This is a genomic window from Lysinibacillus sp. NPDC047702 (assembly GCF_050272555.1).
In the GTDB taxonomy this organism is placed as follows: Bacteria; Bacillota; Bacilli; order Bacillales_A; family Planococcaceae; genus Lysinibacillus.
Window position 1 is genome coordinate 1 of the sequence record NZ_JBNNMG010000032.1, and the last position, 53,657, is coordinate 53,657.

The window sequence follows — 53,657 nt, forward strand, 5'->3', positions numbered from 1 at the left end:
TTGCTGTGGCAATGAAAGGCACCTCCTTTAATTGATACCTTTATAGTACCGAGAGGTGCTACGTGATTATATGCGTTATTTGAATACGGGCTTACTGTCTATTTCTTGATAAGGAGCTTTTCTGTTGATTCAAAATTTGTTTTAATAAATGAAAAAAATCAGTGAGATTAATTTCTAGTGCATTTGTAATTTACTGAAGGCTAGAGATAGATATGTTTTTCCCAGCGTTCAACTTGACCAATATAAGGGGGTGAACATTGGCTATAAAAGCAAGCTCTTCTTGACTAAATTTATGACTTTTCCTTAATATACGAATTTATAATCCGACAGACTTGGCTAAACTATCCATTCAATCCCTCCTCTAAGATAACCCTAGTAGGATGATTTAATCATTTATATATACTATTAGTATTTATTTTGAGATAATGTACACTATGTATACATTTATGTATAATTAAATTACTAACAGAAAAAAACATAAAAGGTTTATAGAAGAAAGAGAGGAGTGTTGCCTGTTAGTAGCAAACTAAGTAAATGAGTGGAAGAATTTCAATTTAACATTTAAAACTCTCAAAGAAGTAATTTAGAAATTAAAGTTAATAATTAACTAATTTAAAAAATATAGGTTACTATTTATGAATGTAGAGTGTTATTTAAAATATGATAGTTCATTAATGAAATCAAAAGCTTTGTTTTTCGATTTTTTATAATACAAGATGAAGAATATAATGTGTGAGGTGTTAGTATGAAAAAATGTAGGTATTGTAAACATCCTAATCCTGATGAAAATAAATATTGTGAAAAGTGTGAGCTAAGTTTCAAAGATATAGCTGTTAGAAAAAGATATTATAATGAAAAAGATGATCCATTAACAAATATTAAAGAAAATGAATTGAAACGTCATAAAAAAACTACTAACGGTTCAAAGATCTTAAGTTTTTTTGGTGGGATTTTGGTGATATTGATAGTACTTAGTTTACCAATTGGTAGTTACCTTTATTTAAATAAAGATGTTGATACATATAACGAAGCAGTAGAGTTATGGAATGAAGGTGAAGTAGAGGAAGCGTTTAAAGTTGCAAAAAAAATACCAGAAGGCTCGAGACAATATAAAAAAGCACAAAAATTAATTAAAGATGCAGAAGACTATTTACTTTATAATAAGGCAGTTATTTTGTGGAATGATGGTAATTACGAAGAAGCAGTTAAAATATTTGAATCTTTTAATAAGGAATCTGAATATTATAAGCATGCACAAAGTGTTTTGAACGATATGTAAAATCTAGAAAAAAAAGTTACTGTATGTTTTTTTCTGTCTTAATAAATTGACAAGTGAAAGAATATAAAGGAGAAATTCTTTTGGAAAAAATAAAGCATTTAATTTACTTTAAAGAAATGAAAAGAATCGATTATTTATTTTGTGTGTGTTTATTGTTTTTGCCGATACTATTAATTTTCATACCAAACAGTAGTTCAGTGATTTTAATTACTGGTGTGCCAATAGTGTATCTTATCTGTTTATTAACTAGTAAAATACTACTGAAAACTGACAGTGAACGTTATAAACGATTACCTAATGATTACAAAATATTTGTAGCAATAAGCATTTTTGTCTTGATTGGTGTAATTGTATTTCGTTTAGGTATAGTAAATCGTATAAGTGAATCGAATCAATTTTTTTATCCAATTGTTTTTATTGCTGCATTTACATTATTAGCATACATGTATGGATGGTGGTTATTTTTTAAATTCTGTTTTGTAGTTATTTATTACATACTATTAAAAATATTATTCCCTGAAGAATCAGACCAAACTGAAAATTATTTATCTATAAAAGAATTATCTAAATTTATAAAAGTCTATGATCAAAAAAGATATTTAAATACTGCTATAATAAATTTTATAGTATACATATTTTCAGTTGGCTATTTTTTTTCATGGTTAATATCTTTAGTGGAGATTCAAGATCATATTATTGAAGTGATAGTAGAATTTGCTGAAAAACTTTTTATTGTTAACTTTGGCAATACTTTAGGTTTGATTTCAGTAATAATTGCAATTTATACTATTACTTATTCTATTCAAACTAAAATATACGATAAGGCTGTTGAAGTATATAATCTTAATCGCGAATAGAGTAGATTGAAAGTCTCTAGGATAAATTCAAAAACCACTAAAGAAATATTTTTTAAGATCTGAGAAAAATAACTTGATATTTTGTTAAAATCGTAAGAATTGAAAATTGCCTTTGATAGATAAAGATTTTATGAAGAGATAAATATATTTTTTTAAGATTGATATTTAAAACGGCAAAACAAAAATTATATAGTATGAAACTTCATTTTGTTTCATAGAAACCCTTTTAATAGATATTGAAAAAAAATATAATTAAAGTCCATTTTATGACAAAACTTACTTAAGTATTGAGACAGATAAAAAACACCTATCCATTGAAAACAGGTATTTGACCTTATATTTTCAACGTATAGATGTTTTTTTATGGAGGAAAGAGTTAGTTGTCCAGTAGAATTGTAAAAGTAAAATGAAATTTGTACGGGTTCCCGATTAAATCGTCGATTTTAAATTCAAAATTTAATTAAATATAAATTACCAAATAGCAGTATTTATGCTAGATTTTAAAATATTATAAAATCAACTAGAAAAGAGAATTGATAATCTGTGAAACTACCTATCCTGAATACAACGAGGGACGCCTCTATGTGTAAGGTCATTTCCAGTCGTAGTTTTGTATACATAATTTTGTAATTGTATAATAAATGGCTGTATATCTACGTATAATACGGTAATTTACGCTGTAGCTATTATTGAAAACTATTCCATTGAATCGTTATTTAGAGAAGATTATCAAACTGTTTTAGAGTGTTATAACAATTATAAAAAATCAGGACAAATTAATTTTACTACATTCCATCAATCATTTGGTTATGAGGAATTTATTGAAGGAATTAAACCTTCTTTTGATAAAGAACAAGAAGAACAACTTCAGTATAAGATCGAATCAGGGATTTTTAAGGCTTTTTGTGAGAACGCTCAGCAGCAGCTTAAAGTTACAAATAATAATGAAGCACTAGAGATTGATACACGTGTGTGGAAAGTGTCACTAGGTGGAAGTGGTAGGAATGAGATAAAGGAAGATTGTTTTGAAAATAATCGAATTCGTATTGGTTGGGATTCATATGGTGAAGATTTAACAGAAGGTACAGAAGAACCGTCACTTATGATTAAAGATATTATTAATGATTTTAGTAATGTTATGGATATTGGCGATATTGTTTTTTCACTAGATGATGAAAAACACATTGCAAGTAAAGGTGTTTTTTGTAGATTGTCATCGGATTGAAGAAAGCTTAGAAGTGATTATAAATAAATTATAAATTTAAATCATGAGTATAAAAATAAGTGGGTTTTATAAATTATAAAACTGCCTATTGAGTAGAAATATATACTCAATAGGTAGTTTTATTTTAGCTTATATCATATGATTTTTCGATAAAATGTTTAGCCTTCTCAAGGTCTTCATCATTATTGATTCTTATTTCTAAATCACCAGTCCCGTAATGTCCGATATTAGTTACATTGCGAGTAAAACCTTGTTCCAAAGATATTGTTGTAGGGTCTACTTTTAAATACACTAAGATTGAATTTGACTGTGGATGAACTTCAACACAGGCAAAGTTCTTAATACGTTTAAAAGCGATGTAATATTTTAACGTTTTCATTTGCACATCGTCACCTAAGGCAATCATAAAGGCTTTTAAATTTTCGAAGCGGTCCGTTAACTGTTCATTTGCTTGATCTAAATAATCTGAAACGGTTTTAAATGTTTTGGTATTTGATTTTTGCGTTCTATCTATAGAGTTTTCTTCAATATAAACAGTTTGGGCTGTTGTTGCATTCACTAAATCCAACATTAAAAATCCATCTAAATAGTGTTTATATTGATAAAGTTCTATGTTGCGATTTATTTGCTGAACGGCATGCGCATCATATTTTGTGAAGTTACCTGCAATACATAAAAGACGTGGGCTACTCCAATCAATATTGTCTGCAATCGATTGACCAAATTTTCTTAAAGTCATCAATTCGAATTCTGCTTTATGATCAAGTAGCCAATCTAAATAATAGAGACCTTGATTGATCACATTTTCATTCATAGATCTTTTATATTCGATAATAACAGGAGAATGATTTTCATCTAATCCAAGTGTGTCTATTCTTCCTCCATGGCGTTTTCCAGTTGAATATTCCGAAGCTAAAAATTTTATCCCAAGAAATGCATCAAGGTGTTTTTCGATTAAATTTTGTAATGATTTCTCAAGCGAAACTGAATGTCCATGTAATTCTTGTACGTTATCATTGTCAATTTTAAAAAATTTAATATCCCCCATTAGTTTCCTCCTAGCAGTAATTCCATGAAATTAAAGAAGTTTCTATTTAATTATGGCAAGTTACTTGATAAAGCGAATATGCTTGAATTATGGTAGTCAATTATTTAGGGGAAATCCAACTCATGAACATAAAAAATGACAAAAGAATTCGAGATATCATTGCCTGAAAGCTCTACCACATAGAATTATCTTAAATTTTTTTCAAGTCAATAATTTGCTTAAGTATTTCATATAATTGTCTTTGTTCACTTATATCTACATCTTGTAGTAATTTAATAATTAAGCGATAAGGTAATTTTTCAGTAGAACTATAGTCAGTTTCAATAACTGAAAAGAACTCTGCAAGATTAATTTCTAAAGCATTTGTAATTTGATAAAGGCTAGAGATAGTTAAGTTTTTTTCTCCACGTTCAATTTGACCAATATATGTTGGGTGAACATTAGCTTTAAAAGCAAGCTCTTCTTGACTAAGTTTCTTACTTTTCCTTAACACACGGATGTGCATTCCGACTGACTTCACTAAACTATCCATTCGATTCCCTCCTAAGATAACCCTAGTAGGAAGGTTTTACTTATTCTATATACTATTAATACTTATTATCATTTTTTGAATACTATTATTATTTTTTGTGTGTTTAATTAAACTATTGATAGGAAAAATTACTAAAAATTATTTCGGATTAATGTCACAATTGGGGTATTACTTGGTTTGCTTACAGTATTTAGCTTAAAGAACAGTGAGGGAGGATTTAGATTATTAACCTTTTTAATAGTATTTTCATTTGGAGTAGTACTTTCAATTGTATGTATAACTATTTTCCTTTTTATTATTCGGAATAAAGGTGTGTAATTAAAAAAATCTTATGTTGTACCAATTTTAACTTTAATACTGTGTATGGATGTAACTTTTATTGGCATATCCGTGATTAAAAAGGAAGTGGAAAAGTATAATTATTCTTACATAGAATATTTAAATAATAAATTACCATCCATAATGGAGTCAGATTTCGTACAAGAAAATAAAAAAATCCAAAATTGACTAGAATCATTAGATGGAAACTGATTCATATTATTAAACCACTCAGAACTTTAGATATTTAATTGAAATAACATCGTATGACTTGATACAGATTTAAGAAAAAAATTATTCGCTTTATTTGAAAATCAATAGTCTTTAATTATATAGAGAGAGGTAAGGGATATGGAAGTTTTTGATTTAGGGCTGTTAAAGAATGTGATTAAAAGATCACCTGTTACAACTTTATTTGTTGTTTTACTAGTAGCATCATTTATAGCCAGTTATATTTTGGGGAACGGACCAACAGATATAGAAACAGCTAGACTGTTTGGTTCAGTCATACCATCAGATACGACAACTGATGGATTAATTCGTACTATTACTTATACATTTCATCAAATAGGTTATGACGGAGAAATACTTGATAATTAAAAGGATATTTACCATATTATTAATGATATTACAACGCCTTTAAGTTATTAAAAAGAACCCTAAGAATGAGAGAAATAACTTCTCATTCTTAGGGTTTTGAATTTAAAGAGGCTAAGATTCATTTGAACCGAAAATTTATTTTATTTCACTTTACACATTTAGAGCGTAAAAAGTTCTTTATGTTTAAAAAATACCTTTTTTGATTTGATATTCAAATTATAGAGTTTCATGAGGTCAAAAATTTTTGATATTTAAGGATTTATAAATATCAAAATAACAATGTACCTTTGCTTTTAATAGACCTTTGCTAATTAAATAATTTTGATTACATGTGTAGACATTCGTAAGGGGGATAACAGTTAACAAGTCAAATATAAATTTTACATTGATATTTCTGGTTTTATATAGGATTATTTTTCCTCATATGTATGTTATATTTAATTATAAAAAAATTTGATATAATTAAAAATAGGAAAATATATACTGTGTATTTTGTAATGTACATATTTTGATCCAGAAATCTATTGAAAATAAATCTAGTAAAAATATCAAGAAGAGAAAAATAAGTATTATACTAATAAATTAAAATAGGGGAAGGTGAATAGCAGATCAGTAGTTTTATACTATTAGTACTAGAGAATAAATATTGTAACTAGTAATTTAAGTGAGGGGAAAAAAATGGATGTTAATTTAGAAAAATTAAATCATGAGTATTTAAAAGGAAGGCTTGTACCTTTTATTGGAGCAGGATTATCAACACCTTTTAAAATACCTTCTTGGAAGGAATTAATTGAAATTATCGCTCAAAAATATGCTATAGAGGACAAGAGATTTGTTTTAAATAGTGTAGATGTTCTATTAAATAGGTATGATTTTTGGGAAGCAATTAATCAATTAAAGTTATTTTTATCGTTGTCGGATCAAGATATTCAATCAGAGGTTGTTAGGATAATAAAGGAAAAAAAATAGATTTAAATGATGATTCACTTCATAACTATGTGGACTTAGCAAAAATGGATTTTAATCTTTATCTAACAACAAATTATGAAAATTTATTATTTAAATATGTACAATGTGATATTCTTCCAATATTAATGAAAGATATTGATTTTAGTACACAAGAATTATTTGATGCAAAAAGGATACTTCACTTGCATGGTTACACATCTAATTCTGGTTCCATTGTTCTTAGTAGAGAAAGTTACCAAGAACTTTATGCTAACAATAAGTATAACGAACTGTTAAAGCAAGTTACTGGTACCAAAACACTTTTGTTTATGGGTTTTTCCTTCGAAGATCAATTTATACGTGAACTAATAAAAAATCATAGACAGTATTTTAAAGGAAACCACTATATTATCTTAGATAATCCATCTGAAGATAAATCCAGAGTACTTAAAGAAGAATACGGATTGATAACCGTAAAGTATAATTCGCACAATTCATCACATTCTGAGGAGATAAGAAAGATACTGGCACATATTTCCGAAATAAAGAAGGATGAAACCTACGCTGCTGTCCAGGAAAAGGGGCTAGACAGCAAAATACAAAATGTAGTACTAGGAGCACAAATAGACGATTTTAATCAAGATGTCGAGTCTAATCTTTTTTACCAAAAACTAAAAATAGAGGATATAGAAGCCGATTTACTTGAATTGAGTAAAGCTTTTTATGTTGCAGCAGAGATCTATATTCGTGATCTAAAATTAAACGGTATGTCAGTTGATGTTATAAATGCTGTTTTAGCAAAAGTTCTAATAAAGTATAAAGAAAGATATCGAGATACGTATAATAAAAATGGGAAAAACAGTAATGAATTCTTGGATGCTGTTCATGAAACACTGGAGAATTTTGATTTTGGTAGACTTTCAAATCTATTTAGCGAGAATGAGGTTTCTGATGAAGATGAAAAAAGAGGGTTAATTCACATTTTAACTAATGAAGAAAAAATTAATATATGGTGGGGGAAGAATCGAATAAAATGAGATATTCAAAAAATGAATTATATACTGTACCTCCCTATATAAATTTATTATTCAATAATAATCAATTAGAGTTATTAAAGACTTTATGTCTTTTATTTGCACTTTCTGTAGAAAGTAAAAAAAAATTTAATAAAGTTTCAGATCTTATTTTTTATTATGGACTTGTACATTTTGATATGTTAAAGATTTTAAAAGGAGACGAAGATGATTTAGTCATTTCTCGAAACAGATATTTTAGATATCGTCAAAATATTAATCAAATAATTTTAGAATTATTTAATTTAGATTTTATTGAAATAAAGGGAACTATTGAAGTCAAAACATCTGATATAGGTATTCGTTTAAATAAAAAAGGACTAATTTTTTTTCAAGAATTGAATAATAGTTATTTTTCAGAGTTGGTTGAAAAAAGTTTAAGTGTTATTAGTATGATAGATAATAACTCCACAAATAAAAGCATATTAGAAGGAGGGAAAAAATGAATCAAATAATAATAAATAAATTAATTCTTTTGGGACCAAATTATAAGAGAACATTATATTTTGAAAAGGGATTAACTATTATCAGAGGAGATAGAACAACTGGAAAATCACTAGTTTTAAGCTTAATTGACTATTGCTTTGGGAAAAGTGAAGGTATTATCTTAAAAGTGCAGAAAGAGTTGGATGAGCATTGTGATCAAGTGTTTCTCGAAATAAGTATAAACGAAGAGGTATTGACTTTAAACAGATCACTTAAACAAAAGCCATCAAAAATTGCTTTTTATTTTTGTGATTTTGAAAGTATTAATGATTACATTCCTAAGATTTCTGATATTAAAGAAGCTATGGAAATAATTATGAGAAAACTGAAAATTAGTGAATATAAACGTACTAAGTATAAAGTGCATAGTAATGAACAGGAGTTAGAAACTATTTCTTTCAGGGATATATTTAGATATGTGTATTTAAAGCAGCATCTTTTAGGTACAGATAATTTTTTAGATAATAATACTACTTTTAAAAGAAATAAAAATCCTTATGCATTTGAGATGATATTTGGGTTAGTTGAGCCAGATAAGGACCAATTGAATTTACAGCTTGTAAATGCAAAAAATAATATTGAGGCAAAAAAAAGGGAGATAACAGGATTAAATTCTTACTTAATTGATAAAGAAGCTGATGATATTTTCGCTCTAATGAGTACTGCTGAAAAAATAAAAGCAGAGATTAATGAGCAAAAAAAGGAAAAAGAGGTTATTCTAAATAAAAGTAGTCAGGTTAACAATAAAGAAAATGAAATGTACATAAAATTAAAAAGTAGATTAACAGAAGTAGCTAATCAAATTTTTAATTGTAATAAGCAGAAGTCAGATCTTGAATTATCTATTAGATCTAAAAAATTTCTTGTAAGCGAGTATGAAAAAGAAAATTTGGATACTAATGCAACTATAGAAATTAATTACCATTTAATTGTAGAAGAACAAAAAATTGAGTGTCCATTGTGTCATTCAATGGTACATACTCATATTGGTCAAAAAAGTAAACCAGCATTAGAAGTATTACGCAAAGTAAAGAGAGAAATTGAAAGCAAAATAAAGTTGGTTAATAATTTAATTGAGAAAGATAGATGTACAATTGATCAGATTGATAAAGAACTAAGTAGTTTAAAGAATGAAAAAGAAATTCTTGATAATGCCATAAAAAAATTTGCAAAAAAGACTTCTGTACCTTTTCTTTCTCAATTAGACAGTTTAAATAGTATAATTAACGCTCACAATAAAAAGAAAGAAATAGTTGATGAATGTATAAGAATACATCGGAAAATTGAAGAAAAGGAAAGACAAGTTGAAGAATTTAAAAAAGAGGTTGAAAGGCTGGAAAAGGAACTTAAAAACTTAAAAGTAAGTGAACTTAGAAAAAGTGAAATTTTTAGTTTTTTAAATAAAAAATATAAGTCTTACATGAATAGACTTAAATACGATACTAAAGATACTTATATTGATCCTGAAAATTATATGCCATATCATAATGGTGCAAGTGTTTTTGAACACGAAAGTGGTGGATTGTTAGAATGTATGCAAATTTCTTATTTAGCTGCCATACTCACTAGTAAAAAAGAAGGTTTTGCTATAGGGCATCCTGGAATACTATTATTAGATTCATTAAGTAAATATATTGGAACTATAAAAGAAGAAGCTAAGGGAAAAGAAAAAGAAGACTCACAGAAAATTAATGATCCTGAAGTATACGATGAAATTTATAAAGTACTTATTGAACTTTGTAAAGATTTTCAAATTATCGTAGTTGATAACACTCCACCAAATCTAGTTTCTTCTTTAGTAAAATATACATTTTACTCAGGAGAGGGGCTTGTTAATCTAGGTGTTAACGAGTTTTAAAAAAGAATTAAAAAAAAGAATAGCCTATAAATTTTTTCTAATAAAAAAAGGCGACGCGCGTTTTTTAAAGCTTGTACTTTCTTATTAGGGGGTGTACAAGCTTTTTTATAATCTGTGTGGTCGGTTATAAATGTCAACACCAATAGGTTCTGACGTAATTTTGGAGAAAGATATAATTTTTGTTTTTCGGGTATAGTATTTAAAAGGACTGATTTCCATGTTACTTCCTTGGCAAGCACCGGAAAAGCCACTTTCTCTTCATCTACTTCGATCCTATGAAACGACCTTTGTATTTTCTCTTCAACTAACAAAAAGCTATGCATTTTGTCCGTCCTGTGGATCAAGAAGTAGCCGCATACATAGTTTCTATCATCGTCTATTACAGGATCTTTCTATCGGTGCACAGCACGTTATGATCCATTTGAAATCACGAAAATGGTTTTGCGATGAAACTTGGTCCACAACCAATTTTCACGGAACGTTTTACCTGGTTAAAAGCGTATGCACGAAGAACGGAACGCTGCAGCTGCTGTTACGAAATCTAGCCTTCTCTATGAGCTGTCGGCAAGCCGGAAAAGTGATTCGTTCCTTTATCAGAGCATGCATTAGTCATGACACATTTTTACGGCTTATTCGCACGACAACAATCGAACTGCCTCAAACTACTTCCATTGGTATCGAAGACTTTGCCTTCCGAAAAGGGCATGATTACGGCACGTTTATTTGTGATTTAGAGACACATCAACCGCCTGCCATCTTGCAAGGAAGAACGAGTGAAATCGTAGAAGCATGGCTAAAACAACATCCGTTTCTTCAAACAATTAGTAGGGATGGCTCGAAAACCTACCGTGAGGCTTAACACATGTAAATCCCACCATCACGCAAGTAAGTGACCGATGGCATTTAATCAAAAATGCAAAAGAAGCCTTAGTATAATGGCTAGAACAAAAGCTTCCAGTACAAATTTAATGGCAAACTGTGCAGAATAAAGAAGTGTTCAACTTGTCGGAAGATAAGCCAATTGATGAGGTTCAACACCTACCGTGAGATTATAAAGAAGATCTGCGCATTACACATATTGCTCAAAAACATCAACTGAGCCGAGGAACGATTCACAACTATTTGAAACAAACAGCACCCCACGTAGCACAAAACTAAACCCGCTCAATTAAAACTTCAGCCATACTATTAAGCCATTTTAGCGTATGATACGGAGCGATTGATAATGGACCAAATCTTTCAGATAATTCGTCTAGCAGGATATGATGGAAGTTACTCGGCACTTAGGCGCTTTTTAGAACCTTATCGTGCGAATAAAAAGAAGAAACTTCTTCAAACGTTCGTCTATAGAATTTCGAGAACCCAACTTACACAATGGATTTGGGCAGGCTTCGGCACATTAGGGCATGAGAAAAAGAAAATGGTTACGCAATGCCAAAACCTTTATCTCTTTATCGCAACGATAGAAAAACGGTACAAGAATATCGAATTCTTTTCCAAAATCGAAATGTCGATTTACTAATCGATTGGATGAATACACATTTAGCAAACAAAAATTCGCCTTTTTATAGCTATAGCCTTGTACTACGGTTGGATTTAGCCGCTGTTAAAAATGCATTTACATCATCGTAAGTTTATTAGAAGGTCAAGTAAATCGGTTAAAGTGGATTGAACGAATGATGTACGGTTGAGCGAAGCCAGCTTTATTAGAAAACGAATGTAATATCGATTTTGATAGTATTAGTTTTAATTTTAGTCATACCTAGACACGGGTTTTTTACCAAAATTGCGTCAGAACCTATTTAAATTAGTATTTATAGACGGTAAATGTGTTGATTTAGGGAATCTTGGGTGAAAGGAATTTTATGAAGGGCATGATTTTCTTTAGATATTGAGAAAATCATGCTGAAAGAAAAGAATTATCTATAATATAATGATCATACTTCAGGTACTTAAGTAACTAACTAATTATTAATCTATCTTCTTTCGTTGAAAAGAGATATTATCAAAACAAAAAGCTCAAAACTATGTTTTGCTTATAAATTTTTGAGCAGGGAATTTTTAGTAAACGTATTTTGACTTTTACGCATAAGTGGGTCATGATTATATGCGTGAAATCTTTTTATTTTTGAGAGAAGGCGTGTTATGGCAAGTACTGAGTTCATTATGAAAATGATCAAAAATAATAATGGTGTCATAACTACTGCCGAAGTAACAAAAGCAGGAATTTCACGTGGTAATCTCAAATATATGATGGATACAGGTTTGTTAAAACGGATAGGACCAGGCGTATATCAACTGGTTGGATCATTGGAAGATGAAATGTATAATCTTCAAGTTCGTTATAAACGTGGGATTTTTTCTGGTGCTACTGCACTTTATTTATTTGATTTAACCGACAGGACGCCAGCAAAATTTTAAATGACCTTTCCTCATAATTACAATACTTCAACCGTAAAAAGCGAAAACGTAAAGTGCAACCGTGTCATTATGGAATTGTATGAGCTTGGAGTTGTAGAAATAAAAACACCTGCAGGGAATACAGTGAGAGCTTATAACATGGAAAGAACATTATGCGATATCTTGCGAAAGCATAATAAGACAGATTTACAGATCATCACAGATGCCTTTAAAAGCTACGTTAGAAGAAAAGACAAAAACATTTCAATGCTGCGTGAATATGGCAAGAAACTAAAGGTGGAAGGAAAACTTCAAACCTATTTAGAAGTGCTTCTATAATCAATGTATAAGAAGAAAAGATGGAGGAATACAAATGTCAAGTACAACACAACGTGCTGAATTACAATCTCAAATCTGGAAAATAGCCAATGATGTCCGTGGCTCAGTAGATGGATGGGATTTTAAACAATATGTTTTAGGAACGCTTTTTTATCGTTTCATAAGCGAGAACTTTTCTAGTTATATTGAAGCGGGAGACGAAAGCGTCAATTATGCAAACCTTCCTGATGATATTATAACTCAAGAAATCAAAGAGGATGCCATTAAAACAAAAGGTTATTTCATATATCCGAGTCAGCTGTTTGCTAATATTGCGAAAACTGCCAACAAAAATGAAAGCTTGAATACAGATTTAGCTGCTATATTTTCTGCTATTGAAAGTTCAGCAAATGGTTACCCTTCTGAATTGGATATTAAAGGGTTATTTGCAGATTTTGACACAACAAGCAATAGATTGGGGAATACTGTGAAAGATAAAAACAGTCGTTTAGCTGCTGTCATTAAAGGCGTTGAAGGGCTTAATTTTGATGATTTTGAAGATAGTCAAATTGACCTTTTTGGTGATGCCTATGAGTTTTTAATCTCTAATTATGCTGCCAATGCTGGTAAATCTGGAGGAGAATTTTTTACACCGCAGAGTGTGTCTAAGCTTATTGCTCAATTAGCAATCTACAAGCAAACAACCATTAATAAGATTTATGACCCTGCAGCCGGTTCAGGTTCATTGCTATTACAAGCAAAAAAACAGTTTGATGATCATATTATCGAAGATGGTTTTTATGGACAGGAGATTAACCATACAACTTATAACCTTGCTCGTATGAATATGTTTTTACACAATATTAACTACGATAAGTTTAATATAGCTTTAGGAAATACGCTATTAGACCCTCACTTTGGTGATGAAAAACCTTTTGATGCTATTGTATCTAATCCACCTTATTCCGTAAATTGGATTGGTAATGATGACCCAACACTTATTAATGATGAAAGATTTGCTCCTGCAGGCGTATTAGCCCCAAAATCTAAAGCCGATTTTGCCTTTGTACTTCATACGCTTAGTTACCTTTCAAGTAAAGGTCGTGCTGCTATAGTTTGTTTCCCTGGTATTTTTTACCGTGGTGGTGCAGAGCAGAAAATTAGAAAGTATCTGATTGATAATAACTTTGTTGAAACGGTTATTTCATTAGCACCAAACCTTTTTTATGGAACTTCAATAGCGGTTAATATCTTGGTTCTCGCTAAGCATAAAACCGATAATAAAACTCAATTTATTGATGCAAGTGGAGTAGATTTCTATAAAAAAGAAACCAATAATAACATACTTACAGATGATCATATTGAGCAAATAATGAAAATGTTTGACAGTAAAGAAGATATTGAACATGTTACAAAGTCTGTTGAATATGATGCAATTGTTCAAAATGATTACAACTTAACTGTGAGCTCCTATGTGGAAGCAAAAGACACAAGGGAAGTCATTGATATAAATGAGCTGAATGCAGAGATAAAAACGACTGTAGCAAAGATAGACCAACTTCGTGATGAAATTGATGACATTATTGAGGTGCTTGAATCATGATAAAGCCAAATTATTTGGAGAAACTCCTTAAGGGAGTTGAGGTTGAATGGAAGCCTTTGGAAACTGTAATTAAGTCATTGAAAACAGGTTTAAATCCTCGTAAAAATTTTCAATTAAATACACCTGATTCAGAAGGGTTTTATGTGACAGTCCGTGAAATACAGAATGGAAAAATTGTATTTCTTGACAAGACAGATAGGGTAGATAATAGAGCTTTAGAATTAATAAATAACCGTTCTAATTTAGAAAGTGGCGATGTTTTATTTTCAGGAACTGGAACTGTTGGACGTACTGCTGTTATAGAAACAAAACCTATAAATTGGAACATTAAAGAAGGGGTTTATGTGATAAAACCTATTCAAGAAATTATTAGTTCAAAATATCTTTCTTATTTACTTAATTCTCAGGATGTTGTAAACGATTATAGTAGAAAAATTGTTGGTTCACCTGTTATGAGCTTACCAATGAGCGAGTTAAAGAAACTTAAGATCCCTATCCCGCTCCTTGAAGTACAAGAAGAAATTGTCCGTATTTTGGACGCCTTCTCAGAGCTTACAGCAGAACTTAAAGTAGAGCTTAAAGCGCAGCTTACAGCTCGTAAAAAGCAATATACCTATTACCGTGATAAGTTGTTGACTTTTGAGGAGGGTGAAGTTGAGTGGAAGACGTTGGATGAGGTCGGTGAATTAGTTCGTGGTAATGGTTTACAAAAAAAAGATTTTGCAGAATTTGGTATACCAGCAATTCATTATGGTCAGATTTACACTTATTACGGCATATTTACGACAGAAACAAAATCTTTCGTTTCATATGAGACGGCTCAAAAATTAAAAAAAGTTGATACTGGTGATGTTGTTATAACAAATACGAGTGAAAATTTAGATGATGTTGGCAAAGCCGTTGTTTATCTTGGTGAAGTGCAAGCTGTTACTGGTGGGCATGCAACGATTTTTAAACCATCAAATCAGATTTCAGGCAAGTACTTTGCCTATTTTACACAAACAAAAATGTTTGCAAGTCAGAAAAGAAAATATGCAAAAGGGACAAAAGTTATTGATGTTTCAGCTACTGATATGTCAAAAATAATAATCCCCATCCCACCTCTTACCGAACAAAACCGCATCGTAGCTATCCTCGACAAATTCGATGCCTTGACATCCTCCATTACCGAGGGTTTAACACGTGAGATAGAGTTGCGTCAAAAACAATACGAATATTACCGTAATATGCTTCTTAGCTTTCCGAAAGAGGAGGTAAAAGTGTAATATGGGAGAATTATTAACGGATATTGCAGGACGATTAAAAGATAGTGGTAAAAAAGTACAACTGATTTACGCTTTTAATGGAACTGGTAAAACTAGGCTTTCAAGGGAATTTAAATTGTTAGTTGCACCGAGAGTAGATGATGATACAGAGCTAGATGAATCGGAATCAGTTAGTAAAAAAATCCTTTATTATAATGCCTTTACGGAAGATTTATTTTATTGGGATAATGATTTAGAAAATGATGCTGAACCAAAACTTAAAATCCACTCTAACGCATTTACAAAATGGATTTTTGTAGAGCAGGGACAAGATAGAAATATTATTTCTTATTTTCAACACTATACAGATGAAAAATTAACTCCACATTTTAATGAAGAATATATCATTAAAAATAGTGATGAAAAAAATATAACCGTAGAAGCTTTTACAGAAATAACCTTCTCATATGAGCGTGGTAATGATGAGCGTTCAAACAATATTAAAATCTCAAAAGGTGAAGAAAGTAACTTTGTATGGTCTGTTTTTTATTCGCTACTTGAACAAGTTATTGATGTTTTAAATGTAGCAGAATCAAGTGATAGAGAGACAAATCAGTTTGACCAGTTGGAATATGTCTTTATAGATGACCCTGTAAGTTCATTAGACGATAACCACTTGATTGAAATAGCAGTAAATTTAGCACAATTAATAAAATCAAGTGCATTAACAGACCTTAAATTCATTATAACCACACATAATCCTCTTTTTTATAATGTGCTGTGTAACGAATTTAACAATTCTAATAAAAGTACAGGCTACAACAAGGATAAACACTTTAAAAAGTACAGGTTAGAAAAAAAAGAAGAGGGCACTTATGAACTAATAAGTCAGCATAATGATTCGCCGTTTTCTTATCATCTTTTTCTAATAAATGAAATAGAAAAAGCTATTGAATCTGAGCAAATATATAAATATCATTTTAACTTTCTTCGAAATATTTTAGAAAAAACATCTACTTTTTTAGGTTATTCCAATTGGGGAGAGTTGTTATTACCTGTTAAAGGAAATCGTACTGCATATGAAGAAAGGATTCTAAACTTATCCAGTCATTCAAAGCATTCAGCTGAAGAAATTGTTGTGTTAACAAATGATGACAAAAATGTTTTAAGACATCTTATTAGTGAAATTAGTGAAATATATAGATTTAAGAAAAGAGAATAATAATTAAGAGGGGATTTAATGAGCGACTACAAAACTATTGCAGAATCAAACAACTTTATAGTTTTAGATAAATATACCAAGATAGATCAACAAGGCAGTGGCTATCAAACAGAAGCTGATTTAGAACGAGAACTGATTCAAGATTTGGTAAATCAAGGCTATGAACATCTACAAAGTTTAACTACTCCCGAAAAAATGCTTGCTAATATTCGTGTGCAACTGCAAAGCCTTAATAAAATGCAATTTTCAGAAGCTGAATGGAACAGATTTTGTGAGCAGTTTTTAGATAAACCCAGTGATAACCACATTGATAAAACCCGTAAAATTCATAACGATTATATTTATGACTTTGTTTTTGATGATGGGCATATTCAAAACATTTATCTAGTAGACAAAAAAAATATTACCAACAATAAAGTGCAGGTAATTTCCCAATTTGAACAAAAAGGAACACAAGCTAATAGATATGATGTTACCATTTTAGTCAATGGCTTGCCTTTAGTACAAGTAGAGCTTAAAAAGCGTGGGATTGCCATTCGTGAAGCCTTTAATCAGGTTCATCGATATAGTAAAGAGAGTTTTAATTCAGAAAACTCTCTGTTTAAATATTTGCAGATTTTCGTGATTTCTAATGGGACAGATAGCCGTTATTTTGCTAATACGACTAAACGTGATAAAAACAGTTTTGATTTTACTATGAATTGGGCAAAATCGGATAATACCCTGATAAAAGATCTAAAAGATTTCACGGCTACATTTTTTCAGAAAAATACTTTATTGAATGTACTACTGAAATACTCCGTTTTTGATGTGAGCGATAACCTGCTGATTATGCGTCCTTATCAAATTGCTGCCACGGAAAGGATTTTATGGAAAATTGAAAGTTCATACCTAGCCAAAAATTGGAGAACTACTGAAAGTGGTGGATATATTTGGCATACAACAGGTTCGGGGAAAACGCTTACGAGTTTTAAAGCAGCTCGTTTAGCTACTGAACTGGATTTTATAGATAAAGTATTTTTTGTTGTAGATAGGAAAGACCTAGATTTTCAGACGATGAAAGAGTATCAGCGATTTTCCGCTGATAGTGTTAATGGTTCAGAAAGTACCGCAGGATTAAAGCGTAACATTGAAAAAGATGATAATAAAATTATTGTGACGACGATTCAAAAACTCAATAACTTAATTAAAAGCGAAACAGAGTTACCTTTATATAATAAGCAAGTGGTATTTATTTTTGATGAAGCCCACCGTTCACAATTTGGTGAAGCTCAAAAAAATATCAATAAAAAGTTTAAGAAGTTCTATCAATTTGGATTTACAGGTACGCCTATTTTCCCAGAAAATGCGTTAGGTTCGGAAACGACTGCTTCTGTCTTTGGTCGAGAGTTACACTCTTATGTAATTACGGATGCCATTAGAGATGAAAAAGTTTTAAAGTTCAAAGTAGATTATAACGATGTACGTCCCAAGTTCAAAAAGATTGAAAAAGAAAAGGACGAGAAAAAGCTATCGGCAGCAGAAAATAAAGAAGCATTACTACATCCTGAACGGATTAAAGAAATTTCTCAATATATACTGAATAATTTTAGAATAAAAACCCATCGTTTAAATGCGAATGGAAAAGGTTTTAACGCCATGTTTGCTGTGAGCAGTGTTGACGCAGCCAAACTCTACTATGAATCATTAAATAACTTACAACAGGGAAGCAGTAAACCCCTTAAGATTGCGACAATCTTCTCCTTTGCTGCTAATGAAGAGCAAAATGCTATAGGTGAAATTCTTGATGAAACTTTTGAACCTTCGGCAATGGATAGTAGTGCAAAAGAGTTTTTAAGTTTAGCCATTAAAGACTATAATGCCATGTTTAAAACCAATTATGGCGTAGAAAGTAAGGAATTTCAAAATTATTATCGTGACCTTGCTAAACGAGTAAAAGACAAAGAGATTGATTTGTTGATTGTTGTAGGAATGTTTTTAACTGGTTTTGATGCACCTACATTAAATACTTTATTTGTTGATAAAAATCTTAGGTATCATGGTTTAATGCAAGCTTTTTCGAGAACAAATCGTATTTATGATTCTACCAAAACCTTTGGAAATATTGTTACATTTAGAGATTTAGAACAAGCCACTATTGATGCGATTAAATGTTTTGGGGATGATAAAACTAAAAATGTGGTGCTGGAGAAAAGCTACAAGGAGTATATGAAAGGATTCACTGATGTGGCAACTGGTGAAGCCCGTCGTGGATATGTAGATGTAGTAAAAGAATTAAAGGAACGTTTTCCTAATGTTGATGATATTGTTACTGAAAAGGATAAAAAAGAGTTTGCGAAACTCTTTGGTGAATATTTGCGTATTGAAAATATCCTACAGAACTATGATGAATTTTCGGGTTTAAAAGCTTTGCAAGCAATAGATATTACTGATCCTAAAGCTTTAGAAGATTTCAAATCGACTCACTATGTAACTGATGAAGAAATTGTTGTTATGCAAGAGATTCAGGTGTTAGAAGAAAGAGCTATTCAAGATTATCGTTCTTCATATAATGATATTCGTGATTGGCTCCGCCGTGAAAGAAATGGAAAAGAAAAGGAAAATGTTTCTATTGATTGGGATGATGTTGTCTTTGAAGTAGATCTTTTAAAATCCCAAGAGATTAATTTAGATTACATTCTTGAACTTATTTTTGAACATAACAAGAAAGTAAAAGATAAAGCAACATTGGTTGAAGAGGTTCGTCGCTTAATTCGATCTAGCGTAGGAAACCGTGCAAAAGAAAGCTTAGTAGTTGATTTTATCAACCAAGCTGATTTAGACAGTATTCAAGATAAAGCAAGTATTATTGATGCCTTCTTCTCATTTGCTCAAAATGAGCAAAAACGTGAAGCAGAAGAGTTGATTAATACTGAAAAACTTAATGAAGAAGCTGCAAAAAGATATATTTTGAATTCATTAAAAAGAGAATACGCTAGTGAAAACGGAACGGAACTTAATGAAATTCTTCCTAAAATGAGTCCTCTTAATCCTCAATATTTAACAAAAAAGCAGAGTGTTTTTCAGAAAATCTCTGCCTTCGTAGATAAGTTTAAGGGAGTGGGTGGGAAAATTTGAAAAATTTAAAATAGAAAGGATAAGATGGGAATAAACATAATTACTTTTGAATTATATTTTTATAAAATATAGTCAAAATAATCAATTGCCCCCGCAAGCATTGATATAACAACATTTCGAGACGGCAGGTTCGACTCTCGCTATTTCAATAAATAGAAATCAGTGGATTTCAATTTTGAAGTGACTCCTAAAAGTTAGACAAGATTACTTCATTAGGCAGTGGGTTGGGCATAAGTCCGATATTGTATTGGACTTATGCCTTTTAATTTTGCCGTAAAACGTTATATACTTTTCTAATTCTTTTTAAAATGTTTCACACTCTCAAATTCTTTAAGATATAGAAACTCTGATTTCATGATGCCCCCAAAAAAATTTTCCATGATGGAATTATCATACAGTTGCCCTTACGAGACATACTTTACGTAGTTCCTCTTTTTCGTAAGGCGTACCAGTACTGCTTCATTTGATAGTGCCAGCCTTGATCTGAATGCATAAGTAGTTGAAGGTCTTCAGGCAAGCTTTTTAAAGCTTTCTCCAACATTTCTGATACAATACATTGGACGAGAGCAACAATCGTATATGTAATGATTTCCCCATTAAACAAATCTAAAACAGGTGATAAATAACAAATAATTTAAACTCCATAATATCTGTCACCCATTTTTGATTTGGCTTATCTGCTGTAAATTGACGGTCTAAAATGTTTGGCGCAATTTTACCCACAGTCCCTTTATACGATCGATATTTTTTCATACGCACAACACATTTTAAACCAAGCTCTTTCATAATGCGTTGAACATTCTTATGATTCACTTTTTTCCCGCGATTAGTCAGCTCATCACGAATGCGACGATAGCCGTAGCGACCTTCATTTTCCTCATAAATAGTTTTAATCTCCGTTTTTAAGTCGTCATCTGGATCTGACCGATTCATCTTCTTTATTAAGTCGTAATATGTACTACGTGGAACTTGAGCGAATGCCATAAGCGCCTTCACCAAGTATTTGTACCTTAATTCATAGATGACTTTCACTTTGTCTTCTTTAGTGACCTTTCCTTACTTCGAACTAAGGCATTCAACATTTTTAAATACTACTGGTGATATTTAAAGAAATTAAGTAAATAAATTTTTTATAAGTACATATTTTGTCCTTCATAGTTGTTATAATTTGTATAATATGGTTGTTAAGTAAAATAAAAATATAGAAGTCTTCAAACCATAGTAAAATAGTTATATTTTTTGGGGATAGCTTCAGAAAAATGCGGATTTATACCGTTAAGGATCTGAAAAACACGGAGAATACCAATATCCCATTTTCAATTATTTATTTTGATATCGATTACTTTAAATAGATTAATGATGTGTACTGTTATGATATCGGTGACCAAATATAGATTAAAAAAGGACAAGTCCTATCATATGAGTTTGTTTTTTATGGTCGAATTTAATAATATAAAGGTATTATCACTATAGGAAAAACTTTGGCTTATCGTTTAGACCATTTCATATAATTTTGAATTTTAGATGATATAATGGGTGGGACTTTAATGTCTAAAACCCTATAAAAAAGAAATATTTGGTGAAAAAACAATTCATTATAAACAAAAAGCTATAAGCTTTAGAAAATATGTTTCATACATATATTTATTTCGGAAAGGACTCATAAGCAATGGTTAATAAAAACGACCTAATGGTATTAGAAGGTGATGTGTTAAATTTGGACGAAGCGGAAGAACTTCTAGCCCAACAATTAGAAGATAGCTTTAAAGACTTAGAATTACTTGAAAATGACAAAGAAGTATTAAAAAATCCTGAAAATTTAGGAAAAGTCATTTTAGACGAAGTATGGAAACAATTTGGCAATCAAATCGGGTTAGATATTACAAATGAGACGTTAATTCAAAAGTATGATCGAAAGCATCCGGGAGGCTACAGTGACATCAAAGATTCAGTCTTGCAAGACCCTGCCTATAGGGTTGCTAATAAAGAAATGGCTAATCAACAAAAGGTAGGTACCTTAAAAGATACCTATACCGGTAAAGATTTGAAAGCGAGCGATAAGGCGAATTTAGATCATGTTGTTCCTCGAAAAGAACTTTATGAAAACCGACGAAGAAAGCAAGCAAATATGAGTGTTTCAGAGCTTGCGAACAAAAAAGAAAACTTAAAGCCAACGAATGAATCACTAAACAAAAGTAAAGGTGCGAAAAGTAATCAGGAATATATTGAAAAGCGGAACGAACGAGAAGCCGATCTTATTAAACAAAACGAAAGAGCCAATAAGAAGATTGATGAATCGAACTTGTCGGATGCAGAAAAACGTGCCAAAAAGGCAAAAATTAATAAACGATTAAACGACAAGCTCGATGCTGCTGATGAATTGATGAAGCAAGCAGACAAAGAAGCACGCAAAGCAATTAACCGAGACATTCGAAAAAATGCCGCTAAAGAAGCTGGGAAAAAGGCTGGGAAAGATGCACTAAAAACAATGCTCGTTTCGGCTTTATTTGCGCTTTCGAAAGACATCATGAATGGGTTAATTCGATTTTTAAAGCTAAAATCGAAATCTTTCAAATTATTTTTAGAAGAAATGATGCAATCGTTAAAATCCTTCTTCTCTGAATTTATAAGTTTTTTAAAAACTGGTGCTTCTACCTTCATTAGTACGATTATTTCAGAAATCTTTGGACCAATTGTCAGTATGTTTAAAAAATTGGCAAGTTTGATTAAACAAGGGATTTCTTCTTTAATGGAAGCCATTCATTATTTGCGAGATAAAAATAATCGTAATAAACTGCTATCTGTCAAAGTAGCGCATGTCGGTAAAATTATTACAGCTGCATTAACAGGTGGTAGCGCAATATTTTTAGGCGAAGTGTTTGAGAAATTTTTATTAACTGTCCCAGGCTTTCAAACCCCCATTCCATTAATGGGAACGTTAGCCAATATCATTGGATTATTTTTAGCAAGTTTAGTATCCGGTGTCATAGGCGCAATCATTTTGAATTTAATCGATAAATTTATCTCAAAAAAATTAGATGCACAACAAGCACAAGCGGTCATTGATCAAAACAATCAAATTTTAAATATTCAGGATATCCAAGTTGCTGTTGCGGAAGAGAATGCTACGAGGGTAAAAGAAAAGGCGATGAAGGAAATTTTTGAAACGAATGCTTACGCAAATAATACGATTAAACAATCCCTTCATAATATTTTTAAAAAAGACGTAACCGATGTAGCAGAACAACGACCAGTAATAGACGAAACACAAGCGAGATTATTAAAACTTCAAAAAGAGCTTGAAGATTTACTATAAGGAGAACACAAATGACGATTTCCAACAGAGAAGAACAAACAACAGCATTATCGGTTAACCCGGAACGTTTTCTAAAAAAAATTAACGAACTAAAAGAATTTAGTGAGAATATACCAGAACAATCAAGTCTACCAACTTTCAAAGAAGCAGAAGGATTGTTCAAATGGTTTAAACAAGATATTAAAGTTAGTGATATCAATGACTTAACCGAAAAAATCCAAGATAAAATGATTCTCCAAAATAAAGTGTTATTAAGAACGATTCAAGAATTTAAAAATGTATATGAAACCTTTTCACTTTTAAATAAAGAATACATTTTAAAAATTGTCGCATCCGTCAAAGCAGCGGAAGAAGCAAATCGCAAGGCAGTATATGGCATCAATGAAATTCAAAAAAGCAATGTAGAAATTCAAAAAAATCAAACGAACATTGATTTATTAGTAGGCCAGCAAGAACTTGTTATTAATAGCCTAAAAAAATTTAAGAAAGAATTAGAAACGCTAAAACATTTAAAAAATATCGATGCAATGTTCGAGACCTTATCTCATTTACAAATGGGCTTAAATGGCATCGATGCGACAGTGAATACTCACCAACAGCAATTAACGACATTATCAGAAGACACAAATGAGCTTCAAGTAATCGTTGCCCTTTATAAAAAGAACTTAGAAGAGCTTAAAACTTCAATCCAAGTACAAATCCAATCAGTCGAAGAAAAAGTAGCTCAGCAAGAAAGTCTTTTAATGCAACTGCAAACTGCTAGTGTGAAAAACGTGACAACGACTAACCTTTTAGTGAAAGAATTCGAAGATCATAAGCAATGCTTTTACAACTATAAGGAAGATATTGCCGTCGATTTCGAAAAGTTGAATACGACAATGGATAGCCATGTACAAAAATTTGCTGAAAATATTGCGACGATTGTAGCGGAATTTCAAGCATTTAAAAATCAAGGGGAACAAGATATAGAGGCATTACATAAAAAAATCGAGGACGAAAACAAAAATGTGACGGTATATTTTGAAAAAGAGTTTTCGAAGCACGAAAAGGAACTTGCAGACCTAAATCAATTAGTCGGAAATCTCTCGAAAAAATTAAAAATGACAAAAATCATTTCTTATTCAGGACTAGGTATTTTATTAATCCTCATTATTTTACTCATTAGCGGGGTGTTGTAATGATTTCTGAGAATTATCAGCTTCAACTGCAAAAAGTTGGGAAGAAGCTTGATCAATTAGTAGGGGAACAATCTGATTTCGAAAAATTAATTATAGAAATAAGTGCTGATAAAAATGAGCGAGCGATTTTAATGTTCGTTAAAAAAATTGGCGTATTGCATCAAAATCAATCGTTAGTCAAAATTGGTCTAAAGCAAGAACAAATTATTGAATTGCTTTACAAATATTTAGGATCTTCCCGTGTGGATGAGCTATACGAAAATTTAAAAAGTACATCTAATTATTCATTAGAGCAACTACTCACACAACTATATGAACTTATTGGGTTAGAAAACGTGAAGCAGCAGGTTCGCGATTTAATGGATTACAATAAAATTCAATATTTAAGGGAAAAGAATGGACTGAAACGCTCTAATAAAACGTTGCACATGGCCTTTTTAGGGAATCCCGGTACTGCAAAAACGACAGTTGCTCGCATTATTGGCAAAATGTATAAACAAATTGGCTTATTGAGCAAAGGTCATTTTATCGAAGCGAGCCGTACCGATTTAATTGCTGAATACCAAGGCCAAACCGCTATTAAAGTGAAACGATTAATTCAGCTTGCAAAGGGTGGCGTTCTTTTTATCGATGAAGCCTATAGCATTACTGAAAATGAAAATAGCGATAGTTATGGCAAAGAATGTTTAACGGAATTAACGAAAGCCCTTGAAGATTATCGAGATGATTTAGTTGTCATTGTTGCTGGTTATCCCGATTTAATGGATCAATTTTTCCAATCGAATCCTGGGTTAAAGTCCCGCTTTAATACTTTTATCCATTTTAATGACTATATGCTGGAAGAGCTTCTTCAAATTTTCCAATATACATGTGAAAAGAATGATTATATCGCTGAAAGACAAGCCCTCGAAAAGGTGAAAGAAGTCATATCGAGTCAAATAAAAGAAAAAGATGAACAGTTCGCAAATGGGCGTTACGTTCGGAATCTTTTTGATGACATTACATTAAACCAATCAAAACGAATATTACAAAAAGGTGTAGAACACATTACGAAGGAAACATTGATGTTAATTACAGAAGAAGATGTCGTTGTAAATTTGAATGCTACAATTTCGAATTAAATATTTCAATTCCTTATAAGTTATAGTGCATAAGAAGGTATGTCGATTAAACTTTGCAAGAGAAAAAGATTGCTAAAACTTTAGCTTCTAGAAATATAAAAAATGAAAAACACAAACGTTTTCTCGAGCATTTGTGTTTTTTTGTAACGTGTCCAAACTTACATTTTGGAACTTCTTTGTGCTTAACGTTGTAAATGCGTACATGCACCCTTATACGATCGGGCGCGATTGTTGAATAAGCGTCTCGGTTCTTCTTAAACTCCCATGAAAGAACTTATTCATCTTTCATTTTCTGTGGTGAAGTGCTTTTTTTTGCGCTTCATGGATGGCTAATGGGGTGCGATTGTTCAATAAGAGCAGTCACTTCTTATGCTAATGGCACAGATTAGTTAAACAAGGGGCTGTCCCAAAAGAGCCTTTTTAACCAAAAATGAATAAAAAGTGAAAGGTAGAAACGCTGGTTTAACAACATTTTTGCCTTTTCAACTTCATGTGATTTTACTCCAAAAGAATGTGACAACCCCTGTTTTTCAATGATAAATCTTTTACTAATCTTTCCCTCGCGATTTTTTTATATCTCGTAGTCAAAAACGTAGTTAAATATAATCTATGCCCCCGCAAGCATTGATATAATAATATTCTGAGACGGATGGTTCGACTCCCGCCGTCTCCATACTATGATTTCATTGAGTTTCAATGAACGTCAAAACCCTTGTATAAGGGTTTTTTATTGTATCTTTTGAAAACCCCTTGTTATGCGAGGGGCTCCAAAGAGCTTCTAAATTAGATTGTCCAAACCACATTCTCCATGCTACGATTCAGTTTCCACAGCATTAGACGCTATAATATTTTTTGTTTGTTCATACTCCGTTCATATTGTTGTCATAGTGAGTACACTTTCGTTGTATAGGCTGTACTTAACGGTTTGTAAAGGTAGCCGGAATACACGGATGTGGATTGGAGATACATATAAATAATGAAAGGGGGGAGGCACGAGTATAAAGTAGAAAACGAGCTTGCCACTCTACAACCTCGTGCAAACATAATGAAAAAAACGTTAACCATCATAGGTAAAATAATAGCAGTTTTAGCTGTAGTCATAGTACTTTTTCTAGCTATTGTTTTTCTAGTTAATATTGTTTGCAATAAAATGGAACAAGGAAAAATAGAATATTATGGTCAGTTTGTAACAGTAGACGGAAAAAATATGAATGTCTTCATTCAAGGCGAAGGAGAAGAAACCGTCGTGCTCCTACCTGGCTATGGAACAGCGACACCAGCACTTGATTTTAAGCTGCTTATCGATGAATTATCTCCATTTTACAAAGTTGTCGCGATTGAGCCTTTCGGATATGGATTAAGTGATGAAACAGATAAAGAACGAAGCACTGAGAATATAGTAAGTGAAGTTCATGAAGCTCTACAGCAGCTTGATATTGATAAATTTACGCTAATGGGCCACTCCATAACAGGTATCTACGGACTTGAATATGTGAATAAATATCCAGACGAGGTGACTGCATTTGTCGGAATCGATAGCAGTGTTCCAACACAACCGGGTATGGATGTTGAATTACCAGTAAAAACGTTTGCATTTGTCGAAAAATCAGGTCTCTTAAGATTGATCATGAAAGTAAGTGCTGACCCCTATGCTGGACTAGCGTTTGATGCTCAAACCGTAGAGCAAATGAAAATGATTTCGAATAAAAACATGTATAATGCCACTACCTTGAATGAAATGGAACATATATCTTCTAATTTTAAAGGGGCTCAAGGCTTGACGTTCCCTAATGATCTTCCTCTTCTTCTCTTTGTACAAGCGAATAATGCAGGCGTAGAAGGATGGATTCCACTGCATGAAGAGCAAGTAAAAGATTCTGTACATGGAAAAATGATCTCAATGGAGGGATCACATTATTTACACCATACTCAATTCAAAGAAATCGCTGAAAACTTTAGAGAATTTATGAAAGAAGCAAAGTAAGTGTTCATAAGTGATATGAAAACCGTCCTTTGGGGCGGTTTTTCACTGTGCATATGATGATGTGGCATTTTTTTGCTTGTTCATACTCGGTTCATATTGACGTCACAGTGAGTTCAACTTCGTCGTATATGCTTGTCTTAACGGCCCGTTAAGGCAGCCCAATAGAGAGTTAACGATAGGAGAAGAAGTGAGTGAAAATACGAGAGGTGAAGAAAATGGACTTGGACACAACAACAGGCAAAAAACCAGCTAATAAGATGAAAAACAGAAAGAATTATTAACCATTCCAACTAATAACTAATCGTACCGTTAAATAACCCCGTACTTGTAGTATGTAGTTTACCAAATGATTGTTTAGACAAATCTAAAATTCTTCCGTTTACATACGGTCCTCTATCTAAAATCCTAACTGTTGTAGTTTTTGAATTATCGTTACATTTTACAGAAACAGATGTTTAAAAAGGTGATGAGTTATGAGCTGCACCATCATCCGCTTTTTGACCAGATGTTATAGAATTTTCTGCCCGAATATCAAACCAAGAAACTTTACCCGATTCTGTTTTTGCGGCTAAAGGAAGTATTTCTTGTAACGGACTAATTTCTTTCATTTCAACATTAATGGATTCTCTACTTTCTGGAACAACTACTATTGGTGCACCTAAAGCATCATAGACCACTGTCATACCTGGTTTTATAACTGGCAAATCTGTTTCGTCTTCTTGAAGTCTATATTACGTTAAACTTAGTGGTCGCCGAAAGCTTCACTTGTATATTGAGAACCTAAATCCATGTGTACAATGAGTCCTGGCGCTGGATTTTGCGCTGCTACTGCGTTATAAATGCTTCTAAAACCAAATCAACCGTCATTTTACGACCGAATTTATAACCAACAATTTTCTTTGTGTGACAATCTAATACCGATGCCAAATAACACCAACCATCATGTATTGTATGGATATACGTAATATCTGCCAATAAAGCATTTGTTATGCAATGGGGTATCAGGAAAGCCAAACCTTTCCCAACAACCCATGAGCTTTCTTCTGTAAAGCAAAATTCAATCATTACCACTATTACTATTCCTTTTATAATATATCTCTATCAAACATCACCAGGCATACTGATCCGGGGATTCTCCCTTACGTTGTCGAATGCAAGCCTGCGTACCTTCTTTACCCTCTGTCACTGTTATGACCGTAATGGAAAATTCCCACTCAGCGCCAAAATCAAATAAATAAAGAAATTTCTGACCTTCATATAAATGTAAGTCCCCAATTTTTATGTTATTGACATAAGGTCCCTCAATATCTCTTGGAGAATTATAATAATCTTTACTGAACTTTTTTCCATTCATATAAAAGGCATATAAATGGTCATCATCAAAATCAAATGCCTGTTGAATTAAATGGTGTAAATCTAATAATGTATGAGCTTCAGATAATTGTATCGTTCGCCAGCAAGAATTATTCAAAGCTACCTTCAGTAAATATTCTCCTGTTACTATTGGTTTTTTATTATCGTGTAAGATCTTTGTCAATTCTCCCTCTTTAAATAATGGCTGTAATAATTCGAAGAACGAGGCTTGGGGCATAGCATCATTTGTTTTGTCCAACTCTACTTTTTCATCCTCTATCATGTCGAAGTCAAATAGCATTCCCATATTAAATAGGAAACCATCATCATTCTGCTCCTTCTGCTCCCATCCTTCAAGTAAGGCCGCTGCTAATTGTTTAAATAATGGCATGCATATAATTGATTTAGCTCTATAGCGATTTTCTTTTCTCTGCTCTTCATCCAGCTCGACATGCCAAAATCCAAAGTAACTAAAATACAATAGGAAGTATCCATAGTCATACAATAATCTATTTAACTCACGGTCTTTAAGCAACTTCAGTTCTTTCTGTATATGAAACTCTTCTAAATAGCTTATTAGAAAAGGGACATTATAAGGTTCTTGATGATAATGACTACCCTTTATTTCAGACCAATCCACTTTTAACCAAAAACAGTTTAGTAATGAGACATATTGTTCAGATCTTGTCAGGCTTTTGAATACAGTCATATTTTCTTTCTGGATGGCTGCAACAACTACACTGCCCTTCACTTTTTTCTGGACTAGCTCTAATTTCATGGCTAGATGAAAAAATAAATGTAATAATGGATAATCGCTTTGATTGCTCATTTCATTAACCTTTAACTTGGGCTCAGACATAAGCCCATACATTGCTACAAGGTTTTTCCGAGTAATTTGCTGCGTTGTCTTCGTTAACTTAGTCTCAATATTTTCTATATAATGCAGAAATTCGAGAAAATCCGTTGTGATGGTTGTCGGATAATTGTCTGTGATTATAATATTAGTAGTATTTGTCATCGTCAATCCTCTTTCTCTATTCATTAATAAAGCACCTCATCTTCTTTATTTACTATGGTGACCAATATTCAATGTGTATGATGTAAGTCATGCGAACCAAGTTTATTTTATTGTACATATAAAATCCCTTTGTTGGCTGTAAATCTTCATTTTGTTCCTTACTAAATACCCCGTATTTTCTCCAAAGACTATTACATAATTCTTCACTATAAGGTTACAGAAGATAAGTAAACTCTGCCATTATAATTAATATCATTCATTGTAAGACGTCGTTCAAGCGACTACAATGATATTATAATTTTCCAATAAGAGAGGGTATTGAATGCAATATATATCCACCATAGAAATCGCTGAAAAATGAGGAGTATCGATCAGGCAAGTGCAACGATTGCTGGCGGAGGGACGAATAGCAAATGCGAAGAAATATGAGCGATCATGGATGATTCCATATAATGCAGAAAAGCCCACTAATCTTGGTAAAAGGAAAAAGCTGTCTCAAAATACGCTTTCTTCTGATTTACTCCATGTGATTGCCTCTACCTCCATACCTATGCCTGAATGCTAATAGGAGTAGTGATTATTGGAACTGAAGAAATAAAAAGAGTAACAGAAGATTATATAAGTTCCCATAAGATAGACTGAATAAAATCTACTTATCGTATGGGATATTTTTTGCTTGAAAAAGGCACTGGTAATCAACTATGCAAATAAAAGAGAAGCATATACAGGTACGATAGACATACAAAATGAAGGTGCTTTCTCAAGAACTGATGGTTAAAGTGAGTGATAATCAAATGAATTAAAATTAGCTTCTTGTTATTTCATAGTTGAGACATTCCTTTTTCTATTATAAGAAAAAAAGGAATATTCATACATATGGAGAATTTATTATATTAATTGGGGGAGGTGCAGTTATGCAGCAAGTATTATTAACTAGTAAAAATATCCGGGAGTTAATGAATTTAGAAGACTCATTTTATATACCAACATATCAAAGAGGGTACAGATGGACTAGTATTCAGGTAAAAGAATTACTGGAGGACCTGTATGAATTTATGCTGCAAAAACAATCACGTGATGAGATATATTGGCTACAACCTGTGATAGTGAAAAAGGTGAAAAATCAGTGGGAGCTCATCGACGGTCAGCAGCGTTTAACAACCATTTATTTAATATTAAAGGTGTTTACAACATATATGAAGCGACAAAATGAGCCGTATAAGCTGCGTTATCAATCACGTGAGGAGAGTGCAGATTTTTTAGAGAATATTACAACGAAAAGTGATACAGATGTTGATAATATCGATTATTATTATATGCTTACGGCATATCAAACAATTGACGCTTGGATTGAAGAAAAGCTTGCGGATGATATTTCTGAATTTGCTGGAATTCTTAAGGCAAATGTAAAGGTAATCTGGTATGAAATTGATGAGAAAACAGATCCAATTGAGCTGTTTTCTCGTACGAATAGTGGGAAGATTCTATTGAATGATGCCGAGCTGATTAAGGCTTTATTTTTAAGTAGCACTCATTTAGCTGATAGCAATAGCGATGAAAAATATCTTCAGTTAAAGCAGCTAGAAATATCGAACCAATGGGATCAGATAGAATATAGCCTGCAAAATGATAAATTTTGGTTCTTTTTGCAAAACAATAGTAAACACCAATATTCTACGCGAATTGAATGGCTTTTTGAGCTTGTCGTTAGCTTAACAAATACTATTGATGGACAATGGGATCAATATCATACATTCCATGTTTTTAATGAAATCATGGAGGCTGAAATAGCACAGGGAGTTTCAAAGGAAACAGTAATTAAAAATCTCTGGAAGCGAATTTTTGAAGTGTATCAGACTCTATTGGAATGGTATGAAAACCGGATGTTTTATCATTATGTAGGGTATTTATTAACAACGGGTGTATCACTAAAAATATTATTTCAAGCATTTTTAAAGATGAATAAGGATCAATTTGAACATTTTTTACTAGATAAAATAGCAGGTTATTTCCATAATATTAGCTTAGATAAATTGGATTGTACAAAAAATAAAAAGGAAATTGCTAATACATTATTGTTATTCAATATATTTACATTGCAAAATAATTCAGAGTCAAATCAGCTTTTTGATTTTGAACGCTATAAAACAGAGGAATGGGATATTGAACATATTCATGCGTTGCAAAGTAAGCTACCTAATGAAAAGGAAGCACAAAATGCATTATTAGGAGAGTTTGAAGGATTAATTACAGATCTGACATTACAACAAAGGGTGAAGGATTTTATTGCCCAGAAGGAAACGACTGGCTTTGAGGACTTACTTTTAACAGTGGAGAGCTTATTTAGTGATGATAATTTTAATATCAATGGGCTCTCGAATTTAACGCTGTTAGATCGTCAAACAAATCGCTCCTATAAAAATGCGATTTTCCCAATAAAACGTAAAGAAATTATTTTGCGAGATAGAAGTGGGACATATATTCCGCCTTGTACGAAAAATGTTTTTTTAAAGTATTATAGTAATAACATTCAAAATATGAATTATTGGTCTAAACAGGATCGTGATGAGTATTTAAAAGCAATTGAAACCGAATTACAGTCGATTTTATAAACGAAAGAGGTGTTATCTAGTTTGAATACAGCAGAAGTATATACTTTTTGGAAATTGATTCATACATACAAAATTGTTATTCCAATTATTCAAAGAGATTATGTACAAGGCTTGGATAATTCGAGAGCTATAGAAGTGCGAGAAAAATTTTTAAACCAATTGTTTAGAAGCTTACATGAGCGCCAACCTGTTTTGTTGGATTTTATATATGGCACAACAGATGAGGAGCAGCATTTTGCTCCTTTAGATGGGCAACAGCGGCTAACTACATTATATCTATTACATTGGTATGTGGTGCAGCGTGAAAATAAAATGAAAGAGTATCACCAAATATTTGAGAAATTTTCCTATGAAACAAGACAGCATAGTAAGCATTTTTTTGAGTTTTTAACAACGATTCAAAAAATAGACTTTAACAAGGAAACGATTAGCGAGCAGCTAAAAAATGAAGCAACTTTCTTTGAGCGTTGGCTAATGGACCCGACAGTTCAATCGTCACTTGTAATGCTTGATGCTATTCATCAAAAATATGAGCAGCCCATTTTAAATCAATTAGAAAGTAATACAATCCAGTTTTATTTTATTGATTTAGATAAATTCAACTTGGAGGACTCACTCTATATTAAAATGAATGCGCGTGGAAAGCCATTAACAATATTTGAAATTTTTAAGGCACGTTTACAAGGCTATATTCAAGAATTACAAGTAATTCCACTGAAGCAGGTAGAGGATTTTTTTATCCAAATAGATACTAAATGGACAGATTTATTGTGGCGTTACGCAAAAAAAGAGTATGATATAGCCTTTTATAAATTGATAAAAACAATGTTGGCAAATCAAGTAGCAAGCCAGTCCGCATCTACAGAAATACTAGATGTATTTTTAAAAAAGAATGATATAGCCTTATTAGATACTGATTTGAAGGCAGCTAAATTAAATGCTTCAGATTGGATGCAGGAAATGGCACTCTTTTTAAATAAGTTTGAGCAGCTTATTTCATTGGCAGATGCCCAATTAATAGATGTAGAGGCTTTATTCCAGCGAAATTTATCAGACCAGGTTACATATACAGAGCGAATTCAATTATACAGCTTAGTTATCTATGTAAAATATGCACAGCAATTACAGGCGGACTCATTAAATAAATGGCTTCGCTATGTTCGAAATGTGACTGAAAACACGCTTTATAACAATGTATCGGAATATCGTTTGTCGATTATAGCATTATATAATTTAAAGGATTATGTCGATAATATTGATTCGCATTTAGCGTCAGGTTATATGAAATTAGAGGGCTTCTATCAAAGTCAGATACAGCAAGAAATAAATAAAGCAATGCTAAAAGCGCTTGATTCTAATTGGAAACCATTAATAGAAAAAGTAGAGGATTATCCATATTTCTTAGGAGAGATAAGCTTTTTATTAAAATTTAGTGATATTGCTGACAATACAGTTTATCAGATGATTGATCATCAAGATAGGCAAAAGAGCTTTCTACAATATTTTGAAAAGGCGAAGCGTATTTTTGGAGAGAAAAGTTTGGAGGTGTCCTCTACTTTATTATCACGTGCATTGCTTTGCATAGGTGATTATTTATTGAAAATCGGGCGGAATCATACGTTTTTACGAGATAATTTTGATCGTGATTACAGCTGGAAACGCTATTTACGTGAGGAAAACGTATGTTATTTGAAGGAGATACTCGATGCTCTAGATGTTAGCCCTGTAGACAATACATTAAATGATATTATTGCGAATTTTACTGGGAATGATTGGCGAACAGATTTTATTTTATACCCAGAAATTATTAAGGAGTATTGTGGAGAAAATCGAAATATTCGGAAGCTAGATGATGGTGTCATTTTATTGTTAAAAACGAATGCAACGAATGGCTACTGTGCTGAATATAGAACGTATTCTTTATACTTACAAAGCCTTGAAAAATTTGTGGATTTAAATATTGAGTATATACATTCAGTTGGTGCTGATTATGCAAATAAATACATGCTCATTAACGATGAATATGGTATCACATATATTGCTGTGAAATTCGTTATAGAACGATATGATGAAGTCAAACAAGAGTGGGCGTTAGTTCAAGAAATAGAAACTGTAGCTGAAGTATTTAATTGGTTGGAGAAATTAAATAAGCAGCTTGTAAAAGTATAAAAACAGGTAAATTAAGTGTTATTTATTTTTATAAAAATAAATAACTATAATAGAGGAAACTGAGGTACGAATCAATTAGGATATTGTAGAGCATATTTACATATGTTCAGAACTAGTGAAGAGCTGAGGGAAGAGGGAGGAATTAAAATTTCATTGACCTTTTATGAGAAACGTTATGGCAAATCAGAATTTCAAAGAAGGAGAGACAATCATAAAGGTTATTATCGCTACCATATCAAAATATATAATTCAGATTTAATAAAGAAGTTCCAAATAGAAGATAAAACACTCAATAATTTTTATAATTTATTACCTATTGAAGAAGTAGAAGAGTTATTTGGTATGCATTGGATACAAGAAAATAAATCAATAAAGGATTTACACGGTAAAATTCATGTTTGTGGTGTGCAAAAATATGAAGAATTATCATTGAGATTATATAAGCTTTTTATTAATAAGCTAACGATAGAATGGGGATATCTAGTAGGAGAAGATTATGAGATTAATGAAATTGGATACATTCAATTAGAGTTGAGCGATTTTTATAAAAATTTCTGGCTTACTAAAGATTCATCTATTGTAGATAAAATGTTTATCGAAGAGAATTAATTAATATAGAATGAATGAAATGATAAGGAATTTGTAAGATTCAAAATAGAAGGGGTGTGGGAAAGACAGATGCAATTCTGCTTTCCCACACCCCTAAACATTTTGAGAGATTTCCACTTGTTGTCAAAGCTTTATTAAATCTACAAGTAGATCGAATCTATCAAAATGGTGAACGAATTGAATTTTAGAAAATATATAGTAGAAAAAGTCTTAAGAATTATCATTTAGGTAGTGTGCATGGGGATAATTTATATATTATTATTTGAAGGGAAGTTTTTGCAAACATCAAAGACCTTCTTGATTATCAATAAAGCATGATATATTAATTATCAAGAAAGTATTTTTTGACTATCTTTCTTGCAACCACGCTATTTAATTTATAAAGCTGATAAAGAGGTGCATGGCAACAGATAGGATATAGAATCTTGCAGCCCGGAAATATAATCAATGAAATAATTAAAAGGTGGTTCACAATGTGGATGGTACCAATGGAGAGCAGGTTTATTTCTTTTGGTGACGACGAAGGCAGATTAAGCTATGATTTGATCCCAACAGTTTAACAAATAGAAAAGAGGTTAAATAATGATACAACTGCATATAGAAAGTAAGAAAAAGCCGAAAATCTATCGAAAGCTTTTGTTACCAGAGGAAAGTAGATTTGATTTATTAGATGAGCTTTTATTGCTAAGCTTTGATTTGGATGATTCGGATTATGTTGATTTTGAAATGATTAAAAAAGATGGACAAGTATCTGTGAATAAAGAAAAGATATTATTTTTACCTGAAAATGACACGGATTTAGACTCAGAGGATGAGCTGGTCATTAAATGGTTTCGAAAGTCTGGTGATGAAGCGATTGCACAAGTTATTGATACCAATGAATCATTTATTATTCGGTTAGATAGTTATGTTCAATTACCAATGAATTCAGAAAAAGCTATATGTATCGCTGGAGCAGGTGATATTCATACAGGAAAATTAAGCAAGATTAATATCGAGGAAATCAATGAACGGATAACGGTGAGGGAAGAGGTAGAAAGCTTTGTAGATTTTCTAGAAAGCCAGGAACCAGATTATCTTACTTTATTGGAGCTTACAAATGACCTAAAAAAGTTAAAGCCGTGGCAATACTTAGAAAATGATGAGATTATTGTTATTGACTATGTAGATATGGATTTCAAGGTACTTGTTTCTGTTATGGGAGCTGCCGGTGAAGAGTTTGGATTAATGGTTTTTGATATGGAATATGGTTATGCTAGCTTAGCAAAAATTCTTTTTGAAAAAAATTTATCAAGTGATTTTTCTTATAGTTTAAATGCTTTAACTGTGAATTATGTTGATAGAGAAGAGTTAGAACCAGCAGATTATCAGCTCATAAAAGATTGTGGGCTATCGTATAGAGGAAAGAAGAACTGGATTCAATTCCGTAGCTACCAGGAGGGGACGCATCCTGAAATGCCAAACTATTCAGAGGTAGAGCTTTTAATTGATATTGTAGATACGATGATTAATATAACAGAGGCTCGGAAGGCTGGCTGGCAATATCCGCAGGTAGCTGCACATGAATATCCAGCGTTTAAAGTGCAAATGGATGGTAATTTACAAGAAATTTATATTTTGAAGCTTCAAGTCTCAAAGCCAACGTACGAGTGCTACGAGGAAATTTCAATGTTTGAGAAAGCACAATATAAGAAAAAGCCTAAAAGTGCGTTACAATTAGAATATGATTTATTTTACATGCCTTTTGGTGTAGAAATGGAACAAACCAACCGCACTGTTTTTCCGATTGTTGGCATGCTTGTTGAACGAGGAAGCAATTTGGTGATTGGACACGAAATGTTCCCTATGCCTAAAACGCCACCAATTGCACAAAGCATTTTATGGGCATATTTACAAGGCTTAGAGGTAAGACCAAGTAAAATATTTGTCTCTAAAGAGGTAAGACCGATGCTTCAACCGCTTGCGAAAATTCTAGGTGTAGAACTTGTAGAAAGTGAGCTTCCTGGTATTCGAGAACTGAGGGAATTTATGGAAACTATGCCGGTGGATCTTTTTGAAGAATAGTGAATAACCACACCACACATTTCTGACATTAGTAAGAAATGTGTGGTTTTTAAAATGGTCGTTGTAAGCATGAAAAATAAATTCTCGGTGATATACTCCCCATTAAATAAACAGATTGTATTTTTCATCTGTCTACCTAATGGGGAGCATATCAAAATGAAAGTGTTTTCTCATGCAAAAGAATAAAATACCACTTGTTCCGAAAGTAAATTTAAAAACAATGAAATAATTTTAAGATAAGAAAAAGGGAACACCAATTATTCAGGTGGTAGTTCCCACTAAAAATTAGGCACTATAAATCAAAATAAGACCCTACCCCATATAAACACTATCACAAGTTTCAGGTGCTGGTTCATAGAAACAATGGTTCTTAAATTGCCCAGTAAACGGTTGGCCATACCAAGTTGGGGGACATGGGGCATATGGATTGAAGTACCAAAGTGCATATTTTGCTGGATGTTGTCGCCAGTAGTCTAAGTTCTGTTTCGCTAATCTTTTTTCAGTTTCTCTCGCTCTTTGGTAAAACATATTGCCCTTTTGTACGGCTTCAAACGAAAAGTTACCTCCTTGCACCTGGTAAATGACTTGCTCGATTGTTCTAACATCGTTGAAGTCTAAACAAGATGCAACAGCTCGATTTACAATAACATTGCCCACGTATAGCATTCCTTGCTGTCCTTCACCTTCAGCCTCAGCCCTCATCATCCTAGCCATTAAGGCAACATCTGCATCGCGGTATTTTACTCTTGGCATTATTACCACCTCCACCATATAGTATGAAAAAGGCAGAGGCTAATTTCACATTATCTTGAAATTTGCCCTGTTTTATATAAAAAACGCCATCAATGCTGTGAGAAAAACAGCAGGATGGCATGTTTCCATTAAAAATTTCTTTTAAAGTATGGTGTTTTCTTCAGTACGACACATACAGGAATCGCGATGATTAAGCCGACAATGTTTTGAATGACATCTCCGGGAATGGATGCCAACGGTGCAATCCAGCTATTAAACATAATTGCTTGCCCAATATAGTAAACGGCGATCATCACAGGCATTGACACGACTGCTCCTAAAATGTTTAATCCAATATTTTCACCTTTATATCCTTTTGACCAAGCAATTTTACCAACGATAAAGCCCTGTAATGCGCGCGAAATAATAGTAGTTGGTGCCCAAATTAACCAACCGCCTACGATATCGAATAAGCCCATTCCAATTGCTCCAGCAAATGCGCCTTTTTTAGGACCGAATAAAATTGCGCTGATGAAAAGCATGGATGTACCTAAGTGAATAAGCCCACCTTGACCGAACGGCAATTTAAGGTTGATAAACATTGTTGCCACGAAAACCAGTGCTGCTAAAATGGCTGTAATCACTAAATCAAATGTTTTAGTGCGAGATTTTGTATAGGATTGCCTTTGTATATTTTGCATCTGTATCTTCCTCACTATGATGAATATTTTGATGATTTTTACTTTAGCAAAGGACTGACTGTTGTAAAAGTGCCAATTTTATAAAAAAGTTAGGGGTCAGATTAAGATTATTTTCGCTGCTTTCTAATTGTGATACGATGGGTAGAGTATAAGCATGATTAGTTAGGTGGAATATATGATGAAAAAAGTTGCTGTAATTCAGGATATGTCATCCTTTGGGAAGTGCTCATTAACGGCTGCGATGCCTGTGCTATCTGTGATGGGTGTTCAGGCAGTGCCTTTGCCGACTGCAATTTTAACCGCTCAAACAGGGTATTCGAGCTTTTATTGTGAGGATTTAACGTCAAGGATGGACTACTTTGTGGATGAATGGAGCAAGCTTGGTGCAACCTTTGATGGTATTCACACAGGCTTTGTCACAGGTAAGGAGCAAATTGATAATATCTTTCGTTTTTTAAATGTGTTTCACTCAAACGAAACGACATTGCTTGTAGATCCTGTGATGGGTGATCATGGCGAGGTCTATAAAATGTTTACCGGTGAGCTACTTAATCGTATGAAAGAGTTAGTAAAGTGTGCTGATATTATTACGCCAAATGTTACAGAATGCTGCTTGCTTACTGGTTTAGCGTATGAAAAGCTTCAGAGTTATGACAATGATTTAGATTATATTCAGGCACTTGAGGACGCAGGTCAACAGCTTCAGCAGATGACTCGGGCGAACGTTATAATTACCGGTTTGAATCCACCACCAGTAGAAAAAGGCAAGCGTTATGTGGGCAATATGTATGTCGATGCAGAGCGTTCTTTTCATAGTATCCGCGATTATAATGGTGAAAGTTATTCAGGCACAGGTGATTTGTTTGCATCCGTTATTATGGGTGGCATGATGCGAGGACAAGATTTAGTGAAGTCGATGAAGCTTGCGGAGACGTTTTTAGCTGCTGCTATTGACACAACATCTAAGGAGCAAGTTCCGCGTGAGGCAGGCGTGCATTTTGAAAAGTTTTTGCGATTGCTGCTTTAGAGATTTTACATAGAGATGACCTAAAAAAATTGACTTTGCATTGATTTTTTTAGGTCACTTCGAAACATGAAATGCTTAAGTTATAGTCTATTAGCTCCAATCAATTTTTCTGTAATCTCAAAATGATGTCTTTCATGTATAGCAAGTAATTGAATAGCTTGAATAAGATTTGGATAATGTGCAATAGGATCTGGGAAAATGATATGCCCTGCGACATTCTCCTCGATATCTTTCACCAATCTTTTCATAGCCATTGTGTCGTTAACTAAAAATTGCTCAATATCTTTACTGCTTAAGGTAAATCGTATTTTCTTAGGTGGCACTAATATTCCTGGAGCCTTCATACCTTTCCCTTTTTTATGTTTATATTCTTCATAAATATCATGTATTTCTGTGGCGAAGGGCTTACTTCTTCGCATTTTTGCGTAAGGAGTGAGGAATAGGGAACATGTAGTTGCTGTTTTAAGCATTCTAACGATTAAATAAAGATGGTAAAAGTGTTCACCAATAGACCATTTCCCATCCTCGCCGCGATACCATAGCTCTTTCTGTGAGAGTGCATGAATGGAAGGGATATAATGAGATCTTTGCTCTTGCAGGGTATGAAAATGCTTCAACATACTGATAGATTTCATTGTAAGTTCTCCTTTTTTTGCTGTTATTTCCATTTTAGGGAAAATGGTGGTGGATGTACATATAAAATAGATTTTTTGGAGGAAAAAGCATGGATATTAGAATGTTAAGTGCAGCAGAGGCTGACATATATCGGGGTATAAGATTAGATGGGCTACAAATTAATCCAGAGGCATTTGGTTCTAGCTTTGAGGAGGAAAAAGATTTTACCCTTGAGCAATTTGCAAAGAGGTTAGAATCACAGGGTTCTTACACATTTGGAGCATTCTACAACGAAGAATTAGTGGGTGTTGCATCGCTAGTACAAGAAAGTAAGCAGAAGTTAAGGCATAAGGCGAGTATCTTTGCTGTTTATGTTTCTCCAAAAATGCGTGGGCATGGTATTGGTAGATATTTAATGGTCGAAATCATCAATAAGGCAAAGGAATTAGAGGGAATGGAGCAGATTAATTTAACGGTTGTGTCTACAAATACCTCAGCAAAAAGGTTGTATACTTCTTTGGGATTTGAGGTTTTTGGAACAGAAAAAAGGGCATTAAAAATAGGTCAGCAGTATGTTGATGAGGATTATATGATTTTATTTCTTTAACTTGCAAACTCCAAATTTCACTGCAATTTGGAGTTTTGCAGGTTATAAGGAGTCTTGAGTGTTACGTGCCTTATTTTTCAGCAGCTTAAAACTCACCAGTATATTAATTGTGGACAATGGGAAAGCCAGCCAATATCCAATATTACCTAAGCGTTCAATTTGAATGGGTGATTGGTTGTAAAAATAATAATATGTGATGCCTAAAAAAAGCAGGATGGTCAGTACAACATTGGTCGATGCAATTTTATTACTGCTGATAATAATTCCTCCAATCGGTAATTCTTTGTATTGGTTTATATTATGCGTTTAACCAGAATCTGTTATAGAAATTTAGGGAAACGTTGCTCCTAGTGATAGGAATTGATCAAAAAAACTATAGCCAATCAGTATGTGGTAAAAGCCACTCAATTTATAGTGTAACCCGAGAGGTTTGTAGTGTAAGCGGATCGATTAGTGAGTCGAACCGAGCGGTTGGAGGTGTAAGCGGATCAGTTAGTGAGTCGACCTGAGCAGTTTGTGGTGGAAGCGGATCAATAAGTGAGTCGACCCGAGCGGTTTGTGGTGGAAGCTGATCAATAAGAGAGTCGACCCGAGCGGTTTGTGGTGGAAGCTGATCAATAAGAGAGTCGACTCGAGAGGTTGGAGGTGGAAGCGGATCAATTACTGAGTCGACCCGAGCGGTTTGTGGTGGAAGCGGATCAATAAGAGAGTCGACCCGAGCGGTTTGTGGTGAAAGCGGATCAGTTAGTAAGTCGACCCGAGCAGTTTGTTATAGAAGGTGATCAAAAAATGGCAAACCCGATCAATTTAATGTGAGATCCGATTTAATTTGCTCCAGAGCCATCTAGAGATTGAAATCACGCCGAGCAACTCAAGCCTAGAAAAAACGATGCACAGCGTTTATAGCTATGTGCATCGTTTGATAATTAGCCTTTTAAGAAATCAGGTTTTGCGAAGCTTGGGTTTGGGTATTTGTAGAAGCCTTCGCCTGTTGCGCGACCGAGTTTACCTTTGTCGATATACTCTGTTTTTAACAGAGCAGCGAGTTTTTTCATGTTTTCATCGCCTGAAGCAGTTGCTTTTGCTTCTACAATGTTATAAGCAGTGTTAATACCAACAATGTCTAGGATGGCGAATGGACCGAGTGGAGCACCTGTACCAATCATCCACGTTTTATCGATTGTTTCAGGGTCTGCTACCTCTTTGACTAATAGCGATTCAGCCGCATCTAAAAATGGTACGAGTAATGAATTTAAAATATAGCCTGGCTGCTCTTTATATAATGGTAGAGGAACCATGCCGATTGCACGTGCAAATGCTACGACCTCGTCGAATACCTTCATATCTGTGCCTGGGTGTTTCATAATTTCAGCAGTGTTGTTTTTCCAAATTGTGTTTGCGAAATGAAGTGCTAAAAACTTTTCTGGACGGCCAGTTGCTTCAGCGAATTGGCTTGGCAATAAAGTAGAAGAATTTGTCGCAAAAATAGTTTTTGCAGGAGCTACTTTGCCAAGGTTAGTGTAAAATTCAGTTTTAATTTTGATCACTTCAGGTATTGCTTCGATGACAAGGTCAGCATTTGAAACCGCTTCCGCAAGATCGCTTTTAAATGTTAGACGTGCATATGCCGCATCTACTTCTTCCTGTGTTGCTCCTAAATCTTGCTGATAAAATGGTTTTAATTTTGTGATACGATCTTGCGCATTTTTTAAAGCTTCATCATTAATATCGTAAACCGTTACATTAAAGCCTTTAAAAGCTGTTTGATAGGCAATCTGACTACCTAATACTCCGCTACCTGCAACTGCAATGTTTTGATAATTCATCATAAACTCCTCCTCTGATATTATTACATTAATATAATAGTGTGGATATGTAATGCCTCTTTTGTTACAACTACATACTACTTCTTCCTATATAAAAAAATCAAATGAAAGACTCATTTATTATAATGATATAAAGAATTTGGCTTTTAAAATCCTTTTCATAAAAAAAATGTCACAAAAAAAGTGACATTTCATGGGTTTTCAATGGCTACTAGCGCTTTATCCATTTGGCGTTCATTATATTTTATTGTATTGCTATTGCTTGATTCGATACCTCTCAAAACATTATTGGAATTTTGATAAAATCCATAGACAAAATCATTAATAGGTGTTTCTTCATCCCCATAGTATCTATTAATTACATATGCCTTAAAAATATTGCCTAATAAATAGGCCTCATCTTTTATATCAGCTAAATATTCTTTGTTTGTATATTCAGCTATTATGTAATTCTCAAATTCTTTAATTTCAGCCTTTGTCGAAGGATATTTTTTAGCGTAAGCTACGATAGTATCGAATTTTTCAGTAGAAGTATTGTTAAGCGCAGCAATCTCTTTCACTTTATCTTGCCAAGTGCCATCGTCTACTGTCTCAATCTTCGCTACAGGTTTTTCTTCATGCTTCTCTTTTTCAGAAGTTTCAGCATTATTTTGTGATAGTTCTCCTACTGCAATAAAAGACAAAATAAAAATGACGATCGAGATGCCTGTAAATTTTAACATTTTAACAGCTTTGATTTTATCCAATTTTATAAAATTAAAAATGGCAAGAAGCAGAAAAATCGCAGCTATTAAACCGCTTAGTATAAATATTACTGCTGATATATTGATCAAGTATTAAACTTCCTTTCATTTAATAATATGTAGTCATTTCAATATGACAGTTAATGTTACAATTATAATAGCAAAATAATCCTATATTTGAAATTATAATCTAGATACATTACATATATAGACAAGCCAAAGATTACTATAATACACTAACTTTTTACATCCACACCATTCTAAAATATAGGACTATTTTAGAATTTTGAATAATTTACATAATTTTATAGATTTACTAACTACTGTTTTAGTACACGGACTTTAAGAATGGAGAGGAGAAAGAGGAATGAAAAAAACAATTTTAGCTGGGGCTCTTAGTATTGTATGCTTTACAGGAGGCTTTGGCTTACAGGCAAATGCGCAAGAAAATAGTGAGGTTAGTAGCATTATTCATCCTAAACAAATTGTAGCCGCAACTAATCAACTGCAATCTATGTCCTATCAAGATGTTTACAAAATATTTTTGCTCTCGAAGGCAGTTTTAGGTGATGAGCTAACTTTAGTATCAACACCAAATAGTATTACAGTGAAGATTTCGTTAGCAGCTATAATGCAATCCTATACAGATGGAACAAACTTATATCCAGAAGGGGAACAGGCATTTAAGACAGAGATTGAAGGATTTAAAAAATTATTTGGTGACGCTATACAAATGCGAATTACTCAATCTGGTAATAGCTTCAAAGCGGAAGTGTTTGCAGCTGGGAAATGGGAAGCATTGGACGCACAAGGCTTAAATAATATGATGATGGTATTTAGTCGTGCAGATATGGAATTAAAACCAGGTGGTTATTTCACAGATACAATCGGACATTGGGCTGAGAGCTATATCCAATTACTTTATCAAGCAGATATTATTAAAGGGACTTCTACTACAACCTTTAATCCAAATGGACAGGTAACACGTGGACAATTAGCTTCAATGATTTTCAATGCCGCAGGATTTGATGTTAATGAGGATTATGAGAGTCCAGCTACATATAGTGATTTGAATGGCTTCTGGGGTGCAAAAGAGGTTGCTATTTTAGAGGAGTATGGCTTAATTGATATTTTTGATGGAGATAAATTTGAGCCGAATAAACCTGTTACGCGTGAGGAAATGGCCTATGTAACAGCTAGCTACCTAGAAGCAATTGAATTTGATTTAAGCAAAGTGAGCAAGAATAACACCTTTACAGATAAGGATCAAATGCGTAAGGAAGCTGTGGAAGCAATCAGTGTTTTACAGCAATTACGCATAATCGATGGGGCAAATGGTAAATTTAATCCAAAGGGCAATCTTACACGTGCGCAGTTTTCAAAAATTTTATCGCTGACATTATTGCTAGCAGGTGAAGAAGAATAGTTTTAAATAAAAAAGAAGCAATCCACATTTTATCAGTGGATTGCTTTTTATTCAATTAAAGTATGGAATACATAGCTTAATAAATAGCCTAGAAAAACATAAATTATCAAGGACTTTAGTGTGACAGAACGAATATGATGCAAAATAAATTCAGATATACTAGTAGTGGCAATTAAGCCAATTGAGATTCCCATTAATACCCCCTGTGCTTTTTCAGATAAATCCCAGTATTGACCAATCCATATGAAAATACTAAAGAAAATAGAGAATACGATGAAGTAAAGAAAAAGTCTCCATAGTCGTTCTCCCTGGGATAGTAGTGCAGTTGAAAGTGCAAAGCCTTCTGGTAGGTGATGCAGAATAATAGAAGCTGTAATTGTAATACTTAATGCCGCATTCCCTAGTAAATTTCCCACAGTAAGACTAATGGGAATGGTGTGTATGATCATAGCAATTGCTAGCAGGGTGACAGAAGGGTTTTGCGAGTGGGAGGTATGAAAGATAGTATCAAGTATTTGAAAAATAAAATAACCAATAAAAATGCCAAGGATTAGACCAAATGCTTGATATAGGTGAAAAGAAGAAGGAACGATATCAAGTACTAGTATGCCAACAAGAAATCCGCCACATAATAATGATAAGCCCTGGGATGTATGCTGAAAAAGCTTCGAGAACACCCACGCAATTGCTCCTCCTATGCTAATACTGAAAAAAAGAAAACCACCAAGTACCATTGCACTCAACTGCAAAATTCTTCACCTCATCCTAAACTTTCAGCGTATTACAAAATATATGCTAAGTAGAAATGAATATGATAATCGTATGTTTTAAAAGAAGAAGATCCTAATTTGCGAATAAGTGAATGCCCCTAAATTTCAAAGTGATTGTTGAATACATAATTTATTCATAGATGAAAATGCATCATGAGGAAAGTAACCCTATTAAGGTATAAAAGATATACAGGTAAAAGATGTAGAAGAATCCGAATAAAAAAAGAAGGATGATATTTTAGTAAATTTTACATCTATGAATCAGATTTGCATTTCTATAAAGGGGTAGGAATCAAGGGGGGATTATTACATAAGCTGTCACTGGAGGAAGCAAGTAAAGCATATCAAATCATCAATAATCGTGAGGATGAATGCATAAAAGTAATTCTTAAACCATAAAAATGCTGGGAAGGCAATTAAGCTTTCCTTCTTTTACATAAAAACAGGAATATCCTCAGTGAAGCAGTACTGAGGATATTTCTGTTAAAAGTGAATACCTGGTTTATCTATTAATTTACAGCCTGTGCCATATTTTGCTTTTAAGGCACCCTTAAAGGCAGTTTGTTCAAGCTCCGGAAATGCCTGCTGCCATAGTTCAAAGACATTATGACTAGCTGCAGTACCTTCCTTTGTTAGGCGGACAATATGGAAGCCATACTCATCATTGCATCGAGTTAATGGGCGATTTTCACGTACAGAAATAATTCGACCACTCTGTGTTATTTCATATAAACTATCATATCCAGAAATCATACGACTGACTTCATTGCAATCGGCATTTTTTTCATCTTTTGTTTCTTCCTTTTCTTCCTGTTGTGCTGGGAGCTGATCCACAACAACAAAATCCTTTTGAGAAGCTTTGTCACTCATTGTTGCCATCACGTTCATAATAGAGCCTATATAGTGCGTAGGTTTCTCTTTCTCTTCCTCAAAAACGAATATATTGTAATCGGTCTTATTAATTTTTTTTATAATAATATTTCCTGTTGTAATAGTAAAACCGATAAATTTGTTTTTATTTAGTGCTTGTAGTGCTTGCTGCTTAGTTAATATCATCATTAAATCTCCTAAAAAATCATTTTTTCTATTCTACCATAAATTTAATGTCAATGTTTTTATAAATCAGCAGTGAGAAGATAGAGCTTCTATGAAAAAAACTGCATCAGAAAAGAAATGTTTGCTACCCTCTTAATTTTAATAATGGTAATATTAAGTAATGTTTGATTATATAGGTTCATCATAAAGGGTTTAGCTATGGTTTAACTGCATATGATGAACAATTCATTATATTTTGTAGGGAGTGTTAGGAGTTTGATAAATGTATTAGGAGGCATTGGTTTATTTTTACTTGGGATGACCATGCTTACTAACGGTTTAAAGGAGCTTGCAGGGGATGCTCTAAAAAAATGGTTGAATCGATTTACAGGAGGAACAATTAGTTCGGTTCTTTCAGGTACATTGATGACAATGATTGTTCAATCCTCTACTGCAACAACTCTGATTACAATTGGTTTTGTAAGTGCTGGGCTGCTCACCTTTATACAGTCAATTGGTGTCATTATTGGAGCAAATATAGGTAGCACAAGCACAGGATGGATTATTTCACTTATTGGCTTCAAAATTAATATGCAGACAATGTCATTACCTTTTATTGCACTCGGTGTCTTTGTGCAATTATTAGCACCACGTGATTTTAAAGCGATAGGCGGGCTTTTGACAGGCTTTGGCTTACTATTTTTAGGTATTGATGTATTACAAGGAGGAATGGCATCTGTTCAGGATCAAATTCCATTTGATTCATTTCAGGCGGATTCTATAGGTGGTCAGCTTATTTTAATTGTGCTGGGTCTAATCATGACAGTGATTATGCAGGCTTCAAGTGCAGCGATTGCAGCCACTTTAACCGCTTTATATGCAGGAGCCATTGATTTTGAACAGGCGGCCTATTTAGTAATTGGTCAAAACATAGGAACTACTGCAACAGCCCTTTTTGCTGCGATTGGGGCATCTACTGCTGCAAAACGTACAGCGATGACGCATGTCCTGTTTAACGTCGCCACAGCAATTATTGTTACAATTGGTGCAACATTGATGTTTGCATTAACGAAAAATGTGACAACATTCATTAATGGCAGCTTTGATGAAACATTAGGTATTGCTGTTTTTCACACTTTATTTAGTGTAATTGGTGCCATTATTTTCGTGCCGTTTGTCCGACCGTTTGCGAGAGCTATTGAAAAAATGATACCAGAGAAGGGTAATCATTTAACGCGAAATCTGGATGATAATGTGGCAAAAATTCCTGGGGTAGCTGTGGAGGTTTCCTTTAATACACTACAGGACATCACAAAGGAATTAACAACAGTAATCGTATCCCTTATTCGAAGTAAAAAGATGACAACAGAAGCTGAAAGTAAATTAAATCTGATTGATGATGCTATTGAAAAAACACGCCTGTTTATGGATGCTATCCAATCGACTGCCACGAAGGATCGTCATAAGCATATTTCACTGTTACATGCACTTGATCACTTGCTTCGTTTGACAAAGGCATTACGAGAACAAAATCCAAGCGCCTTCCAGCTGCAATCTGCATTAACACAAAAATGGCTGGAGGTACTTGAGGAAGTTTTAGCAATAATCGATGAAGATGAACGTTTGCCTGAGATTTCCGTTCTATTAAAGGAAACATCATCAGAGATGGCAGCTGTGCGACGAGATAAACGAAATGCCTATTTCGAGCATTCTGTTGAAAATGTTGTAGAGTTAGAGACAGCAGTATCGAAAGTGGAAGCGCTTCTATGGATCGATCGCCTAGTCTATCACTATTGGCGCACAACAGCACGTTTAGCAGAATATCAAACAGCAACGAAAAAAAACCGCCATACTGAAACAGAAAAGAATGTTGCTGCCACAGAATAAAAAAATGCCCGACTCTTGTTTATGCAAAGAGTGCGGGCATTTTTTTATTGCAATTAAGTCAGAAAGGAAAGATGCTCGGGTATCCAAAGCAATTGCTCTGGTAAGCGGGAGAATCGCTCGGGTGTCTGAGAAAACTGCTCAGCTGAGCGGGAAAAGCGCTCGGGTGTCTGAGAAAACTGCTCAGCTGAGAGGAAAAAACGCTCAGGCTCTAAGAAAATCGCTCCAATAAAAGGAAAAATCACTCAGGGAACTGCATTACAAGTTGCACTAAAGTAGGTGACCACATTGTTATGAAAATCTGCTAAGCTAAACTGCAAAGAAGTTATTTGAACAGGCATCATCAAAAGGAGGTTTTTAGAATTCAACATGTATTTCATATGCAGTTAAAATGGGCAGAGGGTAGAAATGGGCAGGGAGAAATTGCTGCAGCTAATCTGCACACGAACATTTCTATTCCTCGGGAAATGAATGGACCAGGAATTGGTACAAATCCGGATGAAATGCTACTGGGTGCGGCAGCTACGTTATTTAATTACACTGGCTGCTTTACTAGAAAATTCAAAGATAGAGGTGCTAGATCTATCTATGCAGGCTGAGGGCTTTGTCGATGTTACCAATGGTGTTTTTACCTATGAAAAAATTGTCCATAAGCCAAGTATTAAAGTACAAAGTCTCTCTGAACGTGAACTAAAAAGAATTTACCGCTTAGCCGAAAAGGCAGAACAGACGTGTATGATCAGCAAGGCATTGAACGGGAATGTTCAAATTGAATGCCATGTACAGATTCTGCAGGCTTAGAGATTCAAAGCGAAAATGATGGTATTTCGATTCGAACTTCACTAATTAGCATTTTGAATATTTGCTATAAAAGAAAGGGCTATTGAGAAGAATTTATCTTTCTCGATAGCCCTCTTTTTTTATATTACTGGACCAAAAAAGTTCTAGAAATCATCTCTATGAATATATAGAGTTAAGTGCTAAAAATGAAGTTGATTTATCTAAGACTAGGCTGTTCTAAGTTTGCTAAGAAAGGTGATTGATGTGCAACTAATTCGCATTAGAACTGATGATGAGCTTTTGTGGTACAAAAATATGTGGGATGACATTTTAGCGATTGAAGGCAATGATAATCCATTTATTGAGTTTTCCTGGTTTTATAATTGGTGGAAAACTATGGGGCGAAGAGAGTGTGTAGAGCTTTATGCAGTTGAAGATAATGGGCAAATTATTGCCTTTTTCCCATTTACGATTCGACTTCGTTGGGGAATACGAATCTATGCATTTGCAGGGGAAGAAAGTTCAAATTACTCTGGGCTTGTAGCACAAAAAGAATCCATGTTATCTGCAACAACCTTTGTCTTTGATCAGCTTATAAAAAAGCATAAGCATCTATTATTTTCATTTCATGGGTTACTAGAAAGCAAGGCGTCTACGAAGATATTAGAGCAATATTTTGTAGAAAGGCAACTACCTCCAAGTATTTTTCGAGTAGTAACTCCGTATATAGACTTTCGCGATATAGACTACCATACCCATTTTCATCAATGTAGTAAAAAGCACAATATGAATCATCGAGAAAGAACATTACGAAATATAGGCTCTTTAATAAGGAAAACCCCCTCTCAGGACGAGCTTTTGGAAATGTTTAATTTATTGGATGGACGTTGGACTAAACGGTTAGATACGAGTGCTTATAGAAAAGGTAAAAAGCGAGATTTTCTTGAACGTCTAACGCTCCTAAAAGGAGAAGCGCTACAAGTGAAGGTAGACGCACTAGTTTTTGAAGATCAATGGATTGCCTTTACCTATGGATTTTGCTGTCGAGGGCGGTATATGACGTATTCCCTTGCCTATGAGCCTATTTTTCAAATATTTAGCGTTGGTCGAATAGCAAATCAGGAGAATATTAAACGAGCCTTCTCTGAGAACTACCACTTGTTTGACATGAGTATAGGCTATGAACCATATAAATTTGACTGGCGCTCAAACATTGACTTTACAAGGCAAATGCTTGTCAGCAGTGGGACGAGTCGAGCAAAGATCTTGGCTAATATGTATACCTTGAAGGCACGGCTAAAGGAATATGTAACAAAGAATCAGCGCTTCGTTAAATGGAGGCGCAATACGCTAGAGCAATTACGATACTTAGTAAAGTATGGAAAAGTCAAAGATTGGCTAGAATATGGACAACTATTCGTAGAAAAGTTTATTCGTTTTAGGCAAGTGAATGTATATGAATTATCCCCATCAGAGAGTGTTCCGCCACAACGGCCTGTAGGAGATTTGTTTGAGAAAATGTCCATACAAGAGGCGATGCAGCTTAATCAGGAAGAAATCATTACTCTATTTTATAAGGGATATACTATATATAAAGATTCATTTGCTAAAACGACTCAGCCAGCGTTTGCCTTACATACGTCCTCTTTATATGTAGACAAAATGCAAATTGTTGAGGGTTTGCCAGAGCAGACTTATTTTTTAAGCTATGATGTTTATAAAAATATCGATATTATTACAGCTTTTTTTCAAAAAATCTATCCTTCACAAACACTCTGGATAACAGCGAATTTTTGGCAATGGCGTAAACGGAAGCGCTTGATAAAGCTGGGCTATAAACCTATTTCTCGAATGAAACATTTCAAATGTGCTCGTTTTCAGCGAACACATGTAGAAAAAAACACAGAGAGTGGGGGCGATGTTCATTCTGTCCATTAAAAGTAAGCGATGGAATATCGCAATGCAGCATTTTTACTTTGTAGAAAAGCCAGCAAATGTTCGAAAATCAATGAAGGTAATTGGCTATACACATTCACTTGTTCCGAGCCGAAAGCTTGTTAAAAGTGAGACAGTTCATATTCATCTTACAGAAAGTGCATTGTCATTGTATCTTGCACTATCAGAAAGCAGCCGAAAAATACTTCGTCGAGCTCAAAAAGAAGCCTATCAAGTTTTTATTTATAAGGAGCCATCTGAAGAAAATTTACGAGCCTTTCAGCAGTTTTATAATAATTTTGCTAAAAGAAAAAAACTTGAATCCATCAGTAAGTCTCAAATGGAAGCCATTCTGCTGTTAAATAGAAAGGGAGCTTTATGGTTGTCTGAAATTCGAAGCATTTGTGGACAAACTTTATGCTATAGACTTGATATTGTACATGCTAAAAAGGCAATGTCCTATTATGTTGCCACTTGTCATTCTCAAACGACGCCCGATCATTTAAAACGTCCTATCCGTTACGCCAATCGCTTCTTACTTTGGCATAATTTATTACATCTAAAGGAGCAAGGATTTGTTTTATATGATATGGGGAAGCTAACGGATGATCAAAATGTTCGAGAATTTAAGTTAAGCTTTGGTGGACAGGTAGTCAATGTTTATTCTGGTTATATTGCTCATTCCAAAATTAGTGCACTGTTATTGGGTGTGCAAAAATGGAGGAAGTAGCAATCGAACTTAATCATGGGGGTCTAGTAATATCATTGGATTTTGAGTTGAATTGGGGTGTCCATGATACATTTAGATATGGGCAATACAATAAAAACATTAATGGTGTACGCCAGGCATTACCTAAAATTTTAGCGTTATTTGAACAATACGGCATTCATGCGACTTGGGCTACGGTTGGACTGTTATTTGCAGAGTCAAAGGCGGAAATGGCTCATTATTTACGGGGAATCCCAGTGAAATATGACAATATGCGCTATGCAGCTCATATGCAGCTTGCCAAGGTTGGAGAAAATGAAGAACAAGATCTTTTACATTTTGGTAAATCCTTAATTGAGAGAATTAAATGTACCCCTCATCAGGAGATTGGAAGCCATACATTTTCTCATTTCTATTGTTTAGAAAAGGGTCAAACTGAAGCCGATTTTCGTTCCGATTTACATGCTACTGCAATGATTTGTGAGGAGTCTACTGGACCAATGAAGTCGATTGTCTTTCCACGTAATCAGGTGAATAAAGCCTATTTTGCAGCATGTCGAGAAGTGGGTTTGATATGCTATCGCGGAAATGAAAATCATACATTATATAGTTCTCAAAATGTTAGTCGATCAATAAGAATCAAAAAATGGATGGATAGTTATATGAATATAACAGGAAATCATTTGGTCACTTTAGAGGAAATGCAAAAGGATACATTGATTAATATTCACTCAAGTGCATTCTTAAGACCATATTGCAGCTCTTTACGTTTTTTAGAGGGCTTAAAAATGAAACGTATTAAAGAGGCAATGCATGAGGCTGCGACAACAAAGACATTTTATCACTTATGGTGGCACCCTCATAATTTTGGCAAGAAATTAGGCAAAAACTTAGCCATGCTTGAAGAGATCTTACAGTATTATCAAGAGTTATCTCAAAAATATAACTATAAAAGTTATGCCATGTACGAGGTGGCAGAGCTTTGTCATCATTTATCTAAACAGAAAAAATAGCAAACTAGAAAATGCTCTAGTTTGCCATGTTGTTGAAATACTATTATGTCAATTAAATCAAGGTGACAAATTAAAAAGTATAGCCCCTTTTCAAAACGAGGGGTTGATCTCCGTTCCGACTGAGTGCTTTGTTGCTGTCGCTTCGCTTTCGCACAGAGCAAAGCTTCCTGGGGGGCGTCCGATGAGCCGCTTGGGGCAACAGGAGGCTGGTCACGAAGGCGTTGTCACAGGACGTGACGGTTTTAGCCTTCGTTCCCCTAATCTGCTCGCTCCAGGGTCTCATCTGTGACGCTGAATCCCCG

43 protein-coding genes and 4 pseudogenes are annotated in these 53,657 nt (G+C 33.4%); 33 read left to right on the plus strand and 14 right to left on the minus strand.

Annotated features, from left to right (window positions below):
- The first annotated feature begins 745 nt into the window (after positions 1–745).
- The 3 genes from ACQKIM_RS15560 (at position 746) to ACQKIM_RS15570 (ending at position 3,361) form a co-directional block, all read left to right on the plus strand.
- A complete protein-coding gene (locus tag ACQKIM_RS15560; RefSeq protein WP_427545460.1) occupies positions 746–1,279 on the plus strand; it encodes a hypothetical protein in 534 nt (177 codons plus the stop codon).
- An 80-nt stretch (positions 1,280–1,359) separates the two neighbouring features.
- Complete coding sequence (locus ACQKIM_RS15565; RefSeq protein WP_427545462.1) at positions 1,360–2,136, plus strand: hypothetical protein; 777 nt, start codon at positions 1,360–1,362, stop codon at positions 2,134–2,136.
- Positions 2,137–3,106: 970 nt separating this feature from the next.
- A complete protein-coding gene (locus tag ACQKIM_RS15570; protein WP_427545464.1) occupies positions 3,107–3,361 on the plus strand; it encodes a hypothetical protein in 255 nt (84 codons plus the stop codon).
- A gap of 124 nt (positions 3,362–3,485) precedes the next feature.
- On the opposite strand, the gene ACQKIM_RS15575 is transcribed toward ACQKIM_RS15570, so the two are convergent.
- Positions 3,486–4,409: a DUF5655 domain-containing protein gene (locus ACQKIM_RS15575; RefSeq protein ID WP_427545465.1), complete on the minus strand. Its 924-nt coding sequence runs from the start codon at positions 4,407–4,409 to the stop codon at positions 3,486–3,488.
- 190 nt (positions 4,410–4,599) lie between these two features.
- Positions 4,600–4,941 carry a helix-turn-helix domain-containing protein gene (locus tag ACQKIM_RS15580; RefSeq protein WP_427545467.1) on the minus strand — a complete coding sequence of 114 codons (342 nt, stop codon included), beginning with the start codon at positions 4,939–4,941 and terminating at the stop codon, positions 4,600–4,602.
- Positions 4,942–5,610: 669 nt separating this feature from the next.
- Between ACQKIM_RS15580 and ACQKIM_RS15585 the strand changes: the two genes are divergently transcribed.
- The 13 genes from ACQKIM_RS15585 (at position 5,611) to ACQKIM_RS15645 (ending at position 20,128) form a co-directional block, all read left to right on the plus strand.
- Positions 5,611–5,859 (plus strand): hypothetical protein, encoded by a 249-nt coding sequence (locus ACQKIM_RS15585; RefSeq protein WP_427545469.1) that lies wholly within the window; start codon positions 5,611–5,613, stop codon positions 5,857–5,859.
- A gap of 678 nt (positions 5,860–6,537) precedes the next feature.
- Positions 6,538–6,828: a hypothetical protein gene (locus ACQKIM_RS15590; protein ID WP_427545471.1), complete on the plus strand. Its 291-nt coding sequence runs from the start codon at positions 6,538–6,540 to the stop codon at positions 6,826–6,828.
- Between the two features lie 44 nt (positions 6,829–6,872).
- Entirely contained in the window at positions 6,873–7,844 is a 972-nt protein-coding gene (locus tag ACQKIM_RS15595; RefSeq protein ID WP_427545473.1) for an ABC-three component system protein, read from the plus strand.
- Entirely contained in the window at positions 7,841–8,326 is a 486-nt protein-coding gene (locus ACQKIM_RS15600; protein WP_427545475.1) for a hypothetical protein, read from the plus strand. The genes ACQKIM_RS15595 and ACQKIM_RS15600 overlap by 4 nt, the downstream gene beginning before the upstream one ends.
- Positions 8,323–10,224: a hypothetical protein gene (locus tag ACQKIM_RS15605; RefSeq protein WP_427545477.1), complete on the plus strand. Its 1,902-nt coding sequence runs from the start codon at positions 8,323–8,325 to the stop codon at positions 10,222–10,224. Before ACQKIM_RS15600 ends, ACQKIM_RS15605 begins: the two co-directional genes overlap by 4 nt.
- Positions 10,225–10,441: 217 nt before the next feature.
- Positions 10,442–11,083, plus strand: coding sequence for a transposase family protein (locus tag ACQKIM_RS15610; RefSeq protein ID WP_427545479.1), 642 nt, complete (start codon positions 10,442–10,444; stop codon positions 11,081–11,083).
- Between the two features lie 366 nt (positions 11,084–11,449).
- On the plus strand, positions 11,450–11,746 hold the full coding sequence (locus ACQKIM_RS15615; protein WP_427545481.1) for a hypothetical protein: 297 nt from the start codon (positions 11,450–11,452) through the stop codon (positions 11,744–11,746).
- 623 nt (positions 11,747–12,369) lie between these two features.
- Positions 12,370–12,645 (plus strand): type IV toxin-antitoxin system AbiEi family antitoxin domain-containing protein, encoded by a 276-nt coding sequence (locus tag ACQKIM_RS15620; RefSeq protein WP_427545483.1) that lies wholly within the window; start codon positions 12,370–12,372, stop codon positions 12,643–12,645.
- A gap of 69 nt (positions 12,646–12,714) precedes the next feature.
- The gene (locus ACQKIM_RS15625; RefSeq protein WP_427545485.1) at positions 12,715–12,963 is read left to right on the plus strand and encodes a type IV toxin-antitoxin system AbiEi family antitoxin domain-containing protein; all 249 of its coding nucleotides are present in this window, start codon (positions 12,715–12,717) and stop codon (positions 12,961–12,963) included.
- 34 nt (positions 12,964–12,997) lie between these two features.
- Positions 12,998–14,545 carry a type I restriction-modification system subunit M gene (locus ACQKIM_RS15630; protein WP_427545487.1) on the plus strand — a complete coding sequence of 516 codons (1,548 nt, stop codon included), beginning with the start codon at positions 12,998–13,000 and terminating at the stop codon, positions 14,543–14,545.
- On the plus strand, positions 14,542–15,810 hold the full coding sequence (locus ACQKIM_RS15635) for a restriction endonuclease subunit S (RefSeq protein ID WP_427545489.1): 1,269 nt from the start codon (positions 14,542–14,544) through the stop codon (positions 15,808–15,810). The genes ACQKIM_RS15630 and ACQKIM_RS15635 overlap by 4 nt, the downstream gene beginning before the upstream one ends.
- 1 nt (position 15,811) lies before the next feature.
- Positions 15,812–17,011: an AAA family ATPase gene (locus tag ACQKIM_RS15640; RefSeq protein WP_427545491.1), complete on the plus strand. Its 1,200-nt coding sequence runs from the start codon at positions 15,812–15,814 to the stop codon at positions 17,009–17,011.
- Positions 17,012–17,029: 18 nt separating this feature from the next.
- Entirely contained in the window at positions 17,030–20,128 is a 3,099-nt protein-coding gene (locus ACQKIM_RS15645) for a type I restriction endonuclease subunit R (RefSeq protein WP_427545493.1), read from the plus strand.
- A 212-nt stretch (positions 20,129–20,340) separates the two neighbouring features.
- On the opposite strand, the pseudogene ACQKIM_RS15650 reads toward ACQKIM_RS15645, so the two are convergent.
- Positions 20,341–21,214: pseudogene (locus ACQKIM_RS15650) on the minus strand (IS3 family transposase); the annotation flags it as partial.
- 583 nt (positions 21,215–21,797) lie between these two features.
- On the opposite strand from ACQKIM_RS15650, the gene ACQKIM_RS15655 reads away from it, so the two are divergent.
- The 4 genes from ACQKIM_RS15655 (at position 21,798) to ACQKIM_RS15670 (ending at position 27,727) form a co-directional block, all read left to right on the plus strand.
- On the plus strand, positions 21,798–23,444 hold the full coding sequence (locus tag ACQKIM_RS15655) for a hypothetical protein (protein WP_427545495.1): 1,647 nt from the start codon (positions 21,798–21,800) through the stop codon (positions 23,442–23,444).
- Between the two features lie 11 nt (positions 23,445–23,455).
- Positions 23,456–24,622, plus strand: a complete 1,167-nt coding sequence (locus ACQKIM_RS15660; protein ID WP_427545497.1) for a hypothetical protein — start codon at positions 23,456–23,458, stop codon at positions 24,620–24,622.
- Positions 24,622–25,743 (plus strand): AAA family ATPase, encoded by a 1,122-nt coding sequence (locus ACQKIM_RS15665; RefSeq protein ID WP_427545499.1) that lies wholly within the window; start codon positions 24,622–24,624, stop codon positions 25,741–25,743. Before ACQKIM_RS15660 ends, ACQKIM_RS15665 begins: the two co-directional genes overlap by 1 nt.
- Before the next feature lie 1,045 nt (positions 25,744–26,788).
- A complete protein-coding gene (locus ACQKIM_RS15670) occupies positions 26,789–27,727 on the plus strand; it encodes an alpha/beta fold hydrolase (RefSeq protein WP_427545540.1) in 939 nt (312 codons plus the stop codon).
- A gap of 290 nt (positions 27,728–28,017) precedes the next feature.
- On the opposite strand, the pseudogene ACQKIM_RS15675 reads toward ACQKIM_RS15670, so the two are convergent.
- The 4 genes and pseudogenes from ACQKIM_RS15675 to ACQKIM_RS15690 all read right to left on the minus strand — a co-directional run.
- Positions 28,018–28,158, minus strand: a pseudogene (locus ACQKIM_RS15675) (RlpA-like double-psi beta-barrel domain-containing protein); the annotation flags it as partial.
- Positions 28,159–28,182: 24 nt separating this feature from the next.
- Positions 28,183–28,431: a hypothetical protein gene (locus ACQKIM_RS15680; RefSeq protein ID WP_427545501.1), complete on the minus strand. Its 249-nt coding sequence runs from the start codon at positions 28,429–28,431 to the stop codon at positions 28,183–28,185.
- A gap of 50 nt (positions 28,432–28,481) precedes the next feature.
- Positions 28,482–28,717, minus strand: a pseudogene (locus tag ACQKIM_RS15685) (transposase); the annotation flags it as partial.
- A gap of 118 nt (positions 28,718–28,835) precedes the next feature.
- Entirely contained in the window at positions 28,836–30,122 is a 1,287-nt protein-coding gene (locus ACQKIM_RS15690) for a plasmid pRiA4b ORF-3 family protein (RefSeq protein ID WP_427545502.1), read from the minus strand.
- 355 nt (positions 30,123–30,477) lie between these two features.
- Between ACQKIM_RS15690 and ACQKIM_RS15695 the strand changes: the two genes are divergently transcribed.
- The 5 genes from ACQKIM_RS15695 (at position 30,478) to ACQKIM_RS15715 (ending at position 37,552) form a co-directional block, all read left to right on the plus strand.
- Positions 30,478–30,663, plus strand: a complete 186-nt coding sequence (locus ACQKIM_RS15695) for a hypothetical protein (RefSeq protein ID WP_427545504.1) — start codon at positions 30,478–30,480, stop codon at positions 30,661–30,663.
- A 349-nt stretch (positions 30,664–31,012) separates the two neighbouring features.
- Positions 31,013–32,710, plus strand: coding sequence for a DUF262 domain-containing protein (locus tag ACQKIM_RS15700; RefSeq protein ID WP_427545506.1), 1,698 nt, complete (start codon positions 31,013–31,015; stop codon positions 32,708–32,710).
- A gap of 21 nt (positions 32,711–32,731) precedes the next feature.
- The gene (locus tag ACQKIM_RS15705; RefSeq protein ID WP_427545508.1) at positions 32,732–34,879 is read left to right on the plus strand and encodes a DUF262 domain-containing protein; all 2,148 of its coding nucleotides are present in this window, start codon (positions 32,732–32,734) and stop codon (positions 34,877–34,879) included.
- 102 nt (positions 34,880–34,981) lie between these two features.
- The gene (locus tag ACQKIM_RS15710; protein ID WP_427545510.1) at positions 34,982–35,488 is read left to right on the plus strand and encodes a hypothetical protein; all 507 of its coding nucleotides are present in this window, start codon (positions 34,982–34,984) and stop codon (positions 35,486–35,488) included.
- A gap of 582 nt (positions 35,489–36,070) precedes the next feature.
- On the plus strand, positions 36,071–37,552 hold the full coding sequence (locus tag ACQKIM_RS15715; protein WP_427545512.1) for a DUF7309 domain-containing protein: 1,482 nt from the start codon (positions 36,071–36,073) through the stop codon (positions 37,550–37,552).
- Between the two features lie 312 nt (positions 37,553–37,864).
- Here the strand turns inward: ACQKIM_RS15715 and ACQKIM_RS15720 are convergent, their stop codons facing one another.
- Together ACQKIM_RS15720 and ACQKIM_RS15725 are read right to left on the minus strand one after the other, a co-directional pair.
- A complete protein-coding gene (locus ACQKIM_RS15720) occupies positions 37,865–38,305 on the minus strand; it encodes a cell wall hydrolase (RefSeq protein WP_427545514.1) in 441 nt (146 codons plus the stop codon).
- Between the two features lie 128 nt (positions 38,306–38,433).
- The gene (locus ACQKIM_RS15725; RefSeq protein ID WP_427545516.1) at positions 38,434–38,985 is read right to left on the minus strand and encodes an ECF transporter S component; all 552 of its coding nucleotides are present in this window, start codon (positions 38,983–38,985) and stop codon (positions 38,434–38,436) included.
- Between the two features lie 178 nt (positions 38,986–39,163).
- On the opposite strand from ACQKIM_RS15725, the gene ACQKIM_RS15730 reads away from it, so the two are divergent.
- A complete protein-coding gene (locus ACQKIM_RS15730; protein ID WP_427545541.1) occupies positions 39,164–40,012 on the plus strand; it encodes a pyridoxamine kinase in 849 nt (282 codons plus the stop codon).
- 80 nt (positions 40,013–40,092) lie between these two features.
- On the opposite strand, the gene ACQKIM_RS15735 is transcribed toward ACQKIM_RS15730, so the two are convergent.
- Positions 40,093–40,647, minus strand: a complete 555-nt coding sequence (locus tag ACQKIM_RS15735) for a DinB family protein (RefSeq protein ID WP_427545518.1) — start codon at positions 40,645–40,647, stop codon at positions 40,093–40,095.
- An 89-nt stretch (positions 40,648–40,736) separates the two neighbouring features.
- Here ACQKIM_RS15735 and ACQKIM_RS15740 point away from each other — a divergent pair, with 89 nt between their 5' ends.
- A complete protein-coding gene (locus ACQKIM_RS15740; protein ID WP_427545520.1) occupies positions 40,737–41,234 on the plus strand; it encodes an N-acetyltransferase family protein in 498 nt (165 codons plus the stop codon).
- Positions 41,235–42,160: 926 nt separating this feature from the next.
- Here the strand turns inward: ACQKIM_RS15740 and ACQKIM_RS15745 are convergent.
- A complete protein-coding gene (locus tag ACQKIM_RS15745) occupies positions 42,161–43,060 on the minus strand; it encodes a 3-hydroxyacyl-CoA dehydrogenase (RefSeq protein ID WP_427545522.1) in 900 nt (299 codons plus the stop codon).
- 191 nt (positions 43,061–43,251) lie between these two features.
- On the minus strand, positions 43,252–43,893 hold the full coding sequence (locus ACQKIM_RS15750) for a hypothetical protein (protein WP_427545524.1): 642 nt from the start codon (positions 43,891–43,893) through the stop codon (positions 43,252–43,254).
- Positions 43,894–44,170: 277 nt separating this feature from the next.
- Between ACQKIM_RS15750 and ACQKIM_RS15755 the strand changes: the two genes are divergently transcribed.
- A complete protein-coding gene (locus ACQKIM_RS15755; RefSeq protein WP_427545526.1) occupies positions 44,171–45,229 on the plus strand; it encodes an S-layer homology domain-containing protein in 1,059 nt (352 codons plus the stop codon).
- 47 nt (positions 45,230–45,276) lie between these two features.
- Here the strand turns inward: ACQKIM_RS15755 and ACQKIM_RS15760 are convergent, their stop codons facing one another.
- A complete protein-coding gene (locus ACQKIM_RS15760) occupies positions 45,277–45,978 on the minus strand; it encodes a ZIP family metal transporter (protein WP_427545528.1) in 702 nt (233 codons plus the stop codon).
- A 504-nt stretch (positions 45,979–46,482) separates the two neighbouring features.
- Positions 46,483–47,055 (minus strand): NUMOD4 domain-containing protein, encoded by a 573-nt coding sequence (locus tag ACQKIM_RS15765; RefSeq protein ID WP_427545530.1) that lies wholly within the window; start codon positions 47,053–47,055, stop codon positions 46,483–46,485.
- Between the two features lie 255 nt (positions 47,056–47,310).
- Between ACQKIM_RS15765 and ACQKIM_RS15770 the strand changes: the two genes are divergently transcribed.
- The 5 genes and pseudogenes from ACQKIM_RS15770 (at position 47,311) to ACQKIM_RS15790 (ending at position 53,355) form a co-directional block, all read left to right on the plus strand.
- A complete protein-coding gene (locus ACQKIM_RS15770) occupies positions 47,311–48,921 on the plus strand; it encodes a Na/Pi cotransporter family protein (protein WP_427545532.1) in 1,611 nt (536 codons plus the stop codon).
- A 377-nt stretch (positions 48,922–49,298) separates the two neighbouring features.
- A pseudogene (locus ACQKIM_RS15775) lies at positions 49,299–49,719 on the plus strand (SACOL1771 family peroxiredoxin).
- A gap of 243 nt (positions 49,720–49,962) precedes the next feature.
- Entirely contained in the window at positions 49,963–51,636 is a 1,674-nt protein-coding gene (locus tag ACQKIM_RS15780; RefSeq protein ID WP_427545534.1) for a GNAT family N-acetyltransferase, read from the plus strand.
- Entirely contained in the window at positions 51,617–52,363 is a 747-nt protein-coding gene (locus ACQKIM_RS15785; protein WP_427545536.1) for a hypothetical protein, read from the plus strand. Before ACQKIM_RS15780 ends, ACQKIM_RS15785 begins: the two co-directional genes overlap by 20 nt.
- Positions 52,351–53,355: a polysaccharide deacetylase family protein gene (locus ACQKIM_RS15790; RefSeq protein WP_427545538.1), complete on the plus strand. Its 1,005-nt coding sequence runs from the start codon at positions 52,351–52,353 to the stop codon at positions 53,353–53,355. The genes ACQKIM_RS15785 and ACQKIM_RS15790 overlap by 13 nt, the downstream gene beginning before the upstream one ends.
- The last annotated feature ends 302 nt before the right edge of the window (positions 53,356–53,657 follow it).

Excerpts from the sequence above, each read along its gene's own strand:
- ACQKIM_RS15595 (WP_427545473.1), top strand. The coding sequence starts at position 6,873 with ATGGATTTTAATCTTTATCTAACAACAAATTATGAAAATTTATTATTT.
- ACQKIM_RS15645 (WP_427545493.1), top strand. The coding sequence starts at position 17,030 with ATGAGCGACTACAAAACTATTGCAGAATCAAACAACTTTATAGTTTTA.
- ACQKIM_RS15600 (WP_427545475.1), top strand. The coding sequence starts at position 7,841 with ATGAGATATTCAAAAAATGAATTATATACTGTACCTCCCTATATAAAT.
- ACQKIM_RS15720 (WP_427545514.1), bottom strand. The coding sequence starts at position 38,305 with ATGCCAAGAGTAAAATACCGCGATGCAGATGTTGCCTTAATGGCTAGG.
- ACQKIM_RS15790 (WP_427545538.1), top strand. The coding sequence starts at position 52,351 with ATGGAGGAAGTAGCAATCGAACTTAATCATGGGGGTCTAGTAATATCA.
- ACQKIM_RS15640 (WP_427545491.1), top strand. The coding sequence starts at position 15,812 with ATGGGAGAATTATTAACGGATATTGCAGGACGATTAAAAGATAGTGGT.
- ACQKIM_RS15725 (WP_427545516.1), bottom strand. The coding sequence starts at position 38,985 with ATGCAAAATATACAAAGGCAATCCTATACAAAATCTCGCACTAAAACA.
- ACQKIM_RS15655 (WP_427545495.1), top strand. The coding sequence starts at position 21,798 with ATGGTTAATAAAAACGACCTAATGGTATTAGAAGGTGATGTGTTAAAT.
- ACQKIM_RS15670 (WP_427545540.1), top strand. The coding sequence starts at position 26,789 with ATGAAAAAAACGTTAACCATCATAGGTAAAATAATAGCAGTTTTAGCT.
- ACQKIM_RS15660 (WP_427545497.1), top strand. The coding sequence starts at position 23,456 with ATGACGATTTCCAACAGAGAAGAACAAACAACAGCATTATCGGTTAAC.
- ACQKIM_RS15605 (WP_427545477.1), top strand. The coding sequence starts at position 8,323 with ATGAATCAAATAATAATAAATAAATTAATTCTTTTGGGACCAAATTAT.
- ACQKIM_RS15745 (WP_427545522.1), bottom strand. The coding sequence starts at position 43,060 with ATGAATTATCAAAACATTGCAGTTGCAGGTAGCGGAGTATTAGGTAGT.
- ACQKIM_RS15765 (WP_427545530.1), bottom strand. The coding sequence starts at position 47,055 with ATGATATTAACTAAGCAGCAAGCACTACAAGCACTAAATAAAAACAAA.
- ACQKIM_RS15625 (WP_427545485.1), top strand. The coding sequence starts at position 12,715 with ATGGAATTGTATGAGCTTGGAGTTGTAGAAATAAAAACACCTGCAGGG.
- ACQKIM_RS15690 (WP_427545502.1), bottom strand. The coding sequence starts at position 30,122 with ATGAATAGAGAAAGAGGATTGACGATGACAAATACTACTAATATTATA.
- ACQKIM_RS15575 (WP_427545465.1), bottom strand. The coding sequence starts at position 4,409 with ATGGGGGATATTAAATTTTTTAAAATTGACAATGATAACGTACAAGAA.
- ACQKIM_RS15560 (WP_427545460.1), top strand. The coding sequence starts at position 746 with ATGAAAAAATGTAGGTATTGTAAACATCCTAATCCTGATGAAAATAAA.
- ACQKIM_RS15585 (WP_427545469.1), top strand. The coding sequence starts at position 5,611 with ATGGAAGTTTTTGATTTAGGGCTGTTAAAGAATGTGATTAAAAGATCA.
- ACQKIM_RS15755 (WP_427545526.1), top strand. The coding sequence starts at position 44,171 with ATGAAAAAAACAATTTTAGCTGGGGCTCTTAGTATTGTATGCTTTACA.
- ACQKIM_RS15580 (WP_427545467.1), bottom strand. The coding sequence starts at position 4,941 with ATGGATAGTTTAGTGAAGTCAGTCGGAATGCACATCCGTGTGTTAAGG.
- ACQKIM_RS15710 (WP_427545510.1), top strand. The coding sequence starts at position 34,982 with ATGTTCAGAACTAGTGAAGAGCTGAGGGAAGAGGGAGGAATTAAAATT.
- ACQKIM_RS15615 (WP_427545481.1), top strand. The coding sequence starts at position 11,450 with ATGGACCAAATCTTTCAGATAATTCGTCTAGCAGGATATGATGGAAGT.
- ACQKIM_RS15635 (WP_427545489.1), top strand. The coding sequence starts at position 14,542 with ATGATAAAGCCAAATTATTTGGAGAAACTCCTTAAGGGAGTTGAGGTT.
- ACQKIM_RS15715 (WP_427545512.1), top strand. The coding sequence starts at position 36,071 with ATGATACAACTGCATATAGAAAGTAAGAAAAAGCCGAAAATCTATCGA.
- ACQKIM_RS15740 (WP_427545520.1), top strand. The coding sequence starts at position 40,737 with ATGGATATTAGAATGTTAAGTGCAGCAGAGGCTGACATATATCGGGGT.
- ACQKIM_RS15785 (WP_427545536.1), top strand. The coding sequence starts at position 51,617 with ATGTTCATTCTGTCCATTAAAAGTAAGCGATGGAATATCGCAATGCAG.
- ACQKIM_RS15620 (WP_427545483.1), top strand. The coding sequence starts at position 12,370 with ATGGCAAGTACTGAGTTCATTATGAAAATGATCAAAAATAATAATGGT.
- ACQKIM_RS15610 (WP_427545479.1), top strand. The coding sequence starts at position 10,442 with ATGTTACTTCCTTGGCAAGCACCGGAAAAGCCACTTTCTCTTCATCTA.
- ACQKIM_RS15630 (WP_427545487.1), top strand. The coding sequence starts at position 12,998 with ATGTCAAGTACAACACAACGTGCTGAATTACAATCTCAAATCTGGAAA.
- ACQKIM_RS15700 (WP_427545506.1), top strand. The coding sequence starts at position 31,013 with ATGCAGCAAGTATTATTAACTAGTAAAAATATCCGGGAGTTAATGAAT.
- ACQKIM_RS15665 (WP_427545499.1), top strand. The coding sequence starts at position 24,622 with ATGATTTCTGAGAATTATCAGCTTCAACTGCAAAAAGTTGGGAAGAAG.
- ACQKIM_RS15590 (WP_427545471.1), top strand. The coding sequence starts at position 6,538 with ATGGATGTTAATTTAGAAAAATTAAATCATGAGTATTTAAAAGGAAGG.
- ACQKIM_RS15735 (WP_427545518.1), bottom strand. The coding sequence starts at position 40,647 with ATGAAATCTATCAGTATGTTGAAGCATTTTCATACCCTGCAAGAGCAA.
- ACQKIM_RS15730 (WP_427545541.1), top strand. The coding sequence starts at position 39,164 with ATGAAAAAAGTTGCTGTAATTCAGGATATGTCATCCTTTGGGAAGTGC.